We start from the raw sequence: 57,671 nt of genomic DNA, 5'->3' as shown, positions 1-57,671 counted from the left end.
CAGATTATGAACAACTGGTATTTTGTCAGGACGAAAAGACTGGTCTTAAAGGAATTATTGCTATCCATGATACCACACTTGGACCAGCCCTTGGCGGCACTAGAATGTGGACCTATGACAATGAAGAAGAAGCTATTGAAGACGTGCTAAGACTAGCAAGAGGTATGACTTACAAATCAGCTGCAGCTGGATTGAACCTTGGTGGAGGAAAAGGTGTTATTATTGGTGATCCTAAAAAAGACAAATCGGAAGAAATGTGGAGAGCTTTTGGTAGATTTGTTCAATCATTAAACGGACGATATATAACTGCTGAAGATGTGGGTGTTAGAGAAACAGACTTGGAAATTGTTAATACTGAAACTGATTTTGCTGTTGGACTACCAGGTAAGAGTGGCAACCCTTCACCTGCTACTGCTTATGGAGTTTATTCAGGTATAAAAGCTGTTGCTGATGAAATTTGGGGAAGTGCAGATCTAAATGGAAAAACTATTGCTATACAGGGTGCAGGTAGTGTAGGATATTACTTAAGTGAGCTACTTCATAAAGATGGAGCAAAATTAATTGTCACTGATATAGATAAAGAGGCTGTAGACAAGTTAGTTTCAGACTTTGGTGCCACTGCTGTGGAAACTGATGAAATCTATGAACAAGAAGCTGATATTTTTGCCCCTTGTGCATTAGGTGCTATCTTAAACGATGAAACTATTCCAAAATTAAAAGTAAAAGCGGTGGCTGGAGCTGCTAATAATCAGCTAGAAGATGAGAAACGCCATGCTGAAGAATTGAAAAAACGAGGGATAGTTTATGCTCCTGATTATGTAATTAATGCCGGTGGAGTTATTAATGTCTCCTTCGAATTAACTGGATATGATGAGGAAAGAGCATATAGAAAAATCTCTACTATATATGACAATATTAAGAAAATCTTTAATATAGCAAATAGAGATGATATCACATCTCATGAAGCTGCCAACAGAATGGCAGAAGAACGAATCGAAGCGATTAAGCATGTAAAAACTAGTTATATTAATAAATAAATTACTAATCATTTGGAGGGTTGCAATATGAAACAAGAACATCGCTTGTTAGTAATAAATCCTGGATCCACCTCCACAAAAATAGCTGTCTATGAAGGTGAAAGCCCATTAATTGAAAAGAAACTCGAACATTCACCAGAGGAATTAAATAAGTTTCAAGACATTATAGACCAATATGACTTTAGAAAAGATAGTATTCTGAACTTTCTAGATGAACAGGGCATGAACTTTAATAAACTAGATGCAGTTGTCGCCAGAGGTGGGCTGTTAAAGCCTATCTCTGGTGGTACATTCAAAGTGAATGATTTGATGGTCGAACATCTAAGACAGGGTTATCAAGGAGAGCACGCTTCCAATTTGGGAGGTATTATAGCTAAAGAAATATCTAATCAACTTGATATTCCAGCCTATATTGTTGATCCAGTGGTAGTTGATGAATTACAGGATATTGCACGTATATCAGGGTTTGAGCCAATTGAAAGAAAAAGCATTTTCCATGCATTAAATCACAAAGCAGTTGCCAGAAAAGCAGCAGCTCAACTAGGTAAAAAATATGAAGAAGCTAATTTAGTAGTAGTTCATTTAGGTGGAGGTATCTCCGTGGGGGCGCATAATTGCGGTGATGTCATCGATGTTAATAATGCCCTCGATGGAGAAGGACCCTTTTCACCAGAACGAAGTGGTGGACTCCCTAATGGTGATTTAGTACGATATATAGATGAGCACAATTTAACCTGGAAAGAATTAAAACGACAGTTGGTTGGTAACGGTGGACTAGTATCTTATTTAGATACCAATGATGGTAAAAAAGTTCAAGAGATGATACAATCAGGCGATGAGAAAGCTGAAAAAGTATATGAAGCCATGATCTATCAAATAGCTAAAGAGATAGGTTCCTGTGCTGTTGTATTAAAAGGTGAATTAGATGCTATTGTATTAACTGGTGGATTAGCTCATGATGAATATCTAGTTTCTAGAATGAAGGAATATATTAAATTCTTGGGTGAAATTCTAGTCTTTCCTGGAGAAGATGAGATGCAATCCTTGGCCGAAGGTGGCTTAAGAGTCTTAAGAAATGAAGAAACTCCGAAAGATTACTCTTAATTATGAAAGTATTGGTGATCTTATGACAAAATATCCCAAAATTCCTGAAACAGACATTATTGTATTTGCCGGACATTTCGGAAGCGGTAAAACAGAAAATGCTATTAATTATAGTATGTGGTTGCAATCTCAAGGAGAACAGGTGAGTCTTATTGACTTAGATATAATTAATCCATATTTTAGATCTAGGGAAGTCCAGACTGTTCTAGAAGAGCAAGGGATAAATCCAATTATCCCTAGAAAAGAGTTACAACAAGCTGACTTTCCTGTGATCACTCCTCAGGTGAGAGGGGCTCTCTCTCAACCTGAGGGGAAAATTATTGTGGACTTAGGTGGTGACCCTGACGGATCTATCCCCATGGGTAGTTTTAAAAATTTCATTTCAGAAGAAAACTATGAAATGTGGCTTGTACTAAATGCTAATAGAATCCAAACTTCTAATTACGATAAAACCATAGACTTAGCGAAAAATATTCAAAAAAGTTCTAGGCTGAAAATTACTGGTATTATTAATAACACTCACATGAAAAATGACACCACAGAAGAAGATATAATTAAAGGATACAAATTTAGCCAACAAGTTTCCCAGTATTTTGGGGTACCACTAATTTATACTACTGTACCAGAACAGCTAATTACTAAGTTTAAGGAAAAAAACAATGAAATAGAGAACAATCAAATAGAGAATTTAATGCCGATAAAAAATTATTTAACAACACCGTGGGAATAATTTTAGCCCTAAATTATAGTAAATGATTTATAAACTTGAAAGGAGGGTACCAAGTGGCCAAGAAAAAAGGTAGGGTAACTTTTAAGGAAGAGAGATGCAAAGGTTGTGAGCTTTGTGTGGAAGCTTGTCCACAAAAAATAGTAAAATTGTCTGATAAAATTAATAGTAAAGGTTATCATCCTGCTACAGTGGATGATATGGACAAATGCATTGCATGTGCAATGTGTGCTCGTATGTGCCCGGACTTAGTAATTGAAGTCTTTGATGAAACAGAGAAAGAATAAGTTGTAAGGGAGGAGGGTTTAATGAATATGGAAAAGACATTAATGAAAGGAAACGAAGCTATTGGAGAAGCCGCTATTAGGGCCGGGTGTAGATTTTTCTTTGGATATCCTATCACCCCACAAAACGAGTTGCCCGAATATATGTCTCGGCGGTTACTAGAAGTTGATGGAACTTTTATTCAAGCTGAAAGTGAAGTAAGTGCCATTAATATGGTTTATGGTGCTGCAGGGGCTGGTGCCCGGGTAATGACAAGTTCTTCTAGTCCCGGTATCAGCTTAAAACAAGAAGGTATTTCTTATATCGCGGGTGCAGAAGTTCCTTGTGTGATTGCAAACATCGTTAGAGGAGGACCCGGTCTAGGAAGTATTCAGCCTGCTCAATCAGATTATTTTCAATCCACTAAAGCGGGAGGACATGGGGATTACTTTGTGATCACTTACGCACCAGCTTCAGTACAGGAACTTGTCGATTTAACTATGGATGCCTTCGAAGTGGCAGATAAATATAGAAACCCTGCCATGATTTTTGGTGATGGAATTTTAGGGCAGATGATGGAACCAGTCGAATTAAGTAAAGACCCTGTTGAACAATTGCCAGAAAAAGAATGGGCCACAACAGGTATGGGAGATAGAACTTCATCTAATATTATAAATTCTCTAGCTTTACAAGCCGAAAAATTAGAAGACCACAATCTAAAATTAAAGGAAAAATACGATCAAATTCAAGCAAATGAAACTAGATACGAAATCTTACATGAAGATGCGGAATACTTTGTAGTAGCGTACGGTACTACATCAAGGGCCTGCAAAAATGCTATTAATCAACTTCGCGAAAAAGGATACAATATTGGACTAATTAGACCAATCAGTATCTGGCCATTCCCCTTCGAAGCCTTTGAAAAAGTTGCTGGTAATGCAAAAGAATATATTACAGTTGAAATGAATTTAGGTCAAATGGTAGAAGACGTTAAACTGGCCGTAAACGGAGCCGCTCCTGTCAAATTTTATGGCCGAACTGGCGGTGTAGTGCCTACACCTTCAGAAATAGCAAAAGAAATAGAGCGGCTGCTAGGAGGTGACCAGTAATGGCTAAACAAGTATTTAAAAAACCTGAAGCCTTAACTGATAATCAAATGCACTATTGCCCTGGTTGTACTCATGGAATAATTCACAGATTGGTTGCGGAATCCATGGATGAATTAGGAGAAAGAGAAAGCGCTGTAGGTGTTGCTCCTGTTGGATGTGCAGTTTTAGCTTATAATTACTTTAATTGTGATATGCAGCAAGCTGCCCATGGGCGAGCTCCTGCAGTGGCCACCGGCATTAAAAGAGTACATCCTGAAAGCTTAGTGTTCACTTATCAAGGTGACGGTGACTTGGCTTCTATTGGTACTGCAGAAATTGTACATGCTGCGGCCCGTGGTGAAAATATCAGTGTAATATTTGTCAATAATGCAATTTACGGAATGACTGGAGGACAAATGGCTCCTACCACCTTGGAGGGGCAAAAAACTACCACTTCACAAGCTGGGCGAGACCTAAACATTGCAGGATTCCCCATTCAAACGTCCGAAATGCTGGCTACTTTGGATGGAGCTAGTTATATTACACGTCAAACTGTTCATAATGTGGGTGGTGTACAGAAGACCAAAAAAGCAATTAAGAAAGCTTTTGAAATCCAAATGAACAAACAAGGTTTCAGCATGATCGAAATTCTATCAAACTGCCCAACCAATTGGGGTATGAGTCCAAAAGAATCTATTCAATGGATAAATGATAATATGGTACCCAACTATCCTCTCGGGGATGTAAAAACCCCCAAGGAGGTGGAGTAAGATGCAAGAAGTCATTATGGCTGGTTTCGGCGGACAAGGTGTTATGAGTATGGGGCAGCTGCTCACCTACGCAGGGATGCTTGAGTCAAAAGGTGTAGCTTGGATGCCTTCCTATGGACCAGAAATGAGAGGTGGAACTGCTAACTGCACTGTTGTGATTACAGATGAAGAACAGGTGGGTTCACCTATAGTTTCCAATCCTGACACATTAATTGCAATGAATTATCCATCTCTTGTAAAATTCAAAGATAGTATCAAGGCTGGAGGAGTACTCCTATATAACAGTTCCTTAATTGAAGAAGAAGTAGAAAGTATTGATGATGTGGATATATATCCTATACCTGCCAATGAAATCGCTAATGAATTAGGAGAATCCAGGATAGCTAACATGGTTATGTTAGGTGCTTTTATTGAAAAAACACATGCAGTATCAATTGATTCTGTATTAGAATCACTAAAAAAAGTTCTACCGGAAAAGCGCCACAATTTAATACCTGTAAATGAAAAGGCATTGAGAAAAGGCGCAGAAATGGTTAAATAAAACAAATAAATTTATATTTGTCTCATAATATAAAGTAGAGCCTGTAGCAACAGGCTCTACTTTATATATCATAATGGAGTGAAAATTTTGGTTAATTTGTCGGTATATCAAGGTAAAGTTTTGAAAATATTAAATGAAAACCCTGATAGTCAAGACCTACAAATATCTGTAAACTATTATAGCAATGTTAATCAAACTAACAATAATTTGAACAATCACTACCATTATTTTTTAACTAGAGCCAAATTATATAAATCTTTTTGTACACCTGCCAGGATAGGAGACATTGTCTTAATAAACAGGACTGCTCAAGAACTTGCCCTTGGAACTGGTGGGTTAGATTATGTGATTTCTAATCTATCTTTTCCTTCAATCAACCATTTTGATAAAGGCCATATTATGAAACTTCGTTACACTCCTTTACAATTTGGGGTACAAACCATTGAAGAAACCCAGGAATATAAAATTAAAGAACGCAATTTTAATGATTTAAACGGCACACCAGTAGCAGTAGGCGAACTTCATAGCATGTTAATGCCTTTTACCGTAGCAATAAAAAAATTAAGACCTCAGTGGAAAATAGCATATATAATGACTGATGCTGGAGCGCTCCCCATGCAATTTTCCAAGGCTGTTACCAAATTAAAAGCAGAAGGCTTACTAGACCATACTATTACAACGGGAAATGCCTTTGGCGGTGAAATAGAAACAGTTAATTTGTTTTCAGCTCTAATTACAGCCTATTCAATTTTAAAAGTCGATATAGTTGTGATATTGATGGGGCCAGGCATAGTAGGTACAGGCACAAAATACGGATTTAGTGGTATTGAACAGCTATTTTCATTATATGCTATTGATAAATTATCTGGACGAAAATATTTAATTCCGCGAGTTAACTTTCAAGATAATCGGGTCAGACATCAGGGTTTATCTCATCATACCTTAACTATATTAAGTCACGCCTATAATATAAATTTAACTTTTCCGACAATGGGAACTAAATATGAAGGTCTTCTCTTAGATCAGTTAACCAAAGATCAAGAAATAGCAGCTCGGCATACAATTTCATGGATTAATGGAAAAGAGTGTCATGGTATATTTAAAAATTCCGGATTGCAAATGGAAACCATGGGTCGTAAAATTAATGATGAGCCTAAATTTTTTGAAACAATCTGGGTAACTGCAAAAAAAATTGTTATGGAGTGATTACCTTTGCAAGAACGTACTATCCAAAAAAACTCTATCTATAATGGTAAAATAGTTTCTTTAGAAAAACATAATGTGGATTTAGGAGATGGGAAACAAGGTGTTAGGGAAATAGTTCGTCATTCAGGAGCAGCTGCTATTTTACCTTTAACAGGCGGTAATGATGTATATTTAATTAAGCAATTCCGGAAAGCTTTGGAAAGGCAAACTTGGGAAATTCCCGCTGGTGTTTTAGAGAATGGTGAAGCACCTGAAGATTGTGCTGCCAGAGAGTTGCGAGAAGAATTGAAAATGTCTGCAAGAAATTTGCAATATTTAACGACTTTCAGTCCCAGTCCAGGGTATTTGGATGAAGAAGTATATCTATATGTGGCAACTGGGCTTTATGAAGACCCGGCTCTTCAGGATGAAGATGAAGTGTTATATACTGAAAAAATAAATTTAAATAATTTAATAGATAAAATTTCATCTGGCGATATTAAAGATGCCAAGACAATAATTTCAGTTTTATTTTATCTCAAATTTTACCAATAAATTATGGACGGTGATTTATAGATGACGAAGTACTTTACGGATCTACATATACATGTAGGACAAGCTAAAGGCTTACCAGTTAAAATAACTGCATCCAATAAAATGACTGTATATAATATTTTAGATTATTCATATAATGTCAAAGGATTAGATATCGTTGGAATAGTGGATTGTGCCTCGCCTCCTGTTATTTCTGAATTAGAGAAATTAATATCAAAGGGAGAGCTATGGGAACTCGATGATGGAGGGTTATTATATCGTAATGGTATGTTATTAATTCTTGGCTGTGAAGTAGAGATTCCAGTAGGTGCAGGTAGATCTCATTTCTTAGCTTATTTTCCTGATCTTACAGCACTTAAAAACTTTTCTAACTGGGCATCAAAGAATCTCAGTAATGTCCAATTGAGTTCCCAGTGCCTTAAATCCGATTTAGAAAGCTTTGTAAAAATAGTTCAAAGTTTAGACGGGATTTTTATGCCAGCCCACGCCTTTACTCCATTTAAAAGTTTACTTGGATCAAGCATAAATAATTTAAATGAATTAAATACAAGCAATTCTGACCTGGCAAATATAAACATAACTGCTGTCGAATTAGGTCTAAGCGCAGATAAATACTTGGCAGATCAAATACCTTCACTAAAAGGTATAAAATATATTACAAATTCAGATGCACACTCTCTCAACAAGATAGCCAGAGAATATAATTTAATACGATTAGAAGAACTGTCCTTTAAAAGTTTAATTAAACAGCTTTCTGGGTCCAGTAACAATATTGAAAATTTTGGGCTTCATCCTCAATTAGGGAAATATTATCGTAGTTTTTGTTTAGAGTGCGAAACTAATAATGGCTTTGAAGTCCCCCCAGTGACAAAGTGTCAATTTTGTAGTTCATCAAGGATAGTTACTGGTGTGTTAGATCGAATTGCTCAATTGTCTGGACGAAAAGATATGGATTCTAATAAGCACCCCCATAAGAAGCAGGGAAACTATACTTATCAGGTCCCGCTAGAAGATGTACCGGGCATTGGGAATAAAACTTATAAAAAATTAATTAGACAGTTGGGTCCTGAGATAAAAATTATCCATGACAGCACTGAATCTGAATTGGGTCAAGTAGTCTCTGCTAGAATAATAAAAAAAATCTTCCAAATCCGTAATGGTAATATATCCCTCACTCCTGGTGGTGGAGGTCACTATGGGAGAGTAAAAGCTTAACTACTTTTTGGTGATATCCCCTTAACAAGCTGCATAAAATATAGGGAGTTTTATGGCTTGTTTAGGGGGAGTTTTATGTTAAATTCAATTAAAGAGATACTATCTCTTTATATTAAGTATAACTTTATCTTGTTCTTAATCGTGTTATTATTGTTTTTAGCAGGAACAGCAACAGGGGTTGTCACAGTAAATCATATTCCGCAAGAACAAACTTCTGAACTCGAGGCTTATCTGGACAACTTTTATCAATTTGTGTCAAATCAAAATTCTTTAGAATATTATCATGTATTTTTATCAAGTCTAAGCTATAACATGACATTATTAGGTATACTATGGTTGCTTGGAATTACCATGGTAGGTATACCCATCATAATGATTTTGGTTTTCTTAAGAGGTATTGCCTTTGGTTTTACTATTGGTTTCTTAATTGAAAAAACCTCTTTCATGGGTGCTTTATTGGCATTAGTTTCGATTTTGCCACATAATGTCCTATTTGTGCCTTGTTTTTTCATTATTTCTGTTGCTGGGATTTCATTTTCTATTTTGTTAATTAGAAATCAACTTGGGAAAAAGTCTATTTCTATTATTCCTGAATTAATAAATTATACTTTATTATTTGTCATTATAGGAGTAGGTTTTGTAGCCGGTTCACTGATTGAAGCTTATATAAGTCCAACATTTATGAGAATATTACTACAGTATGTTCAATTTTAGTTGGCAAAGTTGTACAGATGTGTTATTCTTTTACTAAGGGATAAATATAGTGAATAATTTAACATTAATATATAAAGGAGGAATAATGACATGTTAATAGGTGTGCCAAAGGAGATCAAACCAAATGAAAACAGGGTGGCTTTAACCCCTGCTGGGGCCCAGTCTCTTATTCAAGAAGGTCATGAAGTTATGATTGAAACTGAAGCAGGAACTGGTAGTGGTTTTTATGATGAGGCTTACAAGGAAGCAGGAGCCGAAATTGTTTCAAGTGCTAATGATATTTACGATAGAGCAGAAATGGTTATGAAGGTAAAAGAACCTTTACCTCCAGAGTACGATCTAATGAAAGAAGACCAAATTATGTTCACATTCTTGCACTTGGCTGCAGAACCTGAATTAACTAAAAAACTAGTTGAGAGAAATGTAGTTGGTATTGCTTATGAAACCATCGAAGCTCATGATGGCTCCCTACCTCTATTAACTCCTATGAGTGAAGTAGCAGGCAGAATGTCAACTCAAATGGGTTCAAGATTTTTAGAAAAGACTAATGGTGGTAAAGGCGTATTAATGGGTGGTGTACCAGGAACCAAACCTGCAAAAGTCACCGTTATTGGTGGAGGTATAGTTGGTACTAATGCTGCTAAAATAGCTCTTGGCATGGGAGCTGAAGTAACAATTCTTGATATCGATCCTGCAAGACTTCGTTATCTAGACGACCTCTATTATAACCGCCTTGGAACATTAATGAGTAATAGCCTAAACATAGAAGAATGTGTTAAAGAAAGTGACTTGGTAATAGGTGCTGTTCTAGTTCCAGGAGCAAAGGCTCCTAAGTTAGTTACAGAAGACATGATTAAGAAAATGCCTGAAGGCTCTGTAGTTGTTGATGTTGCCATCGATCAGGGTGGATCCATCGAGACTATTGATAGAGTTACAACCCATGATGATCCAGTTTACGAAAAACATGGAGTACTTCACTATGCAGTAGCTAATATGCCAGGTGCAGTTCCCAGAACTTCAACCATTGCATTGACCAACGTAACCCTACCTTATGCTATTAAAATTGCAAATAAAGGTTGGAAAAAGGCTGTTGAAGAAGACGAAATGTTGGTACCAGGAGTTAATACTGCCAATGGTAAGTTAACTTATAAACCTGTAGCTAACTCTTTAGATTTAGAATATACCCCACTTGATGAAATTCTGTAAATACAATTTGAACTTACACTTAACCGGGGAAAAAATTCCCCGGTTTTTTAATTTATTGTAATATAATCTTTATTATAAATACATATGTTAATATAGGAAGTCTCAAAGGTTATTTGAAAGAAATAAATTTTTTTTGATATCTTATAGGAGGTGGATGTTGTCTAGATTAAAGAAATCAATTGTTTTAGTTGTGATTTTACCTTTATTATTTTTTTTCATCTTTTCATCTCCACTGTTATCGACAGAATATTTTCGCTGGTTGTATATACAAAAAATTCTAGAACCTGTTATAAGCTACCAAAATGTTTGGGAATCCATTTTGTCAGGATTATTTAATTTCTATGAACATGGTTTTTAATAAAATTTGTCGAAGGATTTTATCATCATTTGTTGAATTTTGGATTATTAGGGATATTTTCAAGCTTGGCTGTGTTAAATTTGAATGTTGATAGTTGAATTCTCAATTTCACATCAAAATTTCGGGCTGGTACATCTAAAACTTCCCAACAGTAGAATTAAAGCTTCCTGATCAACTGCTTATCCCTGAGCATGATCAGCAAATAACATCCTGTTATTTGACTTTAATTCTAATGTTGGATCGTTAAGATGTAATATCAACCCTACACAAAATTAGTTCAATCGAAGAGTTCAACTATCAACAACGGAGTATAACAGAGCCTAAAGACTAAATAGTAATATTTAATGATTTTAAGAAGGAGTTATTGCCTATGGAAAAAACCGTTCACGAATTTATCTATTATTTAAATGTTGAACGAGGTTTGTCAGAGAACACGCTAAACTCGTATTTGCGCGATCTAAAAAACTTTTTAGAGTTCCTTAACCAACAAGGTGTAACAAAGTGGCAGGAAGTCAAACGTACTCATATTATGAAATATTTAATATTTATGAAAGAAAAGGGTAAAGCTTCGGCCACCGTAACTAGAAACATAGCCTCTGTCCGGTCTTTCTTTCAGTTTTTACTTCAGGAAGGCATGATTTCAGAGAATCCATCAACTGATTTAGAAACTCCCAAACAAGAAAAAAAATTGCCTGAAATTTTATCACCACAGGAAGTGGACAAACTTTTAAACCAACCGGATACTACCGATTTCAAAGGTAAAAGAGATAAGGCAATGCTTGAGGTTTTGTATGCAACAGGCATGAGAGTTAGTGAATTAATATCATTGAATGTTGAGCATGTTGATAGTAACAATGGGTACATACTATGTAAAGGGAAAGGCGATAAGGAAAGAATTGTTCCTCTAGGTAAAATGGCAATAAAAAGTGTTTCTGATTACATATCAAAAAGCCGACCCCAGTTAAGAAAGAACTTATCTGAACCAGCGTTATTTTTAAATCATCATGGGAAAAGATTATCTCGACAAGGCTTTTGGAAAATATTAAAAAAATATGCTGAAAAAATTGGGATTAAACAAAAAATCACACCTCATACACTTAGACATTCATTTGCCACACATTTACTTGAAAATGGAGCTGATTTAAGAGCAGTTCAAGAAATGTTGGGACATTCAGATATTTCTACTACACAGATATATACTCACTTAACAAAACAACGCCTAAAGGACGTTTATTCAAAATCTCATCCCAGGGCTTAAAGCCTGGAGAAGGAGGTATTTACTAGTGCAAGTAAACAGAGTTATTGTCCTTGTTCTTGACAGTCTGGGAATTGGCGCTTTACCAGATGCATCTAAATATGGCGATGAAGGTAGTAATACCTTAAAACATATCGCCGATAACGTATCGGGATTTTATTTACCAAATTTACATAATCTAGGTCTCGGGAATATTGTTAATTTTAAAGGATTGGAGGCCTTGGAGGATCCTTTGGGATATTATGGTAAAATGATGGAACAATCTCCTGGTAAAGATACAACTACAGGACATTGGGAACTAGCCGGAAACGTATTAGATCGTCCTTTCCCCGTATATCCTGAAGGTTTTCCATCAGAGTTAATAGAACAATTTGAAAATCAAATTGGGAAAAAAACTTTAGGAAATTATCCTGCTTCGGGTACTGCTATTATTAAAGAACTAGGCAAAGAGCATGAAGACACCGGGTATCCTATAGTTTATACATCTGCTGACAGTGTTTTTCAAATAGCTGCTCATGAAGAAATCATACCTCCTCAAAAATTGTATGATATCTGTGAAATTGCTCGTGAATTACTAACTGGAGAACACGGGGTAGGCAGAGTCATTGCTAGACCTTTTGTTGGAAAATTTCCGGATTATACCAGAACGGAAAATCGTAGAGATTTCTCCCTAGCACCACCAGAAGGTAATATGCTTGACTTAATTAAAGAACAAGGTTATGACGTAGTTGGGATTGGCAAAGTAAAGGATATATATGCTAATAAAGGGCTTACTGAAACTTATCCAACTAAAAGTAATGCTGATGGTATCGATAAAACAACTGAATTGCTTAATGAAAATAATCAAGGTCTAATTATGACAAATCTAGTGGATTTTGATATGCTCTATGGACACAGAAATGACCCAGAAGGTTATTACAAAGCTTTATTTGAATTTGATAATAGTTTACCTAATATCTTAGCGAGTTTAAATGATGATGATATCTTAATCATCACGGCTGATCACGGTTGTGACCCATTACATCCTGGTACAGATCATACCAGAGAATATGTACCAATTTTAATTTATAATCACAAACTGGAAAATCCAACTTCCATAGGAACAAGATCAAGTTTTGCTGATATGGGCCAAACAATTACTGACTTACTTAACGTTGGTGCAACTGCCCATGGTAGCAGCTTTAAAGATCAGCTAAATTTTAGATAAAGATTTCTATATTTCTATATAAAGGAGGTTTTTAATATGGATTTTCATAAAATAACAGAAGCTAAGGAGTATATATTGAATCAGTGTGATGAAGTTCCATCAATTGGTTTGATTTTAGGGTCAGGTTTGGGAAGTTTAGCTGACGAAATTGAAAATGTTAACTATATACCATACCAAGATATCCCTCATTTTCCCGAATCTACAGTTAAAGGGCATAAGGGGAGGTTAGCAATAGGTAAACTTGAGAGCAAAACGGTCATGGCTATGCAGGGTAGATTTCATTACTATGAAGGATATGATTTGAAAGAAGTGACATTTCCAGTTCGTGTAATGCAAAATATGGGAATAGACAAACTGATAGTAACAAACGCAGCAGGTGGAATTGATTTGAATTTTTCAGTGGGAGGTTTGATGTTAATTACCGATCATATTAACTTTTTTGGCGCAAATCCCTTGAGAGGAAAAAATGATGATCGGCTAGGAACCCGCTTCCCAGATATGACCTATGCCTATGACCCTGAATTACGAGAAGTAGCTAAACAAGCCGCCAATGAACTGGACATAGGACTTTATGAAGGCGTATATTTAGGAGTACCTGGTCCCTCTTATGAAACTCCTGCTGAGATCAAAATGGCTCGAACCATAGGAGCAAGTGCAGTGGGTATGTCTACAGTGCCAGAAGTGATAGCCGCCAATCACGGTAATATGAATGTATTAGGGATTTCATGTATAACGAATATGGCTGCAGGAATTCAAGATAAACGTTTAACTCATAAAGAAGTTGAAGAAGTTACAACTAGAGTTCGGGGCGAATTTCAGAGTTTAGTAAGAAAAGTGTTAGCATCAATGTAAATTTACTATAACAACTGCTATTAAAGGAAATATTCAAACTACTTGAGATGGCGTTATTACAGGGAGGCCTTAGAATGCGAGCTTATGAAGTCATTGTAAAAAAACGTGAAGGTGGAGAATTATCTTCTAGTGAAATCGACTTTTTAGTACAAGGATATACTAGGGGTGAAATACCTGACTATCAGATGTCATCCTTTTTAATGGCAGCTTTTTTACAGGGATTGAATAGCCAAGAAACTGCCCAATTAACTAAATCTATGGTACACTCAGGTGAAGTTTTAGATCTTAGCAGGATTTCCGGTATCAAGGTTGACAAACACAGTACTGGTGGAGTAGGGGATAAAACTACACTTGCACTTGCTCCTCTGGTAGCATCAGCAGATCTCAACGTGGCAAAGATGTCTGGTAGAGGTCTAGGTCATTCTGGTGGAACCATTGACAAATTAGAAGCATTTTTGGGTTTTACCCCTGAACTGTCAATGGAAAACTTTATTGAACAGGTACAAAAGCATAACCTAGCTATTGTGGGGCAAACAAAACAGCTGGCTCCAGCTGATGGCAAAATTTATTCGTTAAGAGATGTAACTGCTACTGTAGATTCAATTCCGTTAATAGCAAGCTCAATAATGAGTAAAAAACTTGCAGCTGGTACCAATATGATTGTATTGGATGTAAAAGTAGGCAAAGGGGCTTTTATGGAGAATCTTGAAGATGCAACTGCCCTCGGACATGAGATGGTTAATATCGGCAAAAATTTAGGAAGAAAAACGGTGGCAGTGATTAGTGATATGAACCAGCCTTTGGGAAGAAAGGTTGGAAATTCCTTAGAAGTACAAGAAGCCATCGCTACATTGAAGGGCAATGGACCAGAAGATTTTAAAGAATTATGTCTCAATTTAGGAGCCATCTTATTGAATATGGCCGAAAAAGTTACCACAGTTACAGAAGGCAAAAAGTTATTATCAAATAAAATAAACAGTGGAGAGGCTTTAGCTAAGCTCGAGCAATTAGTAAAGGCTCAGAATGGAGATACATCAGGTATACATAATACAGAAAATCTGCCTCAAGCCAAGCACTATAAAATATTAACAGCAGATAAATCTGGATTTATTACAAATTTAGATGCTAAAAAAGTAGGACTAGCCAGTGTAAATTTAGGAGCTGGCAGGGCAACCAAAGAAGATAAAATTGACTTATCCGTTGGGATAGAATTAAATAAAAAACTAGGTGATGAAGTTAGTACAGGTGATGAATTAGCAAAAATATGGTATAACGATGAAGATAAATTATTACAAGCCGCACCTATTCTAGAAGATGCTTTTGATATTTCAGAAAGTGCTTCAGGAAAGTCACTTATTTATGGCATGATAACTGAAAATACAAATCCAGGTGAATTAGATAGCATTTAAATTGATACCATACAACAAAATCATCAGAATTTTCATGTTATAACTTGTAATAAAAGGTCTCAATTACCAGAGACCTTTTATTTTTTTTGCGCATTTTTTTTCGGTATTTTTTCCACACTATAGATAACAAATATTAGAGAATTAGTAACAAGTTAAATTCACAAACCGATCAACCATTTACGACATTTCAAGGGGGTAACTAAGTTGGTCAGGAAAATTAGTTTAGTTTTAGTTTTATTTTTAGCAATAAGTTTAGTTTTTCAAGGATCAACTGCAAAAACAAGTCCGGAAGACGAATTAGAGGCACCTGTCTATCTTTTAGGTGAACCGAAATCGGGTGAGATTCTCTTAGAACAAGATAAACAGGAACAAGTATATCCAGCTAGTATAACTAAAATAATGACATTGCTGCTGACTATGGAAGCTTTAGAAAATGAGCAAATAGCTTTGGAAGAAGAAGTTATTGTTCCTAGAGAAGCCGAAGACATTCCCGGTACCACAATATTTTTGCAACAAGGTGAAAAAATAACGGTAGATGATCTAATAACAGCCATAGCAGTTGGTTCGGCAAACGATGCTTCAATTGCAATAGCTAAGCATATCTCTGGTACTGTAGATAATTTCGTAGATGAAATGAATGATAAAGCTAGAGAACTAGGAATGAAAAACACTAATTTTGAAAATCCCCATGGCCTCCATCATGACGAACATGTAACCACAGCCGAGGATATATTTATTATGGCGTCTGAACTGGGAAAATATGAAGAAATTCACGATTGGCTTGAAATTTGGCTAATTGAAGATTTCTTACAGGGCAAAAAAGTGGTTGAAGATGATGAAGAGGGAATTTTTTTGAGTAATACCAACAGATTAGTTAATCAATACCCTGGCTGTGATGGATTTAAGACCGGATTTACTGAAGAATCCAAACACTCCATTACTGCGACAGCAAAACAAAACGGTGAACGTTATATAGCAATTATCATGAGTCATGAGGATTCAGATGGAAGATTTGAAGAAGCTATGAACCTGCTGGATTATGGTTTTGCTAATTATCAAACAAATACAATCCTTGAAAAAGGGGATTTGGTTGCCAGAGTAAAAATTAACAAAGGTGATCAAGAGTATCTTCCATTATTAGTTAAGGAAGAACTCGTTGCGGTGACTGAGGAATCAGATGAAATTGAAATAGAAGAAGAACATCAAATTCCTGATGATCTTTCCCCTCCCATAGTTGAAGGTGATAAAGTTGGTGAATATCAAATTTCATATGGGAATAAGGAATCCCAAGTGGCTTTAATTGCAGGTGAAGATGTTAAGGAAGCAGGGATAACAGACCACTTTTCTAGATTAATTAAAAATTGGATGAGTTTTTGGACTGGCGAAAAATGAGGAAAAATTGCACTTTGTGCAATTTTTCCTCTTATGGAAGGAGTTTTCTTTACAGGAGTAGAACAAAACTTTACCTGAAAACGTTGTAATTTAATTACTATACCTTTGGGAGGGGAATATATGGAAATGGAATTAAAAAAACGGGGAAACAAGTTAATTGTAAAGATGAGCGGTGAATTAGACCATCATTCATCTGAATACTTTAGGGATGTAATTGATAATGAACTCAATAAGGGAATTTTTGATGAGCTAATTTTGGACATGTCTCAATTACAATTTATGGATAGTTCCGGAGTAGGAGTGATTCTAGGACGCTATAAAAAAGTTTCATCACTTAATGGACAAGTCATTGTCAGTGGCATGAATTCTCAGGTGACCAAAATCGCTAAATTTTCTGGTTTATTAAAGTTAGTTAAATGTTATGACTCATTATCTGAGGTTGATGAAAAATTATAAGGAGAGAGGGGAGAGAATATGACTACAACTAATAACTATATGGAATTAAAAGTATCCAGTAATTCTCAAAATGAATCCTTTTGTCGGGTTGTTGTGGCTGCTTTTGTTTCCAGGATAGACCCGACCATTGAGGAGATTAATGATGTTAAAACTGCAGTTAGTGAGGCAGTAACAAACAGTACTATTCATGGATATCCCGATGAAATTGGTGAAATAAAGATTATTGCAAAAATTGAAGACGATGAATTATTTTTAGAAATTCAAGATTATGGAGTAGGCATTAGCAACTTGAATAAAGTCAAAGAACCTTTATATACCACTAGGCCAGAATTAGAACGTTCGGGAATGGGCTTCACTATAATGGAAAATTTTATGGATTCTGTGGAGATCACTTCTAATTTGAATCAGGGAACAACTGTGAGAATGAAGAAAAAATTTAGTTCTTCAATTAAGGAGTAATTGTTATGAGGGCAAATACTCATAAATATCATAAAGCAACTGATAATACTATTGAATTAATCAAGAAATGGCAACAAAAAGGAGATAGAGAAGCGAGAAAGATAATTATAGAGGAAAACATTAATTTGGTAAAATCAGTTGTGAAAAGATTTGTAGGTTCTGGCATCGAAGAAGAAGATTTAACTCAACTTGGTTTAATGGGATTGATTAAGGCTATTGATAAATTTGATTATCGTAAAGAAGTGAGATTTTCGACCTATGCAGTTCCTTTGATTATTGGTGAAATTAAAACTTTTTTGCGTGATGACCATCCAATAAAAGTAAGTAGAAATCTTAAAGAATTATTTAATCGCTCTAAAGAAGTCAAAAGATGGTTAACTCTTAAATTGCGTAGAGAGCCAACTATTAGTGAAGTAGCAGACGAGTTAGAAGTATCAAAAGAAGAACTGGCAACTGCTGAAGAAGCTAATCAAGAATTGATTTCTTTAGATAAACCAGTATCTGATGAGCATAATCACGAAAGCGAGAAAGCTCTGATTGATACTATTCCCGATAACTCTTTTGATGCTAAAATTCATAATGAATTAACAATTCAAGAATTACTGAAAAAACTGGATCAAAAAAAGAGAAGATTAATTGTTTTGAGATATTTTTTGGAAAAAAGTCAACAAGAGACTGGAGTAATACTAGGGATGTCACAAGTTCAGGTTTCGAGAATGGAACGCCGTATTCTCAATAACTTACAGCGTGATTTAATTGATAATTAATTATTATAGTATAACTAGAACTTTATGTGAAAAACTATGAATAAAGATGGCAAAGGAGGTAACAATTTGGATACCGTAAAAGTAGTAGAATTAGTTGGCGAATCAACGGAAAGTTGGGAACAAGCTATTGAAAATGCTGTTCATGAAGCTTCTAAAACCATTGACAATATCGCTGGTGTGGAAGTTTACAATATGACAGCAGATGTAGATAATGGTAGATTGGTAGAATATAAAGCTAATGTAAAAGTAGCTTTTGGTATAAAAAAATAATTTAACTTATCTGAAATGTAAGCGCACCCAAATATTTAGTTGGGTGCTTTTTTATGTATAGTTCATGGATACCATGAAAGAATATATTGTAGAGGTGATGATTATGGATAAACGCATTCAACAAAATTATAGTCAGTTAGCAAAAGAAAAACATCCCAAACCTCCATTATTGAAGAATGTTTTAAATGCTTTTGTAGTTGGTGGATTAATTTGTGTTCTAGGTCAGGCAATATATAATCTTTATATGTATATCGGTTATAGTCAAGAAGATGCGGTAGACCCAGCTGTGGCAACAATTATATTTTTAGCAGCTTTAGCAACTGGATTAGGAGTTTTTGATAAAATAGCCAAATTTGCGGGTGCAGGTACTGCTGTACCAGTAACTGGTTTTGCTAATTCAATAACATCGTCTGCTTTAGAATTTAAAAGAGAAGGATATGTTCTAGGAGTCGCTTCGAAAATGTTTATATTGGCCGGTTCTGTCATCGTCTATGGAGTGGTGACAGCTTTTATTATTGGTCTGATTTCAGCAATAATTTAATATTGAAAGGAGCAGTAAGATGAGTTCACATGCCGCCAGGAAAAAAATTGGTCAACAGACTAGTTATCTACAATATAGTCCGACGATTAAAGGTACGGGAACAGTAGTTGGACCAAAGGAAGGGAATGGTCCTTTAGCTATAAATTTTCATGAGATAACTCAAGATGAGCTACTTGGAATGTCAAGTTGGGAACAAGCAGAAAGTGAATTTTTGTATAGAGCTTGCCAGCATGCTTTGGGAAATGCGAAACTCGACTTAAATCAAATAGATTATCTTTTCTCTGGTGACTTATTAAATCAGACAGTATCATCTAATTTAGTAGCAAAAAAATTACAAATACCATATTTTGGGTTATTTGGTGCTTGTTCTACTATGGCCGAGGGTTTACTACTATCCTCAATCATGGTTGATGGAGGAATGGCTTCAAATGTTTTAACAGCCACATCTAGCCATAATAAAGGTTTAGAGAGACAGTTTAGATTTCCGACTGAATATGGAGGTCAGCGACCACCTTATGCTCAATGGACAGTTTCAGGTGGCGGAGCTGCCATAATTTCTCATCAAGGTAATGGACCTTATGTTTCCTATGTTACACCAGGTAAAGTAATGGATTGGGGAGTTTCAGATGCCTATGACCTAGGATCAGCCATGGCTCCAGCTGCTTATGATACTTTAAAACAACATTTATCTGATACTGGACAGAACGTAACTGACTACGACATGATCGTGACTGGAGATTTGGGAATACAGGGTACTACTATGTTTAAAGAACTTTGTGAAAATGATGGAATAAATGTTCAAGATAACCATTATGATTGTGGTGTTATGATTTTTGATAGTAATCAAGATGTACACGCTGGGGCTAGCGGATGTGCTTGTTCAGCAGTAGTTACTTACAGCTATATCTACAATTTATTTCAGAACAATAAAATAAATCGGGCTCTTGTTATGGCTACTGGTGCTTTACATAACCCTCAAATTGTTCAACAAAATATAACTATTCCCACAATTTGTCATGCAGTTGCTTTAGAACAACAAAAGATTGGTGATTCAAATGGGTAGTTATTTAACAGCTTTTTTTGTGGGAGGTTTATTCTGTATAGTTGGTCAGTTATTGTTAGATCTAACTAGAATGACTCCAGCTCATGTTTTAGTAACCTTTGTCGTAGGTGGTGGAATTGCTTCAGGATTAAATCTTTATGAACCTTTAATTGAATTTGCTGGTGCTGGAGCCTTTATTCCGATAGCTAGTTTTGGAAATTCTTTAGTACAGGGTGCAATTGCCGAAGCTGCTAGATTTGGTGTTATCGGAGTGCTAACAGGAATGTTTGAATTAACTAGTACTGGCATCACAGCAGCAATTATATTTGGTTTTTTTATGGCCCTGATTTTTGATCCCAAAGGATAAGCACTTAGGCTAAGGCAATGCAGAGGCGATGTTATTACAGGAGGAATAGTGATGAATATAGGAATTCCAAGAGCTTTACTGTACTATGATTATTTTCCATTTTGGAAGACTTTTTTTGAGAGCTTAGGTCACAAAGTACATATATCTAAAAAAACGAATAAAGAGATTTTAAATAAAGGCGTTAAAACTGCAGTTGACGATGTATGTTTGCCTGTAAAGGTTTATTTTGGTCACGTTTTAGACCTGGTAGGTAATGTTGATCGAGTTTTTATGCCGCGAGTAGTAAGTGTGGACAAAAACACTTTTTATTGTCCCAAACTCTTTGCATTATCAGATATTTTAATTTCCTCAAACACAATCTCACCAGAGTCAATTATCGATATAGAGATCAATTTTAAAAAAGGGAACTGGCATTTTGCAAAACAGTTAATGTATCTAAGTGATTTGTTGCAAAGTCCAAAATATCAGCTATGGTCTGCATTCCAAAAAGCAAAAAAAAATCAATCCATTTACACAAACAAGTTAAAAGAGGGCCAATTACCTTCTGAGTTGTTGTCACAAAGTATTGACAAAAATAGGAGGGAGATATTAGAGCGAGCTCCCGAGATGAGGATAGGAGTTTTTGGCCATACATATAATGTCAATGATGATTTTATTAATATGGGTCTAATAAATTATCTATCTGACTGTAATATTAAAGCTATTACATGTGAAATGTATACTAGAGAAGAACTGAAAAATGGTCTGTCATTACTTTACAAACCAACTTTTTGGACTTTTGGTGAAGAAATATTGGGGGCTGTCTTAAGACAGGTTGAAACTAGAGAAGTAGATGGAATTATTATCCCGGTTGCCTTTGGTTGTGGTCCAGATTCACTTATTATCGAGATATGTGAACGAGAATGCGCAAAACATAACATTCCCTTATTGATACTCACTTTAGATGAACACACGGGAAAATCAGGAGTTATTACACGTTTAGAAGCTTTTATCGATATGCTGAGAAGGAGGAAACAAGCTATATGAAAATAACTTTTCCCCATATGGGCAGCTTATTTTTACCTATGATGTCATTATTTAAGAGTTTAGGCTTTGAAGTTATACCTCCACCACCCATTACTCAAAAAACAATAGAATTAGGTTCAAAGTATTCTCCAGAATTTGCTTGTTTCCCTTTGAAAATTAATGTAGGAAACTTTATTGAAGCTTTTGAGCAAGGTGCCGATACTATTGCCATGTTAGGTGGTGTAGGTCCTTGTAGATTCGGATATTACGCAGTAGTTGAAAAGCAAATTCTAGAAAGCCTGAACTACAATTTTGATATAATAGTGGTAGACCCACCTGCTGCCGGAAATTTTAACAAAACAATTAAAGATTTAGGCAAACTACGTAATAATAATGACTGGAAAACTATTATACATGCTTTACGAACAACCTTCCATAAAATAAAAATTTTAGATGATCTTAATAAATTGTTAAACTATGTTAGACCGAGAACCAATATGCATAAAGATGTGGATTACCTTGAAAATCAATTTAAAGAAAAAATTGTAGATTTTCAAAATGTATCAGCGTTAAATGAGGGGTATCAAACAACTAGAACAGAATTATTAAAGCTAGTTAATAAGGACAATAATCCAGTAAAAGTTGCTTTAGTAGGGGAAATTTTTATGATCATTGAAAATACAGCCAATATGGAAATTGAAAAGGTTTTAGGGCAATATGGTGTAGAAGTAGAAAGAGGAATTTATCTCAGCGATTGGATTAGAGATAATATTATATTAGGTCCTTTTGGTTTAAACAGGAGTAATTCAGTTATTAAGGAGGCTAGACCATATATAAAAAGATTTGTTGGTGGCCATGGTCAGGAATCCATTGGTGAAGCTGTTTTAAAAGCTAAAGAAGGTTGCAGTGGAATAGTTCACTTATTTCCGTTTACATGTACACCTGAAATCATAGCTCAAGGAATTATGAATAAGGTTTCCCATGACTATGATATTCCTGTGTTAACAGTAATTTTAGATGAACATAAAGGTTTTGCAGGATTAAATACAAGATTGGAAGCATTTTGCGATTTACTGATAAACCAAAACAACACAAATCAAAAATCAAAAGTCGAGCAACCCCTTTAGAGCTACTGTTTAAAGGGGTTGCTTTTCTTTTGTTCCCTGTATAACTGTGATATAATGTAACGAGTAAATAAAAGGGGGGGCTGATCCGGACATGAAAGTAGTGACATCACATCAAAATTTAGATTTCGATGGATTAGCCGCAATGTTAGCTTATAATAAATTGAATCCTGACACTAAAATGGTACTACCACCAAAATTAAATCAAAATGTCAGAGCTTTTTACTCACTATACAAAGATACTTTTTCATTTGTTGAAAGAATCAATTTTGATTTACATAAAGTAAATACCTTGACCATGGTAGATACTAGTGATGAAAAACGCATTGGAAAATTATCATCTATTTTACCGCAAGTGGAACAGCTAATCATCTACGACCATCATGAATACAAAAATCTTTCTCAAAACCCTACAATAGAGATTAATCATGAAGTAGGGGCAACAAGTACAATTCTTGTTGAAGAATTAATGAACAAAGAAATTGAATTATCTCCCTTGGAAGCAACTGTAATAGCCATGGGGATTTATGAAGATACAGGGAACCTGACATTTTCTCATGTTACTGCTAGGGATGTGAGAGCCGTTGCCCAACTCCTAGAGTGGGGAGCAGATGTGGATATTATCAGGGACTATGTAACCATCATTTTAACACAAGCTCAAAGAGGTCTATTAGATGAACTTATATCTAATACCAAGTATTTAAATATTAATGATTATGAAATTGGACTTTCTATAACAGAACGGGAAGAATATTTCAGTGGAGCGGCAGCTTTAGTACATAAGTTAATGGAAATTGAAGATGTAGACTTATTTTTTATTATAGTAAAAATGGACAAGAAAGTATTCGTTATTGGTAGAAGTCGAAGAGAAGAAATTAATGTCAGCAGGATCTTGTCTCCTTTTAGTGGAAAAGGACATGATCAAGCTGCCTCTGCTACTATAAAACATGGTGATCTACAACATATCGAAACTGAACTTATTGAATCCTTAAAATTGCATTTACCTGTTCTATTAACTGCTAAAGCTATCATGTCAGCTCCAGTTAAAACAATTTCGTCATCTACTACAATACAAGAAGCTGATCATTTATTACATAAATACGGTCATAGTGGTTTACCAGTAGTACAAGATAAACAGAATGATATTGATGATGAAGCTGGTAAAATTGTTGGAGTTATTTCTAGAAGAGATATAGAAAAAGCTAAACATCATGGATTTGGTCATTCTCCGGTCAAGGGGTATATGTCTCAAAAAGTTATTTCTATTTCACCGGACACTTCTATTAAGGAAATTCAACACTTAATGGTATCTAATGATATCGGACGTTTGCCAGTTATTGATTCAAATGCCAATTTGATAGGAATAGTTACTAGAACGAATTTATTAAAAATACAGCACGGTCAATTAACTGAGGAACAAGAGCGAACTAATTTATACTTAAAAGAACTTGATGAATTTTCTGAAGATATTACTGAATTAATGGCACGTCGGTTACCTAGCAAAATTCTTGGAGTTTTATATTTAATTGGCCAAAAGGCAGATAAAGAAGGTTTTAAAGTTTATGGTGTTGGCGGATTTATAAGAGATTTACTTTTAGGTAAAGATAATTTGGATATAGATTTAGTCATAGAACAAGATGCCATTAGTTTTGCAAAATTAGTCAGTAAACACTTGAATGGAGATTTAAAAACATTTTCTCAATTTCAAACTGCTCGTTTAACCTTGCGTTCAGGCACGAGAATAGATTTTGCCACAGCTAGAATAGAATATTATGCTTTTCCTGCAGCATCACCGGAAGTTGAAGAAAGTACCATAAAACAAGATCTATACAGGCGAGATTTTACCATAAATACATTAGCTGTAGAGTTAAATTGTAATTCCTTTGGGAAATTATTGGATTTCTTTGGTGGAACAAAAGATCTAAAAAAAGGAGTTATCAGGGTATTATATAATCTAAGTTTTGTAGAAGATCCTACAAGAATTTTTCGTGCTATTAGGTTTGAATCACGATTCAATTTCAATATTGAAGAGCAAACTCTAATTTTCATAAAAAATAGCTTGGAAACAGGTGTACTTGATAAACTACCTGGTGAGAGATTGTATGAAGAACTGCGAAATATAGTTGACGAAGATGAAGCCGTAAACACTTTTCGCCGTATGGATGAACTGGGGATATTTACAAAAATATTTCCAAATTTAAATGTATCTCAAGATAAGTTAGTAAAATTGCAAAACATTTATGATATTTTGAACTGGTATGAACGAGAAAATAAACAAAAACAAGAAAAGTTTGTCAGTAAAGAAGCTATGGTATTTTCATGCTTGTTGCAGGATCAACCGTTACCGATAATTAGCTCGATTTTAGAACGTTTAAAAGTGCCACAAAAAATAAGGGATGTAATTATAACAACAGTTAAAGAAACGGAATCCCTTTCTAGTAAATTAGAGTATACCGAGAAAAATAGTGAACTAGTACAAAATTTAGAAGAGATTCCTCTGGAAACTATTCTATTTGTGTTAGCTGATAAGGAGAATCAAAAAATAAAGAACAAAATATATTACTATCTAGAGGAGTTAATTGGAGCTGGAGTTAGTATTACTGGGGAAGATCTTAAAACTCTAGGGATAAAGCCAGGTCCTGTTTATAAAACGGCTTTAGAAGAAGTTAGAAAAGCAAGATTAGACGGACTGGTTACAACTCCTGAAGAAGAATTAGAATATGTGCTAGATTTTTTTGAACAGAAAGGAGAAGATATGCATGGATAATATATTTATAGGAGACATTTTGCATATAATTCCGGCACTTTTAATTGCTTTAACTGTTCATGAATACTCTCATGGTAGAATAGCCTATTATTTAGGTGATGAGACCGCTAAAGCCCAAGGGCGGTTAACTTTAAATCCATTAGATCACTTGGATCCCATAGGTTTTCTAATGGTTGCCATTGCTGGGTTTGGATGGGCTAAACCTGTTCCTGTAAATCCAGTAAATTTTAGAAGAGATGTTGATATGCGACATGGGATGTTACTTGTTTCACTGGCAGGACCTGTTAGCAATCTTATTATGGCTTTTATATTTTTGGGCGTATCTGACTTTTATTTGAGATTTACACAGGGACTTGGTGGTATTGGTCCCGGTGTTGCTTTGAATCCGAATTACAATCATCCTGTCTTATATTATATTGTCTTGTTTAATATTTTTTTGGCGATTTTTAATTTGCTCCCGGTTCCTCCATTGGATGGGTCGAGAATCTTGCGAGCAATAGTACCAAGAAGATTTGAAGAGTACTTTAATTATTTAGACCAGTATGGTTTTATAATCTTAATACTACTAATTGTTTCCGGGGCCATTAGAGCAATTTTGTGGCCTCTAACCATAATTATATTATCTATCTTGTATTTACCTTTTCAGTTGATATAACAGGTGGTGGTGACTTTGAAATACCAGGTTTCTTTACCTAATTTTGAAGGTCCTTTGGATCTTTTATATCACCTGGTTAAAAAAGCGGAAGTAGACATATATGATATATCCATATCAGAGATAACTGACCAATACTTATCTTATTTAGAAGAATGGGAAAGATTCAACTTGGAAATTGCCAGTGAATTTCTGGTTATGGCTGCTAGATTAATGGAATTGAAATCAAGAGAGCTTCTTCCTAAACAGACTAATAAAGAAACTGAAGATGAAGAAGAAACAGACCCCAAGGAAGAGCTGTTGACTAAGATTATGGAATATCGCTATTTCAAAGAAATAGCTTATCATCTTAAAGAAAAAGAACAAGAAAGATTTCAGGTATACTGGAGAGAACAACCTAAAATTCCTTTTCAGGAACAAGAGGAAATTCCCATTGGGAATGTCGGTATGCATGATTTACTAAAAGCATTTCAGAATGTACTAAAAAAACAGGCTTTAGATAATAAGGTTGAGACTATAGACACTAATGAAGTATCGATATCAGAACAGAAGGATGTGTTAATGAAACTATTGAAAAATAGAGAAAAGCAGACTATGCATTTTCAAGAATTGTTTGAACAATTCCCAACTCGTTTAGAAATTATCGCAACTTTCATAGCTTTATTAGATCTTGTAAAAGAAGGTAAACTTTCAGTTTCACAACAGGGAATAAAAAGTCCATTGTGGATCGAATTGTCTTAAATTTATTTTGGTGGAGGGAGAGTGTATTGAAAGGCGAAGAACTTAAAGGGATTATTCAAGGAATATTATTTGCAAAAGGTGAAGCAGTTTCACTACAAGAACTTGCTAGAATTATTGAGAAAGATCAAGCTATGATCAGAGAAGTAATTAAAGATTTACAATCAGATCTAAATGAATCAAAATCTGGACTGCAAATTACACAGGTGGCTGGTGGGTATCAATTAACAACAAAACCGGAATTAAACCCGTATATTAAAAAAATGATGGGTAACGAATCTCAAAGGGGATTGAGTCAGGCTGCACTAGAAACCTTAGCAATAATTGCTTATCGACAACCAATAACTAGAGTTGAGATCGAAGAAATTAGAGGAGTAAGAGTTGATCGGGTCTTATACTCGTTAATGGAAAGAGAACTGATTAGATCTGTAGGAAGAAAGGATGTCCCAGGTAAACCTATACTTTTTGGAACTACTGATAAATTTTTATTACATTTCGGATTGAACTCTATTGAAGAACTTCCTAGACCGGAAGATTTTTCACAAACTTTATTTGACAATCAATATACCGAAAACAATTAAACTCTTCCAATCATAATATGATTTGGAAGAGTTTTTTATATTTTCCTATAATTTGGTTATTATAATAAATAGGAAGATAATCCCTGTCTTTGTAGGTGAGAATTAAATGAAATATTTATTGTTAATTATCCCGGCACTGTACTTGACTTGTTTAATCTGCCCAATTTTCGTGAGTATAGTTTTTGTCAAAAACTCAACGAGAGAGGATTTATACGCACGGATTGGTTTATTTCGAAATTCCCTTGGCTTTAATTTCAGGATACCTTACTTTCGAAAAAAAGGAAAACAAGTTTCAACAGAAGTTAAACTCTCAAGTGAAAAACAAAGAATAGAATCAGGCACAAAGCTAAAGTTTCAACAGCCCTCACCAATGCAACAAATGAATCAATTTACGCACAAAATTGCTAAAGCAAAGATATTTTCTAATATATTTTTAAAATACGCTAGATTACACAAGCTAAGTGTGAAAGTTAATTTTGGTCTACAAAATGCATTTCAAACTGGAATTGTAGGAGGTTTGGCTTGGATTTTTTTAGGCAATTTAGAATTCCTGTTAAAAAAAATGCATAAAAGCCGTGATTATGACAAATTTTATCAGTTGAATCCCAACTACGATTTTAGCTGTTTTGAAATGGAGACAGAGTTTGTTTTTAGCATGAGGGGAATTCATTTTGTAATGATTGGAATCAGTAATCTTGTATACGAAATCAAAAGGAGGATTTATCAATGGAAGATCACCAAGAGCACCCCATACAAAGCTTGATGAAAACGGCTATGGAAAGTATTAAAGGTATGGTTGAAGTTAATACAATTGTAGGAGATGCAGTAGAAACACCTGATGGAAAAGTGATTATTCCAATATCAAGAGTTAGTTTTGGATTTGCTGCAGGAGGAAGCGAGTTTGAAACACAGAATGAACAAAAACCACAAGATAATAGCGATTCATTACCATTTGGAGGTGGCAGTGGAGCAGGAGTTTCTGTTCAACCCGTGGCTTTCTTAGTAGTAGGAGATGATCAGGTAAGACTTCTTACTGTAGATGACTATCCTCTATGGGATAGACTTATAGATGTGGCACCGAATTTATTTGATTCTATAAAATCAATGACCTCTCAGAGTGATGAAGACCAAAATTCACAGGAAGGTACAAATACCAATCCGGATTCTCCTAATGACCCTCGAGTTCAATGACTCGAGGGCATATTTTTTTATAATAGTTAATATATTTAAAATCAGAAATATAGCTTAAAAAATAAGGAGTTGAGTTCATGCCTGTGAAGCATGAACCAGTACTAGTTAAATTAATAGCTGGTTTAATTATTGGATTACTGGTATTGGCTAATTCCAATTTGACTAATGCTCTACCCGAAGAAGATTTATATGAGCTAAAAGAAATAGAAGAACTAGAAGAAGAAATTACAGCCACTAGCGCATGTTTAGTTGATGTCAAAACTGGTAGAGTTCTATACGAACAAAATAGTCATAAACAATTACCTATGGCGAGTACTACAAAGGTAATGACAGCTTTATTATCTTTAGAACGTGGTAATTTAAACGAAGTAGTGACAGCCAGTGAAGCTGCTTCAGAGGTGGAAGGGTCTTCAATTTACTTACAGGAAGATGAACAGTTAACTCTAGAAGCTATGTTGTATGGATTAATGCTAGAATCGGGCAATGATGCGGCACATGCCATTGCGGAACACATTGATGGTGATATAGAAAGTTTCGCACGAAATATGACGGACAGAGCTGAATCCCTGGGAGCGAAAAATACAAACTTTCAAAATCCTCATGGTTTACCTTCCGACAATCATTATTCCACGGCTTATGATATGACTATTATTGCTAAAGAAGCTCTAAAGAAAAGTAAGTTTGCTGAAATTGTAAGTACCAAGGAAAAACTTATTCCTTGGGAAAAAGGAGATGCTGACTGGAGATACTTAAACAATGATAATAAACTGTTGGATGAGTTGAGTGAAGCCGACGGTGTTAAAACTGGATGGACAGAAGCTGCTGGAAGATGTCTCATTTTTTCAGGAACAAAAGATGAAAGGCAGGTAGTGGGAACAGTTTTAAAGGCTCCAAAAATGTATCAAGATGCAGAAAACTTACTTGAGTACGGAATATATCAATTTAATGAGAAACAGGTAATTCAAAAAGGACAATTAGTGCGGGAAGTTCCGGTGGAAAAAGGGAAATATTCAACTGTTCCTGTGGTAGCTGGTAGTGAAATTGTTTTACCTTTAGAATCACAGGAGTATCGAGATTTAAACTATCATATAAAAATTCCCAAAAAATTACAAGCTCCTTTGGAGAAAGGAGAAGAGATAGGTACGTTGCAAATATTATCTGGCAAATGCACTTTAGCTGAAACTGAACTTTTAACTTCAAAAGAAGTTGATGAACCCTTTTACAGAAGATTTCTGCCATAAATGGGGTGAGTAGATTTGATAAATATTATATGGCTCACCTTTATAATAGGTGGTTTTATTTTTGCTTTTATTAATGACAATGTAGAAGAAGTTACTCAAGCTCTTTTTGATTCTGCAGATCAAGCAGTGAGCTTGGCCATCGGACTTATTAGTATTATGACTTTTTGGTTAGGAATTATGAAAATAATTGAAAGATCAGGCTTGATAAATTTAATCAATAAAGCCCTAACCCCTTTAGCGAGATTATTATTTCCTAGTGTACCAAGAGATCATCCTGCCATGAACTTAATTTTAATGAATATGAGCGCAAATTTACTGGGTATGGGGAATGCAGCAACCCCCTTTGGAATCAAAGCTATGGAACAATTACAAGAGTTAAATGAGAAAAAAGAAGAAGCTACTAATGCAATGTGTACATTTTTGGCTGTAAATACATCAAGTTTAACCTTAATTCCAACAGCAGTAATTGGGATCCGAAGTGCAGCGGATTCAAAAGAACCAGCTGAGATTGTTGGTACTACTGTAATAGCTACTTTTTGTTCATCCTTAGCAGCTATTGTTACGGATAAAATTGCCCAAAAGTTTAGCTGAATAGGAGGCTAATCCGTGTTTGAAGTTGTTAACTTTATTTCAAAATGGGCAGTTCCTGCAATGATAACCATCACCCTTCTGTATGGTTATTTTAAGAAGATAAATGTCTTCGATGTTTTTATAGAAGGTGCTAAAGAAGGTTTTGAGACATCAGTTAAATTAATCCCTTCTTTAGTGGCTATGTTAAGTGCTCTCGGTATTTTTAGAGCCAGTGGTGGTATGGATTTTATCTTAGAAATCATAGAGCCTGTTATGGATACATTTAATATTCCTACAGAAGTTGTCCCCTTGGCATTAATGAGACCGATTTCTGGATCTAGTACTTTCGCAATGACTACAGAATTAATTCACAGTCATGGACCAGATTCTCTAGTAGGACGAATCGCTTCCACAATGCAAGGAAGTACTGATACAACTCTTTTTGTATTAACTGTATATTTCGGAGCCGTTGGAATTAAAAAAACTAGACATGCCATGGGAGTAGGCCTAGTGGGGGATTTTGTAGGTTTTATAGTTTCAGTGTTTATTTGCCTTGCAGTTTTTACTTAAATATATTTGAGAAAATCCAACCAAATTGATAAAATTAACTATGCAAAAAATAATAAAGGAGGTCTACATATTGAATAAACCAAATCCAGAAAAAAAGTTACAAGAACTGGGGATTGAACTACCAGAACCACCAAAGCCTGTAGCTTCATACGTACCATCAGTCAAATCAGGAAATATGGTGTTTGTGTCCGGACAAATACCTTTAGTACAAGGTAACTTGCAGTATGAAGGAAAAGTTGGAGGAGAGGTTAGTTTAGAGGATGCTTATGAAGCTGCTAAACTTTGCACCATTAATTGTTTAAGTGTAGTAAAAGGTGAAATCGGAGATTTATCAAAAATCAAGAAAATAGTTAAGGTCACCGGATATGTAAGTAGCGAATCTGGATTTAATAAACAGCCTCAGGTAATAAACGGCTCAAGTGACTTTTTAGGTGAAGTTTTTGGCGAAGTAGGGGAACATTCAAGAGCTGCCGTGGGTGTTAGTGAATTGCCGTTAAATAGCCCAGTTGAAGTTGATATGATAGTAGAAATCGAAGAATAAAGAATGACTCACAATTAATACAAAGGCCATCAAAGCTTATTTTTAAGGCTTTGGTGGCCTTATTATTTATGGCTAAATTTAGACTTTCAAGAATCCTTTACCCGCATCTCACATATTTTTTAGTAGGGAGTATAAGGGGATAAGCATCATTTAAATAAGGAGTTCTAGAGATGTCGGGCTTTCACTTGATGTATTTAGGGATAATAGCTTTAGTTATTTTAGCTATGTGTTTTCGTAAAAATGTAACACTCATATGTATAATAGGAACTTTTATCATGGGGTTTGTTTATCACGACCTTTCAGTCCTTCAAGGTATTCAAACAATTTTTTGGGCTTTTTTAACGGCTAGTTCAAAATTACTTGATTTGATTTTATTAATTGCTATGATGACTGCCATGATTTCTGCTATCAGGTCTCTAGGAATAGATGAATTAATTGTGCGTCCTTTTCAATATATGATGATATCTCCTGGTACTTCTTACCTCGTTTTGATAATTTCTATGTATTTGGCTTCGATATTTTTTTGGCCCACTCCGGCTACAGCTTTAATTGGCGCTATATTGGTACCAGCTGCTATAAAAACCGGTTTATCTCTTATGGGAGCAGCTGTAGCTATCAATATTTCAGGCCATGGAATAGCTTTAAGTAGTGACCCAATTATCCAGGGTGCTCCAGGTTTTAGTGAACGGGCTATTGGGTTAGCTCCGGGTTCAATAGTCTCTGAAGCAGTACTTTATTCCACCATAGCAGGAATTTTAGCTTCATTAGTAGCTTTCATTATGTATAGACAAGATTTTATAACTGGAAAATTTAAATCAAATACTAAATTGAATACAGAGCACTCTACTCAAAACTTAACTTGGAAAAGAGTTTTGATATCCGCCTTTGTATTAATAGCTTTGCTGAGTGTTTTGTACATTATGATTACCCAAAATATTAAGGGTCAAGAAGCGACTGCCCTTTTGGGTGGTTTTGCATTAATCGTAACTATTGCTATAACCATTATGACTGGATCAAGTACTTTTTGGGATCAAATAGCCGATTATTTAAATCAAGGATTTATATTTGCCATGAAAATTTTCGGTAAAGTAATTCCTATAACGGGTTTTTTCTTTATAGGATCAGATCAAAGCCAACAAATAATTGATGAAAACGCACCAATTCTATTGTATGATATAGCTGAATATTTTTCAGAGATAATTCCTTTAACATCTATTACACTGTATTTTGGTAATATGTTTTTGGGAATTATTTCAGGTTTAGATGGTTCAGGATTTTCTGGAATCGCTTTAACTGCGAATTTTGCTCAATCTATGGAAAGAATTGTGGATGTAGATTTGGAATCTCTAGCGGCTATAGGTCAGATGGGCGCTATTTGGACAGGTGGGGGTACATTGATTTCTTGGGCCTTTGGCTTAGTTACTACGGCAGGAGTAGTGGGAGTAGATCCTGTGGAATTAGCTAGAAAAAATTTCATTCCTGTTATGATAGGATTAATTTTTAGCACTTTATTTGCTTGTATAATTAATTAAATTATATTGGCTAATAATAGAAATAGAGCAACTAAAAAGGGAGGTAAACTAATGCGCTTACAAAAATTCATGTCAAGGGCTGGAATAGCATCTAGACGCAAGTCAGAAGAACTCATCCAGCAGGGAAGAGTTACAGTTAATGGACAAGTTATTACACGTTTAGGAACTAAAATAAACCCTGATACGGATACGGTTAAAGTTGATGGCGAACCAATAACTCAAGAGGAATCTAATGTTTATATCATGTTGAACAAGCCCAAAGATTATATAACCAGTAAAGATGACCCTCAAGGGAGAAAAACTGTCATGGATTTAATTCAGGTGAAAGAAAGAGTTTACCCAGTAGGTAGGTTAGATTACGATTCAAGAGGATTAGTTTTACTTACCAATGATGGAGAATTAGCAAATAGATTAATGCATCCTAAATACAATATCCCCAAAACTTATATGGTTAAAGTAGACAAACTTCCTTTACAGGATAAACTTGATAATCTAGTTAATGGGATTTATTTAGAAGAAGGACTATGTAAAGCAGATCATGTGGAAATACTAGATACTAAAAATAATATATTAAAAATTATATTATCAGAAGGAAGAAAGAGACAGATTAGACGCATGTTAGCTAGTTTAGGAATAGAAGTTAAGGATTTAAAAAGGGACAGCTTAGGAACTTTAACTTTAAAAGACTTATCTGAGGGTAATTATAGAAAATTAACAAAAGATGAAATAGATAACATAAAAAAATTAGCTGGTTTGACTGATAATTAATATAAAGATATAACTATCCTATACGCTCAAGCTGCTAGTATTAATGGTCTTTCTATTGGTAATAATGAAAATAATTATACTAGTATGGAAAGGGGGATGTCATTGAAATTAAAAATAGGTAATGATACTATGGAAAGGATTCGCTGTCGGGTAAGATTTGATTTCCCTGGATTCAGAAAACCTGGTCGATTTATATTTGGAGGTCGAGACACTTTTGAAGTAGCTGAAGAAAAGAGACAAAACCAAGTAGAAAACTGGCAAAATGTACCATTGCAAGGGGTTGAAATAGAACATATTGAACAAAAAGAAACTTATTCAGTATTTGATGAAGAACTAGGGGAGGAAGTTGCCTACGCACCTGTTGAATTGATTGTTAATGCCGATTCACCAGAAGAAATCGTACCATTTATCATGAGAGAAGAGTATAGAAAGATTGAATTGTATCACCCTGAGTCCATTGATTTTAATAAGCCAGGAATTGAACGTTTTTTTAGCAGAATTAATGAAGAATTAAATTACAGACTTTCTTTTGTTAAAAAAAATACTGATTCTTGAATGATAATATAGAAAATATAGGAGGGGATGCTTTTTGAGTGGAAAAAGATTATTTGCTGTACGAGGTGCTACAACTACTGAAAGAAACACAGAACAAGAGATTCTTTCCCAAACCAAAACTTTATTACAAGAATTAATAGATAAAAATGATTTGTCACGAGAACAAGACATTGTAAGTGTTATGTTTACAGCCACTAAAGACTTAACGGCTTGTTTTCCTGCAAAAGCTGCAAGAAAATTAGGTTGGACAAACACACCTTTGATGTGTGCACAGGAAATAGATGTTGACGATAGTCTTCCCAAGTGTATTAGGGTATTAATTCAATATTATGCACCGGAAGACCACTCTCCCCAAGCAGTATACTTAAAAGATGCTCGTAAATTAAGACCCGATTTAATCAACGAATAAATCAAAATTTAATTTATTTTTTTATCTTATTATAATTAAGGACGTGTCAGTTATTTGATTTTTAATTTTGCTAGGAGGATAAAGAAAATTTTTGTCGAATAAACTGATAGATAGTGTCTATCTACATATAAATTCAAAGATATATTTTTATCTAATTATTAAAATCAATTAAGCAATTATAGAGAAAGTGAGAGGTCTGATATAATGAGAGTTAATAAAGGAGATCTAGTAATTGCAATAGATGGTCCTGCAGGAGCGGGTAAAAGTACTATAGCAAAGATGTTAGCAAGTCGACTGGGACTTAAATACTTGGATACGGGAGCTATGTACAGGGCCATTGCTTGGATTGTTCTAAGCAGTGGTATTGACCCAAAAGAACAGGAAGCAGTTAAAAATGTTCTTTCACCTATCCAAATGGATATTAAAACTACACAAAATGGTCAAAATCTAATTTATATTAATGGTAAGGATATTACTAAGGAATTGCGCCGGCCTGAAGTTTCTGAGGCCGTTTCTTATGTTGCTAGTAATTACGAAGTTAGAGAGTTTTTAATCGAAAAACAACGAGAAATTGGTAAAAAAGGTTCTGTAGTAGACGGACGAGATATTGGGACTTATGTTTTACCAGATGCAGATTTCAAATTTTACTTAACTGCAAGTTTACACGAACGAGCTAATAGGCGCTGGATAGAGTTAAAAGACCAAGGTCACTATCAAAATTGGCACAGTGTGCAGGCCGATCTAGAAAAAAGGGATAATATTGATGAAAATAGAGAATTAAGCCCTCTTAAAAAGGCGGAAGATGCAATTTTAATTGATACTACTAATATGTCAACTGAAAAAGTTTTACAGCAAATGATTAGTCACATTGAAAACAGGGTGAATGACTATGGAAAATAAAAGAACTTCATTGTATATAGTACTTCGCTTTTTATTTAGACTATTATTTAAAGTTGTTTATCCAATTAAACTTGAAGGTAAACAAAATCTACCTCACAATGGTCCGGCTATTATTTGCTCTAATCATATATCACTTCTCGATCCGATTTTACTAGGATGTATATCTGAACCTCATGTAACTTTTATGGCTAAAGAAGAATTATTTAACATCCCTGTGATTGGAAGGATAATTTACTTATTAGGCGCTTTACCTGTAAAAAGAGGACAAGTTGATAGGAATGCTATAAAATTATCTTTGAAACAGTTATCAAAAAATTGTGTTTTTGGTATTTTCCCCGAGGGAACAAGACATAGTGAAGACAAAAAACCTTTAAAAGGTGTAGGATTTCTAGCGGCTAGAAGTAAAGCTCACGTAGTACCAGTTACTATAATAGGTCCTTATAGATTGTTTCGAAAAACTCGTGTAGTTGTTCATCAACCTGTCAATTATGATGAACTAGATTTTGCAAAATCGGAGGATCCACTGCTAGGTTTTAGTCAGTATATAATGGACACAATTAACAGTGAATTAAATTAGATAATTGACAAAAATAATTTAGATTAAGACAATTATCTAGAAGTTGAGGTGGGGATTATTGGAAATATTGGTTGCAAAAGGTGCTGGTTTCTGTAGCGGTGTTAATAGAGCCTTAGATAAGACAATCCAAGCTGTACAAACTGATACATCACGGGACATTCAAGTTTTTACCCTTGGCCCCATTGTACATAATAAAGAGGTTATACAAAACTTAACAGAAAAAGGAATAGGTATTATCGAAAATTTAACCCAGCTCCAATCGAAGAAATGTTTAAGTGAAGAAACTAATAATTATGTCGTTATTAGAAGTCATGGAGTTGGACCGGAAACTTTTAAGATGCTGAATAATTTAAGTAATACGGATGTGATTGACGCTACTTGTCCTTTTGTTAGGAAGGTACAACAGAAAGCAAGTAAATTATATCAAGATGGGTATCAAATTTTCATAGTAGGTGATCCTAATCATCCGGAAGTGAAAGGAATTAAAGAATGGACTGATAATAATGCCATTGTGATTGAAAAACCTGAACAAGTTAATGATATAGAAATATCTAATAAAACTGCTGTAGTTGCTCAAACTACATTAAGAGAAGAAAAATTTAATGAAATTGTGGAAAAAATACTTGATAGAAACCCAAATACAATAGTTCATAACACTATATGTGATGCCACTCAAAAACGACAAACTGCCACTAAAGAGTTAGCAGGGCAAGTGGATGTCATGATTGTCGTTGGAGGATATAACAGCTCAAATACCAAAAAACTAAAAGAGTTAGCTGTCAAGGAAGGTGTACCTACTTATCATATTGAGACAGCTAAGGAACTAAAAACAGATTGGTTTTTGGGCTGTAAAAAGATAGGTGTGACGGCAGGGGCCTCGACACCTGATTGGACTATAAAGGAGGTAGTTGGTAAAATGAGAGAATTTGAAGAGCAAAATGAAAACCTTAATACTAATTCAGATGAGTCAACTCAAGAAAGCCAAGATGAATTAATGAAAGCAACAGAAGATTCGGCTGACAAACTTGACAGGGGACAAGTCGTTAAAGGAAAGGTAGTTAAAGTAACAGAAGATGAAGCAATGATTGATGTAGGTTATAAATTTGAAGGCTCAGTACCAGTTAACGAAATGCCAATAAAGGAAGGAGAATCTCTAGAGGATTTACTTTCTGAGGGAGACGAAATTGATGTTAAAGTGGTGAAAGTTGATGACGAAGAAGGACAATTAATACTTTCTAAAAAATGGGCTGACAAAGATAAACAATGGGAGCAATTGGAACAGCTTATGGAAAATGATGAAGAAATCAAAGCACAAGTGACAGAGGAAGTCAAAGGTGGTTTGGTCGTTGATTTAGGTCAATTACAAGGGTTTATACCAGCCTCCCACGTAGACATACATTATGTACCCGATTTAAGCAAGTATGTGGGAGAAGAATTGAGACTGAAACCCATAGAATTGGATCGTTCTAGAAATAAGATAGTACTAAGCCAGAAAAATATTTTAGAACAGGAACAGGAAGAAAAGAAAAATAAAACCATGGAAACTATTACAGAAGGTGATATCGTCGACGGAACCGTTAAAAGGTTAACCGATTTTGGAGCCTTCATCGATATCGGTGGAATTGATGGTTTATGTCATATTTCTCAAATTTCACATAGTAGAATTGACCATCCTGAAAGTGAATTAGAAACTGGGGAAAATGTTAAGGTAAAAGTATTAAGCTTAGATCCTGAAAATGAACGTATATCATTAAGTATTAAAGAAGCACAGCCTGATCCCTTTGAAACTTTTATGAAACAGTATAAATCTGGAGATATCGTTCAAGGCAAGGTTGTTAGAACTGTTAATTTTGGTGCATTTATTGAAATCACACCAGGTGTTGAAGGACTTTGTCATATTTCTCAATTATCCGATGATCATGTTGCTAAAACCCAAGATGTAGTTAATGAGGGTGATCAAGTTACCGTCAAAATATTAAGTATAGATGATCAGCAGAAAAAGGTTAGTTTAAGTATCAAAGAAGCTCAGGGAAAAAGCAAAAAAGAACAAGAACAAGAAGAGTTTGCAAAATATCAGGATAGTCAAGAGGAAGAAGAAGGTGTGAAATTAGGAGATATGTTTGGTGATGTACTAGAGGAAATAAAGGAAGATGATAAGGATGATAAATCGAAGTGATAGGAAATCAGATCATTTACATCTAGCAATTAACCAATATGATACTCAAAATATTCTAGAAGACATAAAGTTACTTCATAATTGTTTACCTGAATGTAATTACGATGAAATTAATTTATCTACATCTCTTTGTGGTCTCAATTTTAATAATCCAATTATGATTAACGCCATTACTGGAGGGACCCAAGAAGCTTATCAATTAAATAAGAAAATTGCTAGTGTAGCAAGGGAAGTTAATATACCCATGGCTGTTGGTAGCCAGAAGATAGCCCTTGAAGACCAAAATTATCAAGATACATTTGAAGTAGTTCGAAGGGAAAATCCCCGTGGAGTCATATTTGCCAATATTGGGGCTTATGCTACTCCCCAAATGGCTCAACAGATATGTGAAATGATAAAAGCTGATGGCTTGCAAATACATTTAAATATTCCACAGGAGTTGGCCATGGGTGAAGGGGATCGATCATTTCAAGGTTATGCAAATAACATAGCTAAGATAATTGACTATGTAGATATTCCAGTTATTGTAAAAGAAGTGGGCTTTGGAGTTAAAAAAGAAGAAATATCGAAACTGATGGATATTGGCGTAAAAGCTGTAGATATTTCAGGTTGTGGTGGTACCAATTTCATAAATTTAGAAAATAGTCGGTTAGAACAACCTAACCTGCCATCAGCTAAAGATTGGGGGATTGACACTGGAAGTTCACTTTTAGAAGCTGTAGAAAGTAGTTATCATAATTTGGATATTATTGCTTCAGGAGGCTTCTCCAGGTCAATAGAAATAACTAAAGCTTTAGCCTTAGGTGCCAGGTGTGTTGCTTTAGCTGGCTATCCCTTACACATTTTGTGGCATTATGGCCAAGATGAACTGATTTCTCAACTAGAGCAACTGCTAACTGAGTTGAGGTCAATGATGTTAATGTGTGGTGCCACCAGTATATCTCAATTATGCCAGACTCCCTTACTAATCACTGGAAAACTAAGGGAACATGCTGATCTTAGAGGTATAGACGTCAAAAAATACGCACGCAGATAGGTAGAAAAACGCGCTAACTAGCGCGTTTTTTTTATTGCTAGTTATTAAATAATAATAGAATAATTTCAAAACATTTAGGTTACTATAAAAGATGCCAAATCAATTATTGATAAGTAAAGGGAGTGAGATAGTTGTTTTATGGTTATGTGTTATTGCTCGCTGTAGCCGCATTAGTTTATTTTGGTGTTTTACAGCGAGTTTTGGATAGAATGGGACTTACGGACAAAATTGCCTTATGGTTTATCGCAGCTATGATTATTGGTGGCTTTCTGCCAGACATACCACTGGCCGATAATTTTGCTATTAACATAGGTGGTGGTATTGTTCCACTGGTTTTAGTTGGATATTTATTTTATAAAGCGGACAATAGAGAACGTTTGCGAAGTGCATTAGCTGCTGTAATAACTGGAATAGCTATATTTTATGCAATGAGAATTTTACCATTGGAGCCAACTTACGCTGGAATTCTTGATCCAACATTTACGTTTGGGATAATTGCCGGTGTCATTGCTTATATAGCAGGTAGATCCCGCCGGGGAGCTTTTATTGCTGGTATTACGGGAATTGTATTAAGTGATATTTTTGCCATGGCCGATGTTTTTATAAGAGGGGTTCAAGGCACCACTATCATAGGTGGAGCTGGAATATTTGATGCAGTAGTTTTGGCTGGCTTAATCTCTGTTGGTTTAGCTGAAATTGTTGGTGAAAGTTATGAACGTTTAACTGGTGGGCCAGACCAAAAAGATGATGACAACTTAGGTGATAGAGATAGATCCCAAACTCAAGATTTCAAACCAGACCTATCTCTACAAGAGACAAGTGAAGAACTGACCCAAAGCGAGGTGAAAGAAGATGAGGATAAAAACTCCGACGATACTTAAAATACATACAGCCAACTCGTATGATTATTTAGATCACAATTCGAAAGTTAAAACAATGATATATATTGCTTTTTGTTTCTTGTTCCTGATTACTTCTTGTTTTTCTGGAACCTTACAGGCACAACCACTTTATGAGAGAGAAGAAGGGTATTATACGGTTGTAGATGAAGATGATAATACAATATTAAAGACAGGTCGTCTTTTATCACCAGGAAATAAATACCTCAATCAGGACAATGAATTATATGAAATCACAGAAATCTCAGAGGACACAGCTCATGCAGAATTTGTAGAAGAGATAGAGCTGGCAGGTCAACAAATTGAGGAAGAAAATCAGCATGACCCATTAGAAGATAATTTCGTCAAGCGTGATGTGGTAATTACCGTACAGGATGAAGATAACGAAGGACCAGTGGGTATTTATCACAGTCATGGAGCAGAGAGTTTTGTTCCCAGTGAGGGTGAAGAGTCTATTGAAGAAGGTGGTGGTATCCTAGAAGTAGGCGAATCCATGGCCAATTCAATAGAAGAAGAAAATGTACCGGTAATTTGGTCCCAAGAGACCCATGTCCCCCATGACGCTGGTGCCTATGACAGATCTAGAAGAACAGTTGAAGAAATTATGCAGGAAAACCCTTCAGCATTGATTGATGTTCACAGAGACGCTGCACCGAGAGAGGAGTACAAAGCTGAAATTGAAGGCGAAGAAGGAGTACAAGTGCTGTTAGTCATAGGTCAACAGCAACAAAATATCCAAGAAACAGAAGAATATGCACAAAGGTTAAAAGCTACTGCCGACGAAATGCACCCGAATTTAGTTAAAGGCATTTTATACGCTGAAGGAAATTACAATCAGGATATGCATCCAAGGAATATTCTGGCGGAAATTGGTAGTCAAGAAACTACCAGAGAAGGAGCTGAAGAATCTGCCGAACTCTTCGGTAGTGTAGTTGTGGAAGAACTAAACGGCGGTAACGGCGATGATGATCTTAATGGCGCTGCCGGAGGACTGATTAACGGTGGTGGTGCCGGTAATGGTGGTGGCATTATGGGCCGTATCGGTAGTTCTATCTTATGGATAATTGGAGCCGTTGTTTTAGGAGGCATTATATTTGTGGCTATCAATGCTGGCAGTTTCGACGATATTAAACGCAAACTAAGCCAATTTGTATCCACTGAATTTGCCAACTATCTGGGTCCATTATTTAAAACCAAGAATAAGAATGAAAGCAACAGCGATCAAAAAACTGATGCCAAGGATAAGGACCATAACTCACAAAATTTAGATGACCGGGTTGAGGATGATGATTCCTGAAATAGAAATACAACTCCAAGCAATAGCATTAGGTACAGTTATCGGTACAGGGGCTCGTTACATATTACTAAGATCGGACTTTCGCATATATCCATCCTATCCCCATGGTAATGTCATTCATTTATCACTAGGATTCGTTGCAGCCTTTTTAGGAGCAGTAGCTATTCCTGCACTTTTGGAAGAAGAATACACAGCAGTAACCTTTTTGGCTCTAGCAGCTCAACAGTTCAGAGAAATAAGAAATATGGAAAGAGAAACTCTAACTAACTTAGAAAGTACAGAATTAGTTCCAAGAGGAAATCAATATATAGAAGGAATTTCTAAAGTTTTTGAAGCCAGGAATTATCTGGTTATGGCTGCTGCCTTGTTAACTAGTACTGCTACTTATTTGACAGTAAGCTCCTTAATTGGCGGGATTATAGGAGTTTCTGCTACTTTGGCCACATTCAGAATTATGAGAGGTAAAAAAGTTGGAGATTTTGCTGATATTCAATTAGGAGAGCTATCTTTTGACGATTCACTACTATTTGTTGAAGATATTCCAATGGTTAATTACGGTGATTCTCAGGTTCAAGAAACCATTTTAAATAAAGGATTTGGCTTAATCATAACACCTAAGAACGACAATGCCGGTGCTACACTTACCAATACTGGTCAAAGAATGGCAATTGTTCATGATGTGGCTTCAATGCTAGGAGTCTATAAAGATGTAAATACCGAAGAGTTTACTCCTGTTATCCGGAGAGATCTAGATACTGGGAGATTAGCTATGGTTATCATCCCACTAGAGGGAAATCCTGATTATTTAATTGAAGCAGTTAAATATGTTCCAATATTAGAAAGTGCTCTACGCTATCCTTTGAAATCAAGACCTGGTTATAAGGCAGGGAATGACAAATGAGAGAAAACATTATTGTTGCTTTAGTGACTATATACCCGGAAAAAGTTTCTAGTGGAACCATTCCGATTTTCTATGAAAATTCTAAAGAGGATGCTGAAAGAACAGCAAGAATAGTTGCCAGAATTACTCGAGGAATAGTACATAGTTTGGATAATGGTGTTTTAATAATTTCTAGTTGATTTATATTTGATTTAACAGAAACAGTCCAAACAATCAAACAAAAATTAAATGTGAAAGTTTGGGTGATAACATGAAAATAGTCTATCATTGTTTTGGAGGTACTCATTCTTCTGTGATAGCTGCTGCAATTCATGTGGGTTTATTGCCTCAAGGTTCAATACCCGATATAGATGAATTGGACTCTATCAGAATTTTTGACAGCCCTAAAAATATCATTCCAGGTCGTTTACATTTCTTTGGTGAGGATGAACAGCAAAACGAAATTTATTCCTGTGGCATGAAAAATAACTCTCATGTTGTTAAAAATGCCATAATAGATGTTATGGAAAAATACGGACTTGACTCAGGTGAACTGAAATTTGTAAACACTTTACCTTGTGTAAATTTAATGATGAGAATAGGTGGGTACACCAGCCAAAGATTAAATCTCACCAGTATAGGTAGACCATTGGTAATCAGGGGGTCATTAAAAGCCTATCAAGATATAGAAAAAACTGTTCATAATACACGCCAAGAATTACTGGGTAATACACAAGAAGAGGTTCAATAACCTCTTCTTTTTTCTTGACTCACAATTTTAATTGTAGGATAATCTAATATAGCTTACTGACAGTTGATGGCAAATATAAAATAAAATTTACAAGAATAAGAAGGTTGAAGGTGATAATATATGAGTAATGACACTACGAAAAAACATATAATCTCAGAAGTTTGGAATGAGTCAATAGCTAAAGAAGTTGGAATCAAACCTGGAGATGCACTGATAAGTATTAATGAATGCGAAATTAAAGATATTTTAGATTATTATTTTTTGACTAGTGATGATTTTATTGAAATTTTAATTGAAAAAGATTCAGGTGAAAATTGGTTAATTGAAATAGATAAGGAGTTTGACGAGCCATTAGGATTAATTTTTGATTCTCCGACTATCTCGCCAATAAAGAACTGCCAGAATAACTGTATTTTTTGTTTTGTAAATCAGCTACCCAGTGGTATGCGTAAAAGTTTATATGTCAAAGATGATGATTACAGATTGAGCCCTTTTCATGGCAATTATATAACTTTGACAAATATTAATGAAACGGAATTAGAAAGACTTGTTAACTATAGGATATCACCTATGTTTATATCTGTTCATACTACCAACCCTGAGTTAAGGCAGTATATGCTTAACAATCCTAGAGCATCTCAAATTAATAATTATCTATCCAAACTCAAAAATGCTGGCATTGAAATACACGGGCAGATTGTAATGTGTCCTGGTGTTAATGATGGAAAAGAGCTTGAGAAAACAATAGTAGATTTATCAAACTATTATCCTGAATTTCAAAGCCTAGCAGTAGTACCTGTAGGTTTAACAAAGCATAGAGAGGGAAATACTACTTTAAGGCCTGTAACATCCGAACAGTCACAAGAAGTTATCCAACAAGTTGAAGCCCTGCAAAACCAATTACTAATGAATCTAGGCACTCGATTTGTATTTTTAGCAGACGAGTTCTATTTAATGGCAGGACATGAATTACCATCAAATCAAGATTATGAAAATTTTCCGCAAATTGATAATGGTGTAGGATTGATAAGAAAATTTGAACAGGAAGTTAGAGAATCATTAAACAGTCTAACTTGCCAGGATAACATGAAAGTTAAAGAAACTGTCACAGGCACTGTTGTCACAGGAGAACTAGGTGAACAGATTATGCAAAATATTATCACACAAATTGAAAACAGCTGGGGAGAAACAAGCCTTAAAATTATCCCCATCAATAATAACTTTTTTGGTCCCCAGGTAACTGTGGCTGGACTAGTAACAGGCAGGGATATAATTGATCAAATTAAACCCAAGTTAGAAAAAGGGGAGATACAAACACCATTATTGATACCTAATGTTATGTTAAAGGACGGAGAAAATGTTTTTTTAGATGATTTGTCTATTGAGGCCCTGGAAACAGAGCTAGATATTAAAACTATAATTGTTCCTGTTAACGGTGAAAAATTTGTAAAGACCCTAAGAGATTTTTACTATACTGGCCTCTAGAAGGAGTTGATAAAAATGTCAGTAAAAGCTACAGTAGCTTTAGTAGGAAGACCTAATGTAGGTAAATCTGCTCTATTTAATAGAATTGTTGGTCAGAGAATTTCCATTGTAGACGATACCCCTGGAGTTACTAGAGATCGAATAGACGGTAAAGGTGAATGGAGTGGACATTCTTTTAATCTAATAGACACTGGGGGAATTTTTGACGAGGAAGATGACATTTTAAAACAGGTTGTTATACAAGCTGAAGTTGCTATTGATGAGGCAGATGTAATTGTTTTTGTGACAGATGGACGAGATGGAATAACTCCAGCTGATGAAGAGGTGGCTGCTACTTTAAGAAAAACCAAAAAACCCGTCCTTGTCGCTGTCAACAAAAGTGAAGGAAACTACGACCAATATGCTATGGAATTTTATCAACTTGGTTTTGAACAAGTAATATCAATATCAGCATTGCATGGTACAAATACCGGCCAATTACTGGATGAAATTGTTGAATTGTTACCGGAACAGGAATACGAAGAACTAAATTATCATGAAGACGATATTATGCTCTCTGTAATTGGTAGACCAAATGTAGGGAAGTCTTCTCTGATTAATAAGATCTTGAATAAAGAACGTTTGATTGTTAGTAATATGCCTGGTACAACTAGAGACGCAATTGACACTGTTATTGAAAGGGAAGACCAAAAGTATGTCTTTATTGACACAGCAGGGTTGAGGAAAAAATCTAAAATTGATGAAAGGTTAGAAAAGTATAGTGTCATTAGAAGTATCAAAGGAATGGAAAGAAGTAATATTGCATTGTTATTAATTGATGTTACTAAAGGAATTTTAGAACAAGATAAAAAAATTGCCGGCTTAGCTGAAGAAAAAGGGAAAGGTTTAATAATCCTATTAAATAAATGGGATGCCATTGAAAAAGATGGTAAAGCTGGTGACAAGTATTATGAAACAGTCAGGCTAGAGCTACCTAGTGTTAATTATGCACCGATAATGTTTTTATCTGCTCAAACTGGTAAAAATGTTGAGAAAATATTTCCTGTAATTGATAAAGTATCAAAAGAACACAGTAAAAGGATAACCACTGCTGATGTAAACCGTGTCATTGAGGATGCCGTCAATTATACTCCACCGCCATCTAAAAAGGGAAAAAGATTAAAAATATATTATGCTACCCAAGTGCGTACACGGCCTCCAACTTTTGTATTGTTTGTTAACAATCCAGAACTAATGAAAAATTCTTATAAGAGATATCTTCAGAATCAATTAAGAAGGGCTTTTGGATTTGAAGGAACTCCTATTCGCATCCTAGAAAGAGTGAAACAGAGGAGGTAATAAAATGTGGTTAATTCTTTTAGCCTATTTATTAGGGTCTATACCCGGTGGTTATATAATAGGAAAATTAACTCAAGGAATCGATATTCGCAATTATGGTAGCAAAAATGCAGGAGCTACTAATGTACTACGTACTTTAGGAAAAAAAGAAGCAATAATGACCCTGATTATTGATGGATTTAAAGGGTATATAATAATCACCATTGCTCAAGCATTGGAATTATCGTCTCTATTGGTGGTCATATCTGGGATCGCAGTGATAATAGGACATAACTGGCCTATCTTTTTCAAATTTCATGGTGGACGAGGTATAGCCACCAGTATAGGTATTATGGTTGGATTATCTTGGCAGGTATTTTTAACAGTTGTTTTAATTGGTGTTATACCTATCATAATTACTAAGTATGTATCCCTGGGCTCTGTCACAGGGGCTGTAATTTTTCCCTTTGTAATGTATTTATACGGTAATCCCATTGCATATGTTATCTTTGCATTTGTTATGAGCATTATGGCCATTATCAGACATATACCTAATATCAAAAGGTTATTAGCAGGAACTGAACGTAAGCTTAATGAAAAAGAGAATGCAAATGTTCGAGAAAATGGGGGTGAGTAGTTGTGTCTGTGTTTAGGGAAAGAATTGGAGTTATTGGTTCAGGAAGTTGGGGTACGGCCTTATCTATCTTATTAGCAAAAAATAATCACTCAGTAACTTTGTGGACTAGACGTGAAGAATTGTGTGAAACTCTTACAGCTACTAGGGAAAACAAAGAGTATTTACCGAATATAAAGCTTCCTGAAAATATACAAGTGACTTATGAACTTGAACAAGCTGTAAAAGATAAACAAGTTTTAATTTTTGTAGTTCCGACCCATGCAATGCGCGAGACTGCTGAACAAGTTAAACAGTTTCTAGAAGATGATACCTTGATAATAAGCGCCTCTAAAGGGTTTGAGATCGAAACTTTACATACCATGAGTCAAGTTTTAGCAGATACTTTATTTAAAGGAGATAATTCTAGAATTGCAGTTTTATCAGGTCCAAATCATGCTGAAGAAGTCAGCAAAGAAATACCATCAGCTACTGTGATCGCATCAAAAAAACGCTCTGTGGCTGAAAAATTACAAGGTATTTTTATGAGTTCTAGATTTAGAGTTTATACAAATCCCGATGTCATTGGAGTGGAAATGGGAGGAGCTCTAAAAAATATTATGGCTTTAGGTTCAGGAATTTCCGATGGGCTTGGTTTCGGGGATAACACTAAAGCTGCTTTTATGACTAGAGGGATTTACGAAATATCGCGGTTGGGAATAACTCAAGGTGCACGTCCTATGACTTTTGCGGGTTTATCTGGTATCGGTGATTTAATAGTTACATGTACAAGTGATCATTCACGTAATCGAAGAGCAGGAAAGCTTTTGGGAAGTGGTAAAAAACTAGAAGACATCCTAGCAACTACTAATATGGTAGTTGAAGGTGTGAAGACTACAAAAGCCGCTTATTATTTGGCTGAGAAAACAGGTACTGAAATGCCTATTACCAAAGAAATTTATAATATCCTTTTTCACGATAAGTCTCCTGAATATGGAGTTAGCAGTTTGATGGAAAGAGTGAGAACTAATGAAATGGAAGAAGTAGTTGATTGGGAATTATGGGAAGAGTAATCTAAAGTGTAGAGTTTTAGAGTTAGACATTAAAAAGCCCATCTCTTTGAGATGGGCTTTTTGTAATTAATATTCTTCATCGTCTTCAAAGTATTCACTTTCGTCTATTTCTATTTCATCTTGATAATTCTCTTCACCGGCGGAGTATGGTTTCCTTCTTCTTCGGCGTTTTGATATAACTGGTATATCCTCTGATCTGCCACAAACTTGATTAGCACATCCGATAACGAAAACTACCCCTTTAATACCTTTCGGTACCTTCCAGAAGAATTTAACCTGCCTTTCTTCATCAACGGTAACTGCTTGAATTAATTCTGTATCTTCTTGTTCTGGAGTAAACAGTAAAAACGCTTCATCTACTGGAATGGAAAAGGTGGCTTTTACAATAGTTTTTGGAGCTAAGAGGACACGATTTCTTTTTTCTGGTAATTCGCGTTTTTTCTTATCAAAGAATTCAACGTCTTCAACTTTAGGAATTCTATCTTCTACTTTCTTTGGGATGCAAATTTGATCTCCTGGAAAAATTAAATCTGGATCATCAATTTGAGGATTTAATTCAATTAAACGGTCTAAATCTACGCAAAACCGTCGGGCTATTTTAAAAAGTGTATCAGTAGGTCTAACCGTGTAAATGAAACCTGGACACTCAGGTGGCTTCCTGCGTCCACGTTCTTTCCAGTGTCTACTCAAAAAATCACCTCCTGATTTTTATTACAAACTATGCTATTCACTTTTGAATAGTGAACTTTTTCTGATGAAGGAAACTAATGTTATCTCAACTATCAGAAAATTCCCTGATATTGCTTTGAATTTCTTTGGAATCTATGATACCTGTACCTTGACTTTCTCTATTCACACCGGGAATTTCCCTGGCATTACCCATCAACAATGACTTTATCTCATCTGGCTCAAGGTCTTTATTATAATGAAGTAGTTGTGCTATAGCTCCCACACAAATAGGAGTAGCCATAGAAGTTCCAGAGAAGATGAAACGATCTTCACCTATTCTAGAACCTGGTTCAACTTTATCTAGGAATGAACTTGGAGATCTTAATGAAACTATGTCAACTCCAGGGGCGACTACATCGGGTTTTTTGTGACCATCTCTAGTGGGTCCACGACTTGAAAAATCAGCTATTATATTATCTTCGGGATAATCAGCATTCCTATCATTTGAAGCACCAACAGTAATAATCTGAGGATGAATACCTGGCGAATTTATAGTTTCGTTATCTGGTCCGCTGTTGCCGGCAGCAGCGCAGACAACAATACCTGCTTCCCAAGCCTTTTCAACCATTTGGCAAAGAGGATCGTCACGGTAAGACTCTTGAGTAGGAAAACCAAGGGATAAATTCATAATTTGTAAGTTTAGATTTTCTTTGTTTTCAATACACCATTGGATTCCATCTAAAACATTTGAAAGTCTGCCAGACCCAAGTTTGTTTAAAACTTTTACTCCTACAATTTCAGCCTTTGGGGCTACCCCTCCAAAATCTTCATTTTGTTTGCTAGCAATGCAACCTGCTACATGAGTTCCGTGCCCGTTGTCATCGTAAGTTTTCTTGCCATTATTTACGAAATCCCGAAACTTTTTGATTCTATTTTCAAAACAAGGATGTTCATAAACACCAGTATCCAAGACAGCAATTGTAACTTTCTCTCCAGTCAATTCTAAATCCCACAGTTTATTGGCATTTACTGTTTTAGAAGCTTTTTCGAGTAATCCAGTGACTTCGCCGTCGTACCAAACTTTAATAACTTTGTCATCTGCAAGCAATTTCTTTAATTGCACTTCAGTGAGGTCGGTAGAAAAAGAGAAAATAGTATAATATTTCTTCTTAATACGACATTGAGCCAGACTTGCTACTTGGTCCATAATTGTCAGATTATCCTTAGTAAATTTAACTTGTACGATCACAGGAAACTTACGAATTTTTTTCTTTATCTGCTTATATGAATTGTAAAAAACAGTAGGCACCATCTTAGATGGCTTATAATTCTCGTATAGCTCATTTTTTAACTTGGGGCATAATTTATAATTGTAATTTGGTATCCAAGCACTATCTCTTATCATTTAGTTCCCCCTCCATACATATAAATTGTAATAATTCACTTTATGTAGAGGGGAAAAAATTTGTTAACTTTTCGAGATTAAATGAGATTTTATAAATTTTGTTCTAAATTAAAATTTATATTTATAAGATTTTAATCAAGCAAGAATAATTGTCCATTAATATAAATATATATTTAGTGGTCTGGTAAATGCGATTAATAGAAAAACAGGAGGGATAAGCCAATCTGAAATTAAGATGTTGATTATTTAATTATATTTAAAGGAGGGGAGAGGTGAATGAACAAATTTGACCTGTATGAGGATATTGCCAAAAGAACGGAAGGAGACATATACCTAGGTTTAGTAGGTCCCGTTCGAACAGGCAAATCCACTTTTATTAAAAGATTCATGGAGACTATAGTGATGCCATATATTCAGGACTCTAATCAATTAGAGAGGGCAAGAGATGAGCTTCCTCAAAGCAGTGGTGGCAAACAAATTATGACAACTGAGCCCAAATTCATTCCCGATGAAGCTGTTGATGTCGTAATAGGTGAAAATATTACCATGAAGGTAAAAATGATCGATTGTGTTGGTTATATGGTTGAAGGAGCTATCGGATATGAAGATGAAGAGGGGCCAAGGATGGTATCAACTCCTTGGTTTGATGAGGAAATACCTTTCGAAGAAGCGGCGGAAATTGGAACTCAAAAAGTAATCCAAGAACATTCTACTATGGGCATTGTAGTTACTACTGATGGTTCTATTACAGGAATTTCTAGAGAAAATTATTTAGAAGCAGAAGATCAAGTAATTGAAGAGTTAAAAGAAATTGGCAAACCTTTTGTTGTTGTCTTGAACAGTACCGATCCATATAGTGAGGATGCTTTAGAAATTAAGGAAGAATTAACGGAAAAACACAATGTACCAGTAATTCCTGTTAATATATTAGAGATGAGAGAAGAAGAAATAAATCAAATTTTACAAGAAGTACTTTATGAATTTCCTGTAAAAGAAGTTAGTATTAACCTGCCCAATTGGGTTGAAGAGTTAGAGCCTGACCACTGGCTTAGAGAGAGTTTTGAGTCTTCCATTAAAGAAAGCATAGAAAAGGTTACTCGGTTAAGAGATATAAACCAAGTAGTTGATGATCTTGAAGAACTAGAATACTCCGAACAGGTAGATCTTGAACAAATGGATTTAGGCAGCGGTCATGCTGTGATTGATATCTTGGCATCTGAAGAATTATTTGAACAAATATTATCTGAAATCAGTGGTGAACAAATTGATAGTAAGGGAGATTTATTGCGAATTTTCCAAGAGTTTGCCCATGCAAAGAAAGAATTTGACAAAGTGGAAGAAGCTTTAGAAACTGTTAAAGACTCGGGATATGGAGTTGTACCACCTAGTTTAGAAGAAATGACATTAGAAGAACCTGAAATTGTTAGACATGGTAATAGATTTGGAGTTCGACTAAAAGCAAGCGCACCAAGTATACACATGGTTAGAGTCAACGTTCAAAGCGAATTTTCACCAATTGTAGGTACAGAAAAACAAAGTGAAGATTTAGTAAATTATATCATGGAAGAATTTGAAGAAAATCCCGAAAAGATCTGGGAACGGGATATATTTGGTAAGAGTTTACACAGTGTAGTTCAAGACGGAATAGGAAAGAAATTAGATAATATGCCTCCTAATGCTAGAGAAAAATTAAAAGAGACTCTGGAAAAAGTGATCAATGAAGGAAGTGGCGGATTGATTGCCATCATCTTATAATTAAAACCCTGCGTCTTTCCTGACGCAGGGAATTTTCATTTATATGTTCATTACAAAAAGGTCGGTAAATCGATTTAATATGATATTCATTTGATAATAACTTTTTTTATTATGCATAAGTATTATAAAAAGACTAATTGTACAAGGAGGATTTTAATGAAAATTAATGAAAATAGATTGCCATATCTATTGTTGCAAGACTCACAAAAATATATTGCTAAACTTAGTCAGCAACAACTTCTTTTGAAATCATCTGATAACTCTGAAGTATCACTAACAGATTCTGTGGATGAATTTTTAATTTGTCCAAGAGATAATTATTTTAACTTTTTAATATTGAAAGAAGATAAAGTATGGAATGGGGAACTGCAAGACTTAACAAATCCCCAAACTTCATTACAATTTACACCACTATTTCAAAAAGGTTATGAAAATTTAAGTTTAGGGACATTTGTTTCGAATTCTAAACACTCTCCCGCAAATACTTTGCTTTTTTGTACTTCCAAAGATCAGGATACAACCAAACTGCTCTACTGGGAAAAAAAAGATAAATGGACCGGTCCAATAAACATTGCTAGTGGGCAGGATATTATTCTAACTAATTCATCGTGTCAGATAGATGAAAAGGGTAATGCTCATTTAGTATATGTAATAAAAAACGGTCATCAAGAATTACTACTACAGCGGCAATTGTCACAAAATCGTAAATGGAGTAATCCAATTGTGATTACTCAAAATAATGTCAGTGAAAGTTTACACGAACCTGTTCTACTTAATTATGATAATAAGTTAATTACCTTTTGGATTGGAGATAGGGGAGCGAAGAAACAACTATACTATACTGAAACAAGTAAAGATAATTACTTCAACTGGAATGAGCCTAATTGTATCAAACAGGTGCAGGGTAACAATACTCTTGTCTATTTAACCCCAGGATGCTCAAATAAAGAACTATGGGTAGTTTACAAGACCAGTACTTACAGAGAAGGATATATCAAAAAAGCAAGTGATGGTGAATGGCAACAAATTAATATTCCTAAAAATCTTAAAGAAATAAGAAGTTGCCAGCTTATTGAAAATAATTGCAGTCAGAGAGCTTTAGCAAATCTATATGAAGATGAATTATGGAAACCGGGAATGGAAAATGGATATAACTCCCAAGAGAGGGATAGTAATTATCAACCGAAACAAAAAAAATTATCCCAGTCTTCTTTAAATTTTGCTCGAAACAAAAAAGATGTTCAACATTCGGAAAAGAATAATTATAATACTAAGACTAGACAAAGCAAAACAAGCTGGTATGGAGGGCCCTCTCCAAAAAACCCTAGAAAAATGCTCACTGAAACTCTTAAATCTAAAGGGTATTCAAAACAGATTTCAAACATGGAAAAAACCAACAGACCGAACAGTCAAACTCCAAATAAAGAATTAAAAAAACTCTCTAAGCAATTACATTCTCTACAAAAAGAAAAGCAAATTCTGGCAGATAATTATGATAAGTTAAATCAAAAACTTGAGACTATAGAAGCTGAAAAAGAAGAGTTAATTAACAAAATTAACGGACTAGAAGAACAGTTGAATAATATACAAGAAGAAAATAATAATAAAAAATCTCTTTGGAGCAAATTGTTTAGATGACCTAAATTAACCATATTTTGTTCATAAATAACATAAATCAACATTACTAGGTCTAAAGGACAATATTACTATTCCTCCTACACAATTTTCAATAAGACAACCATAGTAACAAATAACTATTTTGCAATAACGATTTGTTTTAGTTAAGCTGATAAAAAATTAAGGTGTAGGAGGGATAGTTTTGAAAAAAGTAGTTTTAACTTTAATAATGACTTTAGTATTAGGTTTAACCTTTGGAAGCACTGTATCAGCTTATTCCGATTCTTTAACAAGAGAGGAATGGTCTCAATGGTGGAGTAGGGGCTTTGATACTAGTAGTGTAGATCAAGAACCTGAAGAGACTAGTGATGAGGAAGAAGTAAAAGAAGTAGAGAAGGATTATCAAGATAATGCTTCTAATGAACAAGACGAAGAAAAACAAAAAGAAGAAAAGGACGACGACACCCAATCATACTCTGGAAGATTTAATTGGTTAATTAATGAATTATTTAATAAAGATAATTCAAAGGATAATCAAGAAGAATCTCAAAAAGGTAAAAAAGATTCCCATGCTGATGTAGGTAATGGGGTTGATGGTATGACAGAAGAAGAACAAAAAATGTTTGAAAAAGTTAATAAAGAAAGAGCACAACAAGGGCTTGAACCTTATGAATTTAGTCCTGAACTCAGTGAAGTTGCCCGCAAAAAGTCTTTAGATATGGTAGAAAATGATTATTTTGATCATGAATCACCTACATATGGTAGCCCCGGGGAAATGGTACGAAATCAAGGATATCAATTTTCTCTAATTAGAGAAAATATCGCAACTGCTGGAAGCATTACAACTGCACATGCACAATTAATGGCAAGTTCTGCACATAGATCTGCTATTCTAGGTAGTAATTACACTTATGTTGGTATTGGAGTAGTAGAAACTGAACGTGGAGGAGTCATGATAACGCAATTATTTGGAAAAAAATAAAATACTCAAATGGCCATCATAAAGCCCTGTGGCGGTAATAGGTTAAATCCTGAAAAGAGCTTGGGTCTTTTCAGGATTTTTATTTGTTGTTACAATAACATTTGTGTAACAAATAATTCACATAAAAAATTATAAAATCAGTCAATGCAGTGAGGTGTTAATAATGCCCATTTATACAGTAACTTCTTGGTAATTCGAAATGGTTTTGACTAACAGTCTGTGAGAACGATTAATATTCTCTAATAAGATTTGGCTTTTAATGGTGGAAGTGATAAAATACATGTGGTAAGGGTAGAATAAAGTATGGGTTTTAACCTTGGGATTTTTTGACTTGCGATTATTAGTTTGTTACAATTCTTTATTGTTTGCAAACTTAAAGATAGCAAATTCTGAGGAGGGAAAATTGAAAAGGGAGATGATATGGTGACAAAAACGCAAATCGAAGTGAACAATGTTTACAAAATTTTTGGACCAAGACCAGATCGAGTCTTTCCACTACTTGAAAAAGGTATGACCAAAGATGAAATTTTAAGAAAAACAGGAAACACTGTCGGAGTAAACGATGCAAGCTTTGATGTTAAAGAAGGCGAAATCTTTGTAATCATGGGTTTATCTGGTAGTGGCAAGTCAACACTTATTAGGTGTATTAATCGACTCATTGAACCAACTAGAGGCGAAGTCCTGATCGGTGGAGAAGATATTTTACAGATGGATAATGAAAAACTTAGACAAGTAAGACGTGCCAAACTTGGCATGGTATTTCAGCACTTCGCTTTGTTTCCTCACAGAACTGTACTTGATAATGTTACCTACGGTTTAGAAGTTCAAAATGTTGATCAAGAAAAACGCCAAGAAGTAGGCATGAAGGCATTAGATCAAGTTGGCTTAAAAGATTATGCAAAATCAAAACCAAGCGGCTTGAGTGGTGGAATGCAACAGCGTGTCGGCCTTGCCAGGGCATTAGCATTAGATCCAGACATTTTACTAATGGATGAACCATTTAGTGCCTTAGACCCGCTGATTAGGCGCGATATGCAGAGTGAATTGTTAGAATTACAATCAAGAGTTAATAAAACAATTTTATTCATTACACACGACTTGGACGAGGCTTTGAAACTAGGGGACAGAATCGCTATCATGAGAGATGGCGTTATAGTGCAAATTGGTGAGCCAGAAGAAATTCTTTCAAATCCTGCTAATGAGTATGTAGAAAACTTTGTCAGAGATGTTAACAGACTAAAAATACTTACTGCAGGAAGTATAATGGAGAAACCTGATGTAACAGTAAATATCAGCGACGGTCCTAGAAAAGTTCTTCGAGTATTGGAAAAAGAAGGTTTCTCCAATGCTTATGTTGTAGATCGTCAAAAACGAGTTAAAGGTGTAATTAAAGATACTGGAGCTTTAGAGGCTCTAAAAAACAATGAAAAAACAATTGAAAACTATCTGATCACTGATTATCCATCAACATCAGAAGATACTCCACTTAATGAACTGTTACAAACAGCTTCGGAGTCAGACTACCCTATAGCAGTCGTAGATGAAGAAGATAAATTGCAAGGGCTGATTGTCAGGGTATCAGTTCTGGCCTCATTAGCTGAAGGAGAAGGAAGTGATAACGATGATTCCTAGAATACCTATTGGAGACTGGTTTGAAAGTATTATAGACTGGATAGAAGAAGTTTTTGCTGTCTTGTTTGATATTATTGATGTTGTGATTGAAGCTATCGTTGGATCTTTCATGTACGTTTTCGATACAATTTCAGTTCAATTATCACCATTCGTAGTAATTATTTTGCTAGCAGCTTTAGCATGGAGATTAAGTGGACTAGGAGTTGGAATTTTCACTTTACTGGGCTTTAGCCTTATAGTAAGTATGGACCTATGGGAACCGACTATGGTTACCTTTTCAATGATCTTAACTGCAGGTATTGTGGCTTTAGGACTTGGAATACCCATTGGTATTCTGGCATCAAAAAATGAAGTAGTAAATACAATTGTACGACCGGTTCTCGACTTTATGCAGACCATGCCAGCTTTCGTCTATCTGATTCCGGCAGTTATATTCTTTAGCCTTGGTTTGGTTCCAGGAGTTATAGCCACAGTTATCTTTGCTATGCCTCCTGCAATTAGGCTAACTAACTTTGGAATTAGGCAAGTGGATAAGGAAGTAATTGAGGCAGGTCGAGCTTTTGGATCAACATCAAGTCAGCTATTATTTAAAGTACAACTGCCTTTGGCTGTCCCAACAATTATGGCTGGTGTTAACCAAACAATTATGCTGTCACTTTCCATGGTTGTTATCGCATCCATGATCGGTGCCGGTGGTTTAGGTAATATTGTATTAAGAGGTATAACACAGCTGGACATAGGAACAGGTTTTGAAGGTGGTTTATCTGTAGTTATTTTAGCAATATTCTTAGATAGAATCACTCAAAGTCTTCAATAATGTTTCAAAATGAGTGAAAACACCTTTTTAAAAGGTGAACATATAGTTTTCAATCAATCTATGAAGTTCAGTATCAAAAAAAGGGAGGGGTTAGAATCATGAGTAAGAAGCTGATTTTAGTTTTAGCAACAGTATTTTTAGTAGGAACTATTGGTTTAGCTGGTTGTGATGAGCCAGCTCAAGATGGGGACCCAGAAGGAACCCAAGAGGAGATTGAATTAGCGTATGTTAACTGGGCATGTGCTGAAGCCCAAACACATGTAGCCCAAGAAGTAATTGAAAGCGAATTGGGATACGATGTGGAGATTACAATGGCAGATGCTGGTCCTATTTGGGCTGACGTAGCTGCAGGAAACCAAGACGGAATGGTTTGTGCTTGGTTACCAGTAACGCAAGGTGAGTACGATGATGAATATGATGGCGATGTAGACAACTTAGGACCAGTTTATGAAGGAGCTAGAATTGGCTTAGTTGTTCCTGAATACGTAGATATCGATAGTATTGAAGAGATGGATGAAATCGCTGATGAATTAGATAATGAAATAGTTGGAATCGAACCCGGTGCAGGAATTATGATTAATACTGATGAAGCACTTGAAGAGTACGACAGTCTAGCCGAGTTTGAATTGATTGATAGTTCCGATGCAGGAATGACTACATCTTTAAGTGATGCTGTAGACAATGAAGAGCCAATTGTTGTTACAGGATGGACACCACATTGGAAATTTGCCGAGTGGGATCTTGAATTCTTAGAAGATCCATTGA

At 35.2% G+C, this 57,671-nt stretch carries 61 protein-coding genes (2 of these 61 running past the window's edge); 59 read left to right on the top strand and 2 right to left on the bottom strand.

From position 1 onward, the window contains the following. From NTHER_RS08490 to NTHER_RS08225, 53 genes are all read left to right on the top strand, one after another. Positions 1-1,037: the 3' portion of a Glu/Leu/Phe/Val family dehydrogenase gene (locus tag NTHER_RS08490; RefSeq protein ID WP_012448123.1), read on the top strand. The gene continues 28 nt to the left of window position 1, outside the view; 1,037 of the gene's 1,065 nt are visible here — the last part of the coding sequence; its start codon lies off the left edge, out of view; the stop codon is at positions 1,035-1,037. A gap of 27 nt (positions 1,038-1,064) precedes the next feature. Further along, positions 1,065-2,141, top strand: a complete 1,077-nt coding sequence (gene buk / locus NTHER_RS08485) for a butyrate kinase (protein ID WP_012448122.1) — start codon at positions 1,065-1,067, stop codon at positions 2,139-2,141. Further along, positions 2,113-2,871, top strand: coding sequence for a nucleotide-binding protein (locus NTHER_RS08480; RefSeq protein ID WP_012448121.1), 759 nt, complete (start codon positions 2,113-2,115; stop codon positions 2,869-2,871). Before buk ends, NTHER_RS08480 begins: the two co-directional genes overlap by 29 nt. Positions 2,872-2,924: 53 nt before the next feature. Then, positions 2,925-3,155: a 4Fe-4S dicluster domain-containing protein gene (locus NTHER_RS08475; RefSeq protein ID WP_012448120.1), complete on the top strand. Its 231-nt coding sequence runs from the start codon at positions 2,925-2,927 to the stop codon at positions 3,153-3,155. 27 nt (positions 3,156-3,182) lie between these two features. Further along, positions 3,183-4,241: a 3-methyl-2-oxobutanoate dehydrogenase subunit VorB gene (locus NTHER_RS08470; RefSeq protein WP_041367627.1), complete on the top strand. Its 1,059-nt coding sequence runs from the start codon at positions 3,183-3,185 to the stop codon at positions 4,239-4,241. Next, a complete protein-coding gene (locus NTHER_RS08465) occupies positions 4,241-4,990 on the top strand; it encodes a thiamine pyrophosphate-dependent enzyme (protein ID WP_012448118.1) in 750 nt (249 codons plus the stop codon). Before NTHER_RS08470 ends, NTHER_RS08465 begins: the two co-directional genes overlap by 1 nt. A 1-nt stretch (position 4,991) precedes the next feature. Then, entirely contained in the window at positions 4,992-5,531 is a 540-nt protein-coding gene (locus tag NTHER_RS08460; RefSeq protein WP_012448117.1) for a 2-oxoacid:acceptor oxidoreductase family protein, read from the top strand. An 87-nt stretch (positions 5,532-5,618) separates the two neighbouring features. Next, a complete protein-coding gene (locus NTHER_RS08455; RefSeq protein WP_012448116.1) occupies positions 5,619-6,737 on the top strand; it encodes a DUF3866 family protein in 1,119 nt (372 codons plus the stop codon). A gap of 6 nt (positions 6,738-6,743) precedes the next feature. After that, positions 6,744-7,271, top strand: a complete 528-nt coding sequence (locus tag NTHER_RS08450) for an NUDIX hydrolase (protein WP_012448115.1) — start codon at positions 6,744-6,746, stop codon at positions 7,269-7,271. A 21-nt stretch (positions 7,272-7,292) separates the two neighbouring features. Beyond that, a complete protein-coding gene (locus NTHER_RS08445; protein WP_012448114.1) occupies positions 7,293-8,486 on the top strand; it encodes an endonuclease Q family protein in 1,194 nt (397 codons plus the stop codon). A gap of 75 nt (positions 8,487-8,561) precedes the next feature. Further along, on the top strand, positions 8,562-9,200 hold the full coding sequence (gene spoIIM / locus NTHER_RS08440; RefSeq protein WP_012448113.1) for a stage II sporulation protein M: 639 nt from the start codon (positions 8,562-8,564) through the stop codon (positions 9,198-9,200). Between the two features lie 90 nt (positions 9,201-9,290). After that, positions 9,291-10,406: an alanine dehydrogenase gene (gene ald, locus NTHER_RS08435; RefSeq protein ID WP_012448112.1), complete on the top strand. Its 1,116-nt coding sequence runs from the start codon at positions 9,291-9,293 to the stop codon at positions 10,404-10,406. A 728-nt stretch (positions 10,407-11,134) separates the two neighbouring features. After that, positions 11,135-12,022, top strand: a complete 888-nt coding sequence (xerD, locus tag NTHER_RS08425) for a site-specific tyrosine recombinase XerD (protein ID WP_012448110.1) — start codon at positions 11,135-11,137, stop codon at positions 12,020-12,022. A 25-nt stretch (positions 12,023-12,047) separates the two neighbouring features. After that, the gene (locus NTHER_RS08420; RefSeq protein WP_012448109.1) at positions 12,048-13,226 is read left to right on the top strand and encodes a phosphopentomutase; all 1,179 of its coding nucleotides are present in this window, start codon (positions 12,048-12,050) and stop codon (positions 13,224-13,226) included. Between the two features lie 36 nt (positions 13,227-13,262). Next, positions 13,263-14,078, top strand: a complete 816-nt coding sequence (locus NTHER_RS08415) for a purine-nucleoside phosphorylase (protein ID WP_012448108.1) — start codon at positions 13,263-13,265, stop codon at positions 14,076-14,078. A 74-nt stretch (positions 14,079-14,152) separates the two neighbouring features. Then, entirely contained in the window at positions 14,153-15,487 is a 1,335-nt protein-coding gene (locus NTHER_RS08410; RefSeq protein WP_012448107.1) for a pyrimidine-nucleoside phosphorylase, read from the top strand. Between the two features lie 204 nt (positions 15,488-15,691). After that, positions 15,692-16,879 (top strand): D-alanyl-D-alanine carboxypeptidase family protein, encoded by a 1,188-nt coding sequence (locus NTHER_RS08405; RefSeq protein ID WP_012448106.1) that lies wholly within the window; start codon positions 15,692-15,694, stop codon positions 16,877-16,879. A gap of 120 nt (positions 16,880-16,999) precedes the next feature. Then, positions 17,000-17,335 carry an anti-sigma F factor antagonist gene (gene spoIIAA, locus NTHER_RS08400; RefSeq protein ID WP_012448105.1) on the top strand — a complete coding sequence of 112 codons (336 nt, stop codon included), beginning with the start codon at positions 17,000-17,002 and terminating at the stop codon, positions 17,333-17,335. 18 nt (positions 17,336-17,353) lie between these two features. Then, positions 17,354-17,794: an anti-sigma F factor gene (spoIIAB, locus tag NTHER_RS08395; RefSeq protein WP_012448104.1), complete on the top strand. Its 441-nt coding sequence runs from the start codon at positions 17,354-17,356 to the stop codon at positions 17,792-17,794. A gap of 5 nt (positions 17,795-17,799) precedes the next feature. After that, the gene (locus NTHER_RS08390) at positions 17,800-18,561 is read left to right on the top strand and encodes a sigma-70 family RNA polymerase sigma factor (protein WP_012448103.1); all 762 of its coding nucleotides are present in this window, start codon (positions 17,800-17,802) and stop codon (positions 18,559-18,561) included. Positions 18,562-18,627: 66 nt separating this feature from the next. After that, a complete protein-coding gene (locus tag NTHER_RS08385; RefSeq protein WP_012448102.1) occupies positions 18,628-18,831 on the top strand; it encodes a dodecin family protein in 204 nt (67 codons plus the stop codon). A gap of 97 nt (positions 18,832-18,928) precedes the next feature. Continuing rightward, positions 18,929-19,372: a stage V sporulation protein AC gene (gene spoVAC / locus NTHER_RS08380; RefSeq protein ID WP_041367623.1), complete on the top strand. Its 444-nt coding sequence runs from the start codon at positions 18,929-18,931 to the stop codon at positions 19,370-19,372. 19 nt (positions 19,373-19,391) lie between these two features. Continuing rightward, positions 19,392-20,435 (top strand): stage V sporulation protein AD, encoded by a 1,044-nt coding sequence (spoVAD, locus tag NTHER_RS08375; protein WP_012448100.1) that lies wholly within the window; start codon positions 19,392-19,394, stop codon positions 20,433-20,435. After that, a complete protein-coding gene (spoVAE, locus tag NTHER_RS08370; RefSeq protein WP_012448099.1) occupies positions 20,428-20,781 on the top strand; it encodes a stage V sporulation protein AE in 354 nt (117 codons plus the stop codon). The genes spoVAD and spoVAE overlap by 8 nt, the downstream gene beginning before the upstream one ends. A gap of 51 nt (positions 20,782-20,832) precedes the next feature. Next, entirely contained in the window at positions 20,833-21,807 is a 975-nt protein-coding gene (locus NTHER_RS08365; RefSeq protein ID WP_012448098.1) for an acyl-CoA dehydratase activase-related protein, read from the top strand. Next, positions 21,804-22,913 carry an acyl-CoA dehydratase activase-related protein gene (locus tag NTHER_RS08360; protein ID WP_012448097.1) on the top strand — a complete coding sequence of 370 codons (1,110 nt, stop codon included), beginning with the start codon at positions 21,804-21,806 and terminating at the stop codon, positions 22,911-22,913. The genes NTHER_RS08365 and NTHER_RS08360 overlap by 4 nt, the downstream gene beginning before the upstream one ends. A 91-nt stretch (positions 22,914-23,004) precedes the next feature. Beyond that, a complete protein-coding gene (locus tag NTHER_RS08355) occupies positions 23,005-25,677 on the top strand; it encodes a CBS domain-containing protein (RefSeq protein WP_012448096.1) in 2,673 nt (890 codons plus the stop codon). Then, positions 25,670-26,332, top strand: a complete 663-nt coding sequence (locus NTHER_RS08350) for a site-2 protease family protein (RefSeq protein WP_012448095.1) — start codon at positions 25,670-25,672, stop codon at positions 26,330-26,332. Before NTHER_RS08355 ends, NTHER_RS08350 begins: the two co-directional genes overlap by 8 nt. Before the next feature lie 15 nt (positions 26,333-26,347). Continuing rightward, a complete protein-coding gene (locus tag NTHER_RS08345; protein ID WP_012448094.1) occupies positions 26,348-27,070 on the top strand; it encodes a segregation and condensation protein A in 723 nt (240 codons plus the stop codon). A gap of 26 nt (positions 27,071-27,096) precedes the next feature. Next, on the top strand, positions 27,097-27,648 hold the full coding sequence (scpB, locus tag NTHER_RS08340; RefSeq protein ID WP_012448093.1) for an SMC-Scp complex subunit ScpB: 552 nt from the start codon (positions 27,097-27,099) through the stop codon (positions 27,646-27,648). Positions 27,649-27,754: 106 nt separating this feature from the next. After that, positions 27,755-28,411, top strand: a complete 657-nt coding sequence (locus NTHER_RS08335) for a DUF2953 domain-containing protein (RefSeq protein WP_012448092.1) — start codon at positions 27,755-27,757, stop codon at positions 28,409-28,411. Then, the gene (gene ytfJ / locus NTHER_RS08330) at positions 28,375-28,839 is read left to right on the top strand and encodes a GerW family sporulation protein (protein WP_012448091.1); all 465 of its coding nucleotides are present in this window, start codon (positions 28,375-28,377) and stop codon (positions 28,837-28,839) included. The genes NTHER_RS08335 and ytfJ overlap by 37 nt, the downstream gene beginning before the upstream one ends. A 77-nt stretch (positions 28,840-28,916) precedes the next feature. Continuing rightward, a complete protein-coding gene (locus NTHER_RS08325) occupies positions 28,917-30,080 on the top strand; it encodes a D-alanyl-D-alanine carboxypeptidase family protein (protein WP_012448090.1) in 1,164 nt (387 codons plus the stop codon). Between the two features lie 15 nt (positions 30,081-30,095). Next, positions 30,096-30,671 (top strand): nucleoside recognition domain-containing protein, encoded by a 576-nt coding sequence (locus NTHER_RS08320; protein ID WP_012448089.1) that lies wholly within the window; start codon positions 30,096-30,098, stop codon positions 30,669-30,671. Between the two features lie 15 nt (positions 30,672-30,686). Continuing rightward, complete coding sequence (locus NTHER_RS08315) at positions 30,687-31,220, top strand: spore maturation protein (protein WP_012448088.1); 534 nt, start codon at positions 30,687-30,689, stop codon at positions 31,218-31,220. A 70-nt stretch (positions 31,221-31,290) separates the two neighbouring features. Then, positions 31,291-31,761: a RidA family protein gene (locus NTHER_RS08310; protein ID WP_012448087.1), complete on the top strand. Its 471-nt coding sequence runs from the start codon at positions 31,291-31,293 to the stop codon at positions 31,759-31,761. A gap of 170 nt (positions 31,762-31,931) precedes the next feature. Next, positions 31,932-33,293 (top strand): hypothetical protein, encoded by a 1,362-nt coding sequence (locus tag NTHER_RS08305; RefSeq protein ID WP_012448086.1) that lies wholly within the window; start codon positions 31,932-31,934, stop codon positions 33,291-33,293. 51 nt (positions 33,294-33,344) lie between these two features. Next, complete coding sequence (locus tag NTHER_RS08300; RefSeq protein WP_012448085.1) at positions 33,345-34,061, top strand: pseudouridine synthase; 717 nt, start codon at positions 33,345-33,347, stop codon at positions 34,059-34,061. A gap of 102 nt (positions 34,062-34,163) precedes the next feature. Next, a complete protein-coding gene (locus NTHER_RS08295) occupies positions 34,164-34,616 on the top strand; it encodes a hypothetical protein (protein WP_012448084.1) in 453 nt (150 codons plus the stop codon). 34 nt (positions 34,617-34,650) lie between these two features. Then, positions 34,651-35,025 (top strand): chorismate mutase, encoded by a 375-nt coding sequence (aroH, locus tag NTHER_RS08290; protein ID WP_012448083.1) that lies wholly within the window; start codon positions 34,651-34,653, stop codon positions 35,023-35,025. Positions 35,026-35,229: 204 nt separating this feature from the next. Then, positions 35,230-35,925: a (d)CMP kinase gene (gene cmk / locus NTHER_RS08285; RefSeq protein ID WP_012448082.1), complete on the top strand. Its 696-nt coding sequence runs from the start codon at positions 35,230-35,232 to the stop codon at positions 35,923-35,925. After that, complete coding sequence (locus tag NTHER_RS08280; protein ID WP_012448081.1) at positions 35,915-36,502, top strand: lysophospholipid acyltransferase family protein; 588 nt, start codon at positions 35,915-35,917, stop codon at positions 36,500-36,502. Before cmk ends, NTHER_RS08280 begins: the two co-directional genes overlap by 11 nt. A gap of 58 nt (positions 36,503-36,560) precedes the next feature. Beyond that, complete coding sequence (locus tag NTHER_RS08275) at positions 36,561-38,678, top strand: bifunctional 4-hydroxy-3-methylbut-2-enyl diphosphate reductase/30S ribosomal protein S1 (protein ID WP_012448080.1); 2,118 nt, start codon at positions 36,561-36,563, stop codon at positions 38,676-38,678. Then, entirely contained in the window at positions 38,662-39,714 is a 1,053-nt protein-coding gene (gene fni / locus NTHER_RS08270; RefSeq protein WP_012448079.1) for a type 2 isopentenyl-diphosphate Delta-isomerase, read from the top strand. The genes NTHER_RS08275 and fni overlap by 17 nt, the downstream gene beginning before the upstream one ends. A gap of 131 nt (positions 39,715-39,845) precedes the next feature. Then, entirely contained in the window at positions 39,846-40,595 is a 750-nt protein-coding gene (locus NTHER_RS08265; protein WP_012448078.1) for a DUF1614 domain-containing protein, read from the top strand. After that, complete coding sequence (gene spoIIP / locus NTHER_RS08260; RefSeq protein WP_012448077.1) at positions 40,567-41,910, top strand: stage II sporulation protein P; 1,344 nt, start codon at positions 40,567-40,569, stop codon at positions 41,908-41,910. The genes NTHER_RS08265 and spoIIP overlap by 29 nt, the downstream gene beginning before the upstream one ends. After that, on the top strand, positions 41,900-42,811 hold the full coding sequence (locus NTHER_RS08255; protein WP_012448076.1) for a YIEGIA family protein: 912 nt from the start codon (positions 41,900-41,902) through the stop codon (positions 42,809-42,811). The genes spoIIP and NTHER_RS08255 overlap by 11 nt, the downstream gene beginning before the upstream one ends. After that, a complete protein-coding gene (locus NTHER_RS08250) occupies positions 42,808-42,990 on the top strand; it encodes a capping complex subunit for YIEGIA (RefSeq protein WP_012448075.1) in 183 nt (60 codons plus the stop codon). Before NTHER_RS08255 ends, NTHER_RS08250 begins: the two co-directional genes overlap by 4 nt. Before the next feature lie 71 nt (positions 42,991-43,061). Next, positions 43,062-43,541, top strand: a complete 480-nt coding sequence (locus tag NTHER_RS08245; RefSeq protein ID WP_012448074.1) for a DUF3189 family protein — start codon at positions 43,062-43,064, stop codon at positions 43,539-43,541. A 120-nt stretch (positions 43,542-43,661) separates the two neighbouring features. After that, positions 43,662-45,026, top strand: a complete 1,365-nt coding sequence (locus NTHER_RS08240) for a DUF512 domain-containing protein (protein ID WP_012448073.1) — start codon at positions 43,662-43,664, stop codon at positions 45,024-45,026. Between the two features lie 15 nt (positions 45,027-45,041). Next, the gene (der, locus tag NTHER_RS08235) at positions 45,042-46,364 is read left to right on the top strand and encodes a ribosome biogenesis GTPase Der (RefSeq protein WP_012448072.1); all 1,323 of its coding nucleotides are present in this window, start codon (positions 45,042-45,044) and stop codon (positions 46,362-46,364) included. 4 nt (positions 46,365-46,368) lie between these two features. Next, positions 46,369-46,980, top strand: coding sequence for a glycerol-3-phosphate 1-O-acyltransferase PlsY (gene plsY, locus NTHER_RS08230; RefSeq protein WP_012448071.1), 612 nt, complete (start codon positions 46,369-46,371; stop codon positions 46,978-46,980). A gap of 2 nt (positions 46,981-46,982) precedes the next feature. Continuing rightward, positions 46,983-48,029, top strand: coding sequence for an NAD(P)H-dependent glycerol-3-phosphate dehydrogenase (locus tag NTHER_RS08225; RefSeq protein ID WP_012448070.1), 1,047 nt, complete (start codon positions 46,983-46,985; stop codon positions 48,027-48,029). Between the two features lie 66 nt (positions 48,030-48,095). Here the strand turns inward: NTHER_RS08225 and NTHER_RS15240 are convergent, their stop codons facing one another. Beyond that, positions 48,096-48,719 (bottom strand): LysM peptidoglycan-binding domain-containing protein, encoded by a 624-nt coding sequence (locus NTHER_RS15240; protein WP_012448069.1) that lies wholly within the window; start codon positions 48,717-48,719, stop codon positions 48,096-48,098. A gap of 85 nt (positions 48,720-48,804) precedes the next feature. After that, positions 48,805-50,103 carry a S8 family peptidase gene (locus NTHER_RS08215; protein WP_012448068.1) on the bottom strand — a complete coding sequence of 433 codons (1,299 nt, stop codon included), beginning with the start codon at positions 50,101-50,103 and terminating at the stop codon, positions 48,805-48,807. 276 nt (positions 50,104-50,379) lie between these two features. Between NTHER_RS08215 and spoIVA the strand changes: the two genes are divergently transcribed. From spoIVA to NTHER_RS08185, 6 genes are all read left to right on the top strand, one after another. Next, positions 50,380-51,858 (top strand): stage IV sporulation protein A, encoded by a 1,479-nt coding sequence (spoIVA, locus tag NTHER_RS08210; RefSeq protein WP_012448067.1) that lies wholly within the window; start codon positions 50,380-50,382, stop codon positions 51,856-51,858. A gap of 156 nt (positions 51,859-52,014) precedes the next feature. Further along, on the top strand, positions 52,015-53,496 hold the full coding sequence (locus tag NTHER_RS08205) for a hypothetical protein (RefSeq protein ID WP_012448066.1): 1,482 nt from the start codon (positions 52,015-52,017) through the stop codon (positions 53,494-53,496). Positions 53,497-53,677: 181 nt separating this feature from the next. Beyond that, complete coding sequence (locus NTHER_RS15235; RefSeq protein ID WP_012448065.1) at positions 53,678-54,457, top strand: CAP domain-containing protein; 780 nt, start codon at positions 53,678-53,680, stop codon at positions 54,455-54,457. 420 nt (positions 54,458-54,877) lie between these two features. After that, entirely contained in the window at positions 54,878-56,089 is a 1,212-nt protein-coding gene (locus NTHER_RS08195) for a quaternary amine ABC transporter ATP-binding protein (protein WP_012448064.1), read from the top strand. Next, positions 56,079-56,906, top strand: a complete 828-nt coding sequence (locus NTHER_RS08190) for an ABC transporter permease (protein WP_041367017.1) — start codon at positions 56,079-56,081, stop codon at positions 56,904-56,906. Before NTHER_RS08195 ends, NTHER_RS08190 begins: the two co-directional genes overlap by 11 nt. Before the next feature lie 98 nt (positions 56,907-57,004). Next, positions 57,005-57,671, top strand: the 5' portion of a protein-coding gene (locus tag NTHER_RS08185) for a glycine betaine ABC transporter substrate-binding protein (RefSeq protein ID WP_012448062.1). 215 nt of this gene lie beyond the right edge of the window; the window shows 667 of its 882 coding nt (coding positions 1-667); the start codon lies at positions 57,005-57,007; its stop codon lies beyond the right edge, outside the window.

Source organism: Natranaerobius thermophilus JW/NM-WN-LF (assembly GCF_000020005.1).
Taxonomy (GTDB): domain Bacteria; phylum Bacillota; class Natranaerobiia; order Natranaerobiales; family Natranaerobiaceae; genus Natranaerobius; species Natranaerobius thermophilus.
Note: the sequence above shows the minus strand (reverse complement) of the source record. Positions and strands in the feature narration are given on the sequence as shown.

Coding starts and splice junctions, on each gene's coding strand:
- NTHER_RS08390 (WP_012448103.1), top strand. CDS start 17,800: ATGAGGGCAAATACTCATAAATATCATAAAGCAACTGATAATACTATT.
- ald (WP_012448112.1), top strand. CDS start 9,291: ATGTTAATAGGTGTGCCAAAGGAGATCAAACCAAATGAAAACAGGGTG.
- spoVAD (WP_012448100.1), top strand. CDS start 19,392: ATGAGTTCACATGCCGCCAGGAAAAAAATTGGTCAACAGACTAGTTAT.
- spoIIAB (WP_012448104.1), top strand. CDS start 17,354: ATGACTACAACTAATAACTATATGGAATTAAAAGTATCCAGTAATTCT.
- spoIVA (WP_012448067.1), top strand. CDS start 50,380: ATGAACAAATTTGACCTGTATGAGGATATTGCCAAAAGAACGGAAGGA.
- NTHER_RS08410 (WP_012448107.1), top strand. CDS start 14,153: ATGCGAGCTTATGAAGTCATTGTAAAAAAACGTGAAGGTGGAGAATTA.
- NTHER_RS08250 (WP_012448075.1), top strand. CDS start 42,808: ATGAGAGAAAACATTATTGTTGCTTTAGTGACTATATACCCGGAAAAA.
- NTHER_RS08205 (WP_012448066.1), top strand. CDS start 52,015: ATGAAAATTAATGAAAATAGATTGCCATATCTATTGTTGCAAGACTCA.
- xerD (WP_012448110.1), top strand. CDS start 11,135: ATGGAAAAAACCGTTCACGAATTTATCTATTATTTAAATGTTGAACGA.
- NTHER_RS08300 (WP_012448085.1), top strand. CDS start 33,345: ATGCGCTTACAAAAATTCATGTCAAGGGCTGGAATAGCATCTAGACGC.
- NTHER_RS08465 (WP_012448118.1), top strand. CDS start 4,241: ATGGCTAAACAAGTATTTAAAAAACCTGAAGCCTTAACTGATAATCAA.
- NTHER_RS08445 (WP_012448114.1), top strand. CDS start 7,293: ATGACGAAGTACTTTACGGATCTACATATACATGTAGGACAAGCTAAA.
- NTHER_RS08240 (WP_012448073.1), top strand. CDS start 43,662: ATGAGTAATGACACTACGAAAAAACATATAATCTCAGAAGTTTGGAAT.
- NTHER_RS08460 (WP_012448117.1), top strand. CDS start 4,992: ATGCAAGAAGTCATTATGGCTGGTTTCGGCGGACAAGGTGTTATGAGT.
- NTHER_RS08480 (WP_012448121.1), top strand. CDS start 2,113: ATGAAGAAACTCCGAAAGATTACTCTTAATTATGAAAGTATTGGTGAT.
- buk (WP_012448122.1), top strand. CDS start 1,065: ATGAAACAAGAACATCGCTTGTTAGTAATAAATCCTGGATCCACCTCC.
- NTHER_RS08355 (WP_012448096.1), top strand. CDS start 23,005: ATGAAAGTAGTGACATCACATCAAAATTTAGATTTCGATGGATTAGCC.
- NTHER_RS08190 (WP_041367017.1), top strand. CDS start 56,079: ATGATTCCTAGAATACCTATTGGAGACTGGTTTGAAAGTATTATAGAC.
- NTHER_RS08360 (WP_012448097.1), top strand. CDS start 21,804: ATGAAAATAACTTTTCCCCATATGGGCAGCTTATTTTTACCTATGATG.
- der (WP_012448072.1), top strand. CDS start 45,042: ATGTCAGTAAAAGCTACAGTAGCTTTAGTAGGAAGACCTAATGTAGGT.
- NTHER_RS08335 (WP_012448092.1), top strand. CDS start 27,755: ATGAAATATTTATTGTTAATTATCCCGGCACTGTACTTGACTTGTTTA.
- plsY (WP_012448071.1), top strand. CDS start 46,369: ATGTGGTTAATTCTTTTAGCCTATTTATTAGGGTCTATACCCGGTGGT.
- NTHER_RS08350 (WP_012448095.1), top strand. CDS start 25,670: ATGGATAATATATTTATAGGAGACATTTTGCATATAATTCCGGCACTT.
- NTHER_RS08365 (WP_012448098.1), top strand. CDS start 20,833: ATGAATATAGGAATTCCAAGAGCTTTACTGTACTATGATTATTTTCCA.
- spoVAC (WP_041367623.1), top strand. CDS start 18,929: ATGATTATGGATAAACGCATTCAACAAAATTATAGTCAGTTAGCAAAA.
- NTHER_RS08280 (WP_012448081.1), top strand. CDS start 35,915: ATGGAAAATAAAAGAACTTCATTGTATATAGTACTTCGCTTTTTATTT.
- cmk (WP_012448082.1), top strand. CDS start 35,230: ATGAGAGTTAATAAAGGAGATCTAGTAATTGCAATAGATGGTCCTGCA.
- NTHER_RS08215 (WP_012448068.1), bottom strand. CDS start 50,103: ATGATAAGAGATAGTGCTTGGATACCAAATTACAATTATAAATTATGC.
- ytfJ (WP_012448091.1), top strand. CDS start 28,375: ATGGAAGATCACCAAGAGCACCCCATACAAAGCTTGATGAAAACGGCT.
- spoVAE (WP_012448099.1), top strand. CDS start 20,428: ATGGGTAGTTATTTAACAGCTTTTTTTGTGGGAGGTTTATTCTGTATA.
- spoIIP (WP_012448077.1), top strand. CDS start 40,567: ATGAGGATAAAAACTCCGACGATACTTAAAATACATACAGCCAACTCG.
- NTHER_RS08415 (WP_012448108.1), top strand. CDS start 13,263: ATGGATTTTCATAAAATAACAGAAGCTAAGGAGTATATATTGAATCAG.
- NTHER_RS08195 (WP_012448064.1), top strand. CDS start 54,878: ATGGTGACAAAAACGCAAATCGAAGTGAACAATGTTTACAAAATTTTT.
- NTHER_RS08470 (WP_041367627.1), top strand. CDS start 3,183: ATGGAAAAGACATTAATGAAAGGAAACGAAGCTATTGGAGAAGCCGCT.
- NTHER_RS08305 (WP_012448086.1), top strand. CDS start 31,932: ATGTCGGGCTTTCACTTGATGTATTTAGGGATAATAGCTTTAGTTATT.
- NTHER_RS08245 (WP_012448074.1), top strand. CDS start 43,062: ATGAAAATAGTCTATCATTGTTTTGGAGGTACTCATTCTTCTGTGATA.
- spoIIAA (WP_012448105.1), top strand. CDS start 17,000: ATGGAAATGGAATTAAAAAAACGGGGAAACAAGTTAATTGTAAAGATG.
- fni (WP_012448079.1), top strand. CDS start 38,662: ATGATAAATCGAAGTGATAGGAAATCAGATCATTTACATCTAGCAATT.
- NTHER_RS08255 (WP_012448076.1), top strand. CDS start 41,900: ATGATTCCTGAAATAGAAATACAACTCCAAGCAATAGCATTAGGTACA.
- spoIIM (WP_012448113.1), top strand. CDS start 8,562: ATGTTAAATTCAATTAAAGAGATACTATCTCTTTATATTAAGTATAAC.
- NTHER_RS08325 (WP_012448090.1), top strand. CDS start 28,917: ATGCCTGTGAAGCATGAACCAGTACTAGTTAAATTAATAGCTGGTTTA.